A 56725-nucleotide genomic window follows, 5' to 3' on the forward strand; every position below is an offset into this window, starting at 1 on the left:
GCGAGCGGCAGTGAAGTCAGCCTGGCGGTCGCGGCGTATGAGCAATTGAAAAGCGCAGGGATTCCCGCGCAGGTGGTTTCAATGCCCAGCTGGGAACTGTTCGAAGACCAGGACCAGGCCTACCGCGACAGCGTGTTGCCGCCGGCAGTGAAGGCCCGGGTAGTGGTGGAACAGGCCGGCCCCTTGGGCTGGGACCGCTATGTCGGCCAGACCGGCGCCAAGGTGGTGATGAACAGCTTCGGCGCGTCGGCACCGTTGGCGAAGTTGCAGGAGCAGTTCGGGTTTACGGTTGAGAATGTGGTGAAGCAGGCCAGGGCACAGATCCAACTGACCTAACGCTGAGCAAAATGTGGGAGGGGGCTTGCCCCCGATGGCGGTGGCTCAGTCAAATCATTAGCGACTGACACTCCCTCATCGGGAGCAAGCCCCCTCCCACATTTGGACTACATCGCTTGTCAGAGCAGCTCTCGGGCCAGGAATGGAGCGGTGCGGCTGGTTTTGTTTTTGGCCACCTTCTGCGGTGTCCCACTGGCAACCACCTTGCCGCCCAGGTCCCCGGCTCCCGGTCCGATGTCGATCACCCAGTCACTCTGGGCCACCACACGCATTTCATGTTCCACCACGACCACCGTATGCCCCCCATCCACCAGTTGATTGAGCTGGCTGAGCAGGCGGTCGACGTCCCGTGGGTGCAGCCCGGTGGTGGGTTCGTCCAGCACATACAACGTCGCGCCCCGGGCATTACGTTGCAGCTCGGTGGCCAGTTTGATGCGTTGCGCTTCGCCGCCGGACAGTTCCGTCGCCGGCTGCCCAAGGCGCAGGTAACCCAGGCCGATATCCCGCAGCACGTGCAGTGAACGCAGTACCCCAGGTTGTTCGGCGAACACCTCCACCGCTTGTTCCACGGTCAGCCCCAGCACCTGGGCGATGCTCAGGCCTTGCCATTTGACGGCCAGGGTTTCAGGGTTGTAGCGCGCGCCGTGGCAGGTCGGGCACGGTGCGTAGACGCTCGGCATGAACAGCAATTCGACGCTGACAAAGCCCTCGCCTTCGCAGTTCGGGCAACGGCCCTTGGCGACGTTGAAGGAGAACTGCCCGGCGTCGTAATCGCGCTTCTTCGCCGCCGGCGTGGCGGCGAACAACTTGCGCACGTTGTCGAACAAACCGGTGTAGGTCGCCAGGTTGGAACGCGGGGTGCGGCCGATGGGTTTCTGGTCCACCTGCACCAGGCGGCGGATGTGCTCCAGGCCGGCACTGATGCGCCCGCCGCTGATTTGCGGGGCGTCGTCTTCCAGGCTCGGCTCTTCGTCGTTTTCCACCCGGCTGCCGAGGCCGCTGCCCACCAGTTCCAGCAGCGCCTGGCTGACCAGGCTGGACTTGCCCGAGCCGGAAATACCGGTGACCGCCGTGAAGCAGCCCAACGGGACATCCACGCTCAGGTCCTTGAGGTTATTGCGCGTGACGCCTTCCAGGCTCAGCCAACCGCTGGGTTCACGGCGCGCCGGGTTCCCAGGGCACTTGTCGGCGAACAGATAGGCCCGGGTCTGCGAGGCCTCAACGTCCGCCAGACCGGCAGGCGGCCCGCTGTACAGCACTTGCCCACCGTGCTCGCCAGCAGCCGGGCCCACATCGATCAGCCAGTCGGCGCGGCGCATGGTTTCCAGGTCATGCTCCACCACAAACAACGAATTGCCCGCCGCTTTCAAGCGTTCGAGTGCGCTGAACAACGCTTCGCCATCCGCCGGGTGCAGGCCTGCCGAGGGCTCATCCAGCACATAGATCACCCCGAACAATTGCGAACCCAATTGCGTGGCCAAGCGCAGGCGCTGCAACTCCCCGGACGACAGGGTCGGCGTGCTGCGCTCCAGGGACAGATAGCCCAACCCCAATTCGATCAAGGTATTGACCCGCTCCAGCAGATCCGCGGCGATGCGCTGCGCCGCCAGGCGCTTTTCCACCGACAGCTTCATCTTGTCCTGCCCCGCCGCCACCGGCCGCAACAACGCGGCCAGTTGCGTCAATGACAGTTGCGACAACTCACCAATGTCCACCCCGGCAAACTTCACCGACAGCGCGGCCTTGGTCAACCGCTTGCCCTCGCACAACGGGCAGGCGCTGCCCTGCATGAACTGCGACACACGCTTTTTCATCAGCGCGCTTTGGGTGTGGGTGAAGGTGTGCAGGATATAGCGCCGCGCACCGCTGAAGGTGCCCTGATAGCTAGGCTCCAATTTGCGTTTCAGCGCTTCGCGGGTCTGCTCGGGGGTGAAACCGGCATACACCGGCACGGTGGGGGTTTCTTCGGTGAACAGGATCCAGTCGCGCTGTTTTTTCGGCAGTTCGCGCCAGGGGATATCCACGTCATAGCCCAGGGTCACGAGGATGTCGCGCAGGTTCTGGCCCTGCCACGCCAGCGGCCAGGACGCCACCGCGCGCTGGCGAATGGTCAATGACGGATCGGGCACCATCAGCGCCTCGGTCACTTCATACACGCGGCCCAGGCCATGGCACTGCGGACACGCGCCCTGGGGCAGGTTCGGCGAAAAGTCCTCGGCATACAGCATCGGCTGCCCCGCCGGGTAGCTGCCGGCGCGCGAGTACAGCATGCGGATCAGGCTCGACAAGGTGGTCACACTGCCCACCGACGAGCGCGCACTCGGCGTACCGCGCTGCTGTTGCAACGCCACGGCGGGTGGGAGGCCCTCGATGCTGTCCACATCGGGCACGCCGACCTGGTCGATCAGGCGCCGCGCATAGGGCGCCACCGATTCGAAATAGCGACGCTGGGCTTCGGCGTACACCGTGGAAAACGCCAGGGACGATTTGCCCGAGCCGGAGACGCCGGTAAACACCACCAGGGCATCCCGGGGAATGTCCACGTCGACGTTCTTCAGGTTGTGTTCGCGGGCGCCGCGCACCTTTACGAATCCAAGGTGCTGGGCAGTGATCGGAGGCATGTTGCGCTGTGACGTCATGAACAACCTTGTCTGGCGGTGAGCACGCTGCGCAACCGTTGCGTCAGGGCCTCGGGGCTGTAGGGTTTGCTCAGCAAATGAATGTCAGCGCTGAGCAGGTGATTGCTGGAGAGGATGTCGCGGGTGTGCCCCGAGGTGAACAGCACCGCCACCGGCGGCGACTGGACGCGGGCCCACTCGGCCAGGTCGGTGCTTTTGATACGGCCGGGCATCACCACATCGGTGAAGATCAGGTCGGGCCGCACGCCGTCCTGCAAGGCTTGCATCGCGCGGTCGCCGTCTTCGGCGGTCAACACCGTGTAGCCTGCCTGTTCGAGCAGGTCCACCACGGTCACCCGCACATCCTCGTTGTCCTCCACCACCAGGATGGTCTCCTGGCCCATGTCGTGGGGCACGGGTTCTGGGTGAGTCTCCTGGACTTCTTCGCCCAGGCTGCGCGGAAAGTACATTTGCACCACGGTGCCCTTGCCCTCCTCGCTCCACACGTCCACATGCCCACCGCTCTGGCGGACAAAACCAAACACCATGCTCAAGCCAAGGCCGGTGCCGTGGCCATCGCGCTTGGTGGTGAAAAACGGCTCGAACACCCGCGACAGGATCGCCGCCGGCATGCCCACGCCAATGTCGGTGACGGCCAGGCGCACATACTCGCCTGGCTTGATGCTTTTGCCGCGGCAATCCTTGGGGTTGAGGATGATGTTTTCGCCGGTGATGCGAATCACGCCTTCGCCTTTCATGGCGTCGCGGGCGTTGATCGCCAGGTTGAGCAGCGCATTTTCCAACTGGTTGCGATCGACGTTGATGCACCAGGAATCCTGGGGCAGCTGCACGTCGATATGAATGGTTTCACCCAACGCACGTTGCAGCAGTTCGCCCAGCCCGGCATAGATGCGCTGCGGGTTATACACGGCCGGTGACAACGGTTGGCGCCGGGCAAAGGCCAGCAGCTGCGAGGACAGTTTGGCGCCCCGCTCCACCGCAGCGATGGCCGCCGTGACCCGCCGCTGCACCTGGGCATTCTCCGGTTCATGGCGGGCCAGCAGGTGCAGGTTGCCGGCGATCACTTGCAACAGGTTATTGAAGTCATGGGCCACGCCACCGGTCAGGCCACCAATGGCTTCGAGCTTTTGCGACTGGCGCAGTTGGTCTTCGGCGGCGGAGCGCGCCTGGACTTCGGCGGCCACCCGTTGCTCCAGGTTATGGGTCAACTCCTGGCGCACGCGTTCGGAATGCACATGGGCGGTGGTCTCCACCACAATCGCCAGCACACCGGCCGGCTGCTGGTCATCCCCGGCGACGGGGCTGTAGTAGAGATCCAGCCACACCGTTTCCGGCTGGCCGTTGCGCAGCAGCACCAGGTCTTTATTGTTGAACGATAGGGTGCCGCCGGCCAGGCAGGTGTCTACCACATGGCGGTTGAAGTCGGCCACTTCCGGCCAACCCAGCTCCACCGGCGTGCCGAGCAAATAAGGATGGCGGCCACCGGCAAACACCGAATAGCTGTCGTTGTAGATCATGTACCCCGCCGGCCCCCAGAGCATCACCATGGGCACGGGGGATGCCAGCATCATCTGCACGGTACAGGCGAGGCTGGTGGACCAACGGTCAAGGGGTCCCAGGTCGGTGGTTGACCAGTCAAATGCGCGAATGCGCTGGGCCATTTCGCCGGCCCAACCTTCACAGCCGTGGGGGTCGGATAAGAATTGCATCGTTCGGCTCTGCGCAGAGAAAGGACGGTCGCAAAATTTGGAGCGTATCAAGGGGCGATGGTTTCATTTTGTATAAATTAGGGGGTAATCATCGCCGGCGCTACCCGCCTCAGTGAAAATCCCGGCTGCGCACCGTGATGCCGTCCAGCAGCGGCGTCAGGTCGGTCAGGCGCCCGGCGATCAGGTGCCGCACCTCGCCCACCGCCTCCCAACGCCCGTCCACCTTGAGCAACCGCGACCCCACCAGAGCCTGGCGCTGGCGTTCGGCCAGGTCGCGCCAGACCACCACATTGAGGTTGCCGAATTCATCTTCGAGGGTGACAAAGGTCACGCCACTGGCCGTGCCGGGGCGCTGGCGACCGGTGACCAGCCCGGCGACGCTGACAGTGCGCCCATGCTCCACCGCCTGCAGTTCATTCGAGCTGCGGCAACGCCGTTTACGCAGCTCGGCGCGCAGCAGCGCCAATGGGTGCGGGCCAAGGGTGGTGCCAAGCAGGGCGTAGTCGGCGTGCAGATCCTCGCCCACCGTCGGTTTCGGCAGTTCCACCCGCGCCTCATCGGGACTGGGCAGGCCAGCGAACAAGCCAAGCTGCTTATGCACCCCTGCCACGGCCCAGCGCGCCGTATGCCGGTTGCCGGCCAGGGCGCGCAAGGCCCCGGCATCCGCCAGCAACGCCTGGGTGCGCGCATCCAGCCCGGCGCGGGCGTCCAGATCGGCAATATCCCTGAACGCCCGGCGCTGACGTGCGGCCTCGATACGCCGCCCATCCTCTTCGCGAAACCCCGAGATCATGCGCAACCCCATGCGAATCGCCGGTTGCTGGCCATCGATGGGTTCCAGGCTGCAATCCCAGTCGCTGGCCTGCACATCCACCGGGCGGATCTGCAAGCGATGGCGCCGCGCATCCTGCAGGATCTGGTCCGGGCTGTAGAACCCCATGGGCCAGCTGTTGATCAACGCACAGGCGAAGGCCGCCGGCTCATGGCACTTGAGCCAGCAACTGGCGTAGGTCAGCAAGGCAAAACTGGCGGCGTGGGACTCGGGGAAACCATAGCTGCCGAAGCCCTTGATCTGTTCGAAGATCTGCGCGGCAAAAGCCTCGGTGTAGCCGTTTTTCAACATGCCGGTGCGCAGGCGTGCTTGATGCGGCTCCAGGCCACCGTGGCGTTTCCAGGCGGCCATGGAACGGCGCAACTGGTCGGCCTCGCCGGGGCTGTAGTCGGCGGCGACCATGGCGATCTGCATCACCTGTTCCTGGAACAGCGGGATGCCCAGGGTGCGTTCGAGCACCGTCTCCAGTTCCGGCGACGGATAGGTGGTGGGTTCCTCTTTGTTACGCCGGCGCAGATAGGGATGCACCATGCCGCCCTGGATCGGCCCGGGGCGCACGATGGCCACCTCGATCACCAGGTCATAGAATGTTTGCGGCCGCAACCTGGGCAGCATCGACATCTGCGCCCGCGACTCGATCTGGAACACGCCGATGGTGTCGGCCTTGCTGATCATCGCGTAGGTGGCCGGGTCTTCCTTGGGGATCGTCGCTAGCGACAGGTCACGGCCACGATGGCGGCGCAGCAGATCGAAACAGCGGCGGATCGCGCTGAGCATGCCCAGGGCGAGAATATCCACCTTGAGCAGGCCGACCGCATCGAGGTCATCCTTGTCCCACTGGATGATGGTGCGCTCGGCCATGGCGGCGTTTTCCACCGGCACCAGGGTATCCAGCGGGTATTCGGAAATCACGAAGCCCCCGGGGTGCTGGGACAGGTGCCGGGGAAAACCGATCAACTGTTGGGTGAGCGTCAGCACACGGCGCAGGATCGGGCTGTCCGGGTCGAAGCCGCCTTCGCGCAAGCGTTCCAGGGGCGGCGCATCGTCACTCCAGCGCCCGCAGCATTCAGCCAGCGCGTTGATCTGGTCCGGCGGCAAGCCCAGGGCCTTGGCCACATCGCGCACCGCACCGGCCGCGTGGTAACTGCTGACCACCGCCGTCAGCGCCGCGCGGGTACGGCCATAGCGCTGGAACACGTACTGCAGCACTTCTTCGCGACGTTCGTGCTCGAAGTCGACGTCAATGTCCGGCGGCTCGTTGCGCTCCTCTGACAGGAAGCGCTCGAACAGCGTACTCGTCAGGCTCGGGTCTATCTCGGTGATGCCCAGGGCAAAACACACCGCCGAGTTGGCTGCCGAACCCCGGCCCTGGCACAGGATCGACCGGCTGCGGGCGAAGCGCACGATGTCATGCACGGTGAGGAAGTAGCTTTCGTAACCCAGTTTGCTGATCAGTGTCAGCTCGTGATGGATCTGCTGCAACGTCTTGGCATCGACCCCGTGGGGCCAGCGCCGGGCGATGCCTTCGTCGGTGACGGCGCGCAACCAGGATTCGGCATCGTGGCCCTCGGGCACCAGCTCGCGCGGGTAGTGATAGCGCAACTGGCCAAGATCGAAGTGACAGCGCTGGGCGATGGCCAGGGTTTCGTCGAGCAGCGCCTGCGGGTACAGCGTGGCCAGGGCGTCGAGGCTGCGCAGATGCCGCTCGCCATTGGGGTGCAGACGCGTGCCGGCGTCGGCCACCGGCACGTGATGGCGGATCGCGGTCATGGTGTCTTGCAGGGCGCGGCGGCCACGGGCATGCATATGCACATCGCCGCAGGCCACCGCCGGAATCTGCAGGCTGGCGGCCAGGTGCAGGCGTTGCTCCAGATGCCGCGCATCGTCCTGGCCGCAGTGCAGGTGCACCGCCAGCCACAGGCGTTCGGCGAAGGTACGGCGCAGCCAGTGGATGGAGGCCTGGGTGTCGCTGTCTTCGGCGACCCACAGCGCCAGCAGGCCGGGCAACGGCTGCTCGAAGTCTTCCGGCAGCAGGCGGTAGTGGCCTTTTTCAGCCCGGCGTCGGGCCACGGTGATCAAGCGGCACAGGTGCTGGTAGCCGCTGAGGTCCTGCACCAGCAACACCAGTTTCGGGCCGTTTTCGATGCGCACTTCGCTGCCGATAATCAGCGGCAAGCCCACCGCCTTCGCCGCCTGCCAGGCCCGCACGATGCCCGACAAGGTGCATTCATCGGTGATCGCCAAGGCGCTGTAGCCCTGGCGCTTGGCCCGCTCGAACAACTCCAGGGCGCTGGAGGCACCGCGTTGGAAGCTGAAGTTGGACAGGCAGTGCAGCTCGGCATAACTCATGGCCACCGCCGCCTGTAGGAGCGAGCTTGCTCGCGAAGCGCGTTAACGATGACGCGGGAGCCCTGGGTCATCGCGGTGCCCTTGCGTTTTTCGCGAGCAAGCTCGCTCCTACAGAGGCCGGTTGCAGCCTCATGCGAACCAGCCTTGCAGCCATAGCCCGTCGTTTTGCCCCACGCTGCGATAGGCCCAGCCTTGCTGGCCGGCGCGGGTCTGGATCAGGTAGTAGTCGCGGCGAATATCAGCACCGTCCCACCAGCCGGATTCGATGCGCTCCGGGCCCATGAGGATCTGCACGCCCTGCTCGGCCAGCAAGGTCGGTTCGTCAAGCAACCAGCCGGGACGCCGCACCTTGCTCAAGGTGGCGCACGGGCTTTTATCCGCCGCCATTTGCCAGGCGCATTCGGGGCGATGGTCGGCATGGAAGCGCAGGCCTTGCACCGCCTCATCCCCCAGGCGCGCGCGCAGGCGTTCGCGCAGTTGTTCCCACGGCAGGGTCTGTTGCGGGCGATCGTCGAACAGGTCCTGGCGTTGCGGCACGAACACCGGCAGGTCCTGGGCCACCAGGCGAAAACCGCGCACCGGCGAGGTGACTTGCACGTGCTCCAGGCGCCCACGGGCCAGTTCGAACAGCATCGCCGGCTCACGCTCGGCGCTCAGCAGGCCGACCTTGATCACACTGTCCGGTGCATCGGCATGTTCCAGGTGCAGGTCGAAACGCTGCACGCCACTGTCACGGCCGCAGAGGAACGCCGAGAGGTCGCCGGTCAGACGGCGCAGGGGGAATAACAAGGCCTGGTGGGATTGCACATCGAAATTCAGCTCGATGCGCACATCGAACTGGTCCGGCGGCTGATAGAACGCCAGGGCCAACGGCCGTTGTCCGGTCAAGGCATCGAGGTGCTTGAGCAGGCTGGCGTCAAAGCGCCGCGCCAGGGTGTGCCGGGGCAACGCCTGCACCTGGGCCAGGGTACGCAGGCCCATGCGCGACAACGCGGTGGCCGCTTGCGGGTCGAGGCCGGCGCGGTCGATGGGCAGTGGCGCCAGGGCCTGGAGCAACGCATCCTCATCGGCCACGGCCAGGCCATCGTAGAGATTGGCCAGCACCCGCGCCGCCGCCGGGTTGGGGGCGGCGACGATACGGTGACGAAAGCCCAGCTCGCCCAGTTCCTGGCGCAGGCGTGCCTCGAACCGAGGCCAGGGCCCGAACAGGCCCAGGCTCGATTCGATCTCGAACAGCAAGGCACGCGGGTAATACACACTGACCTGGGAGCTGAAGCGGTAGGCCCAGGCGGCGAGGAACTGCTGCCAGCGCTCGATCTCCACGGGGTCGTATTCGGCACAGGCAAAGGTCTTGGAAAGGGCATGGGCGGCCGTCAGCGATTGCCCCGGGCGCAGGCCCAATGCGCGGGCGGCGTCATTGACAGTTTGCAGCACGCGCCGCTGCGGCGTGCCGGCCAGCAGCGCCAGGGGTTGGTCGGGCTCGGGGTGCAGGCGCTGCACCCCGTCCAGCGCCAATTGCGGGAAGACAATACACACCCAGCGCATGGCAACCTCAGTGCCCCGCCAGTGCAATCGGCGCCGGATGAGCCAAGCCACCCCGGCACTTGAGCACCCGCACCCGGGCAGGTTTGGCCTCGACGGCCAGGCGCAGGGCGGCGGGCGAAGGGTTGATCGCTTCACTCAAGGCGCGCCAGGCAAACGCCAGGGTCTGCCCGGTTTCCGCAGCCACCTGCAAGCGACGCAAGGCGCGGTCATCCGCCTTGTGCGGCCAGCACAGCACCGCGCCGCAACTGCCGGAGCGCAGGCATTGTTCCACCGCCCACAGCACATCGCGCGCCTCGGCCTGGACCACCGACAGCTGGCGCAAATCCACCCCGGCGTTCTGCCACGCGTGGGGGTACGGGGTGTAGGGCGGCGCCACCAGCACAATGCGCTCGCCCGCCGCCGATAATCGCGCCAGGGTCGGCAGCACCAGTTGCAGTTCGCCGATACCGTCCCTGGCCATCAGGATTTCGCTCAAGGCCGACTCCGGCCAGCCGCCCGTGGGCAGCACCGCATCCAGCGCCGCCAGCCCCGTAGGCTGCACGCTGGCCGGAGGCGCCACAGGCCGGCCTTTCCAGACGCGGCCGCCATTGAACAGCATATCCAGTGCAACCACGGCGCCCATCAGCCTTGCCTCACCAGGCCGCAGAACACCCCTTCGATGGCCAGGTCCTGGTCGGGCCCGACCACAATGGGTTGATACGCAGGATTGCGCGGCAGCAGGCGAACACGCTCGCCACTGCGTTCGAAACGCTTGATGGTGACTTCACCGTCCAGGCGCGCCACCACAATCTGCCCGTTCACCGCTTCGGCACTGCGGCGCACGCCCACCAGGTCGCCGTCGAGGATGCCGTCCTCGATCATCGAATCGCCTTGCACGCGCAACAGATAATCCGGGGTTTTCGCGAAAGTGGCGGGGTCGAGTTGCAGGCGGCTGTGCACGTCGGCATCCGCGCCGATGGGCCGGCCGGCTGCCACTCGGCCGAGCACCGGGACATCCAGCCACTCCGGGCGCAGGGGCTGGTTGAGCAAACGAATGCCGCGCGCCTGGTTGGGGTTGACCTCGATGAAGCCGGCTTCGGCCAGGGCCACGACGTGCTTGCGCGCGACGCTGCGGGAGGCAAAGCCGAACGCCTCGGCGATCTCGGCGAGGCTGGGGGGTTGGCCTTGCTGCGCGATACGGTCGCGGATGAAGGTCAGGATGGCGGTGCGGCGGGGGGTCAGGGTCGTCATGGAGTACATTTGTACTCCTCTGGGAAATTTCTTACAAGAGCCGGTAGTCGGGGCTGGAGGTTACGCAGATCAAACTATGGGAGGCCCAGAAGCCGCCAAGCTCATCCCCCTCCCGCCATATGCTGCGCAATCCTGCCCCTCAACCACCGCTCCGCCGGGTCATTGTCGTGCACCCCACTCCACACCATCGACAACTCCGCCGCATCGATCGCAAACGGCGGATCCTCTGCCCGCAGCGCCGTGCCCTCGGTCAACGCACACGCCGCATAGTCGGGCACCGTGGCAATAATCTGCGTACCGGCCAGCAGCGCCCGCAAGCCACTGAACTGCGGTACCGCCAGCACCACCCGCCGGGCACGGCCGATACGGGCCAGGTCCAGGTCGATATTGCCGCTCAAGTCCCCCGAGAACGACACCATCGCATGGGGCCGTGCGCAATAGTCGTCGAGGGTCAGCGGTTCGACGCCATCATCCCCGCGCAGCACCTTGCAGGGAATGTCCCGCAGTTTCCTGCGCTTGGCATTCGCCGGCAGTTCAGTGGTGTAGCTCACGCCCACCGAGATCTCGCCACTGGCCAGTAACGCGGACATCAGCAGGTAATTGGCGCGGCGTACCACCACGATAATGCCCGGGGCTTCTTCGCGCAGTTGGCTGAGCAGCGGCGGGAACAGGCCGAACTCGGCGTCGTCGGACAGGCCGATGCGGAACACCGCACAGCTGGTGGAAGGGTCGAAATCCTTGGCGCGGCTGACTGCGCCTGAAATGGTGTCCATGGCCGGTTGCAGCTCCTTGAGTATCGCCACGGCACGTGGCGTGGGCTCCATGCCCCGGCCGTTGCGCAGCAGCAACGGGTCGTCGAACAAATCTCGCAGCCGGCCCAATGCCGCACTCACCGCCGGTTGGCCCATGAAGAGCTTTTCGGCGACCCGGGTCAGGTTCTTCTCGAACATCAGCGCTTCGAAAATCACCAACAGGTTCATGTCGACGCGGCGCAGGTCATTGCGGTTCATGGCGGTATCCAAACGGTTAGCAGGCTCCCAGCTAAGCAGACAGGACACTGCCTGGATTGCATGCCTGTGCTGTCTTTTCCGCGACCGAACCTGGCGAAATTAACAACGATTAACTCGCCAGCCAGACGGTACGGCGCCAAAAATGAGCCGGTCTACACTGCATCCATTCACCGGGAACGCTCCCATCGACTGCGGATATCCGTCATGGCCCGACCTGCGTATTGTGCTCCTCGCTTATCCGCCACCGGCGGCCTGTGCCCCCGGCGCGAACGAATCGCCAAGCAATTGATCCTCGCCAACCTCGGTGAAAGCCTGGCGATTGCCGACCTGGCCCAGGCCTGCGCCCTGTCGCGCAGCCATTTTTCCCGCGCGTTCAAGTGCACCACCGGGCTGTCGCCCCAGGAATGGATACGCCAGCAACGCATCCAGCGGGCCAAGGAGTTGATCACCGGTTCCTCCTTGAGCCTCACGCAAATCAGCCTGGAGTGCGGTTTTTGCGACCAGGCGCATTTCTGCCATATGTTCACGCGCAGCGAGGGCGTCAACCCGATGACCTGGCGAAATCACCAACTGCGTCACAAGCCTCGGGAGATCGCTGCCTAGTGGTCGGCACGCACCTGGAATATGCTGGCCACTTACTTTTCCCAGAGCATGGCCACCCATGAGTGACCCACGCGACCAGGCCGTGCATTTCGGTCCTTACCGCATCCACCCGCGCCAGCGCCTGGTGCTGGAGGCCGGTCGCCCATTGCGCTTGGGACGGCGAGCCGTGGACATCCTGCTGATCCTGCTGGAGCAGGCCGGCACGGTGGTGAGCAAGCAGGAACTGATCGCCCGGGTCTGGCCCAAGAGCGTGGTGGAAGACGGCAACCTGCGGGTGCATATGGCGGCGCTGCGCAAGGCCCTGGGCGATGGCCAGGCCGGGCAGCGCTATATCGTTACGGTGGCCCAGCGTGGCTACAGTTTTGTGGCGCCACTGAGCATCGAGCCGATGAGCCTACCGACCGAAGGCGCCCCCCAACGCCCGAGCCACAACCTGCCGCTGCGACGCACGCGCATGCTTGGCCGCCAGGCCCTGATCGACAGCCTGGTACAGCAGCTGCCCGAGCAACGCTTTATCACCCTGACCGGCGCCGGCGGCATCGGCAAGACCACCGTCGCGTTGCGCGTTGCGGAATTGTTGATCGGACATTACCGCGACGGTATTCGCCTGCTGGACCTGGCACCTCTCAGCGCGCCGTCGATGATCCTGCCCAATCTCGCCGCGCTCCTCGACCTCACCCACACCGAGCATGAACCGTTGCCCGTGTTTGCACGCCGCCTGCAGGAGCACCAGTTGCTGCTGGTGATCGACAACTGCGAACACCTGCTGGACGACATCGCGCTGATCAGCGAGGCCCTGCTGCGCCACGCGCCCCAATTGCACATCCTCGCCACCAGCCGCGAAGCCTTGCGCGCCGAGGGCGAGTCGGTGCAGCGCCTGGAACCCCTGGCCTGCCCGCCCGCCACCGGTAACCGCGCCCAGGCCCTGGGTTATCCGGCCCTGCAACTGCTGATCGAGCGGGCCATGTCCCATCAGGACAGCTTCGAACTGAGCGAAGCCGAACTGCCCCTGGCCATTGATATCTGCCAACGCCTGGACGGCATCCCCCTGGCAATCGAGTTGGTGGCCGCGCAGATCGAGCGCTTCGGCTTGCCCGGCCTGCTGGTGCAGATGGAAGACAACTTCCGCCTGCTCACCCGTGGCCGACGCAGCGCCCTGCCCCGCCATCAAACCCTGCGTGCCACCCTGGACTGGAGCTTCGAATTGCTCACCGGCTGCGAGCAAATCTGCCTGCGTCGCCTGGCGGTGTTCCGCGGTGGTTTCAGCCTGGCCAGTGCAGCGGCGGTGATCGCCGGGCAACAGGTTGCACCGGCCGAGGTGCTGGGTTCTATCACCCAACTGGTGGCGAAATCCCTGCTCACGGTGGAAGCCGGGGATGACGAGGTGGTCTACCGCCTGCTGGACATCACCCGCACCTATGCCCTGGAAAAACTCAGCGTCGCCAATGAACTCGATGCCACCCGTGAACACCACGCCAAGCGCTGCCTGGTGCTGATGAACCAGGCGCAGGACGATTGGGAACAGACCGCCACCCAAACCTGGATCGACCGCTATGCGCCGCTGCGCGAAGACATTCGTGCCGCCCTCGACTGGGGCCTGGGCGACCAGGGCGTGCACCTGCTGGGTATTCGTCTCACCGTCAGCGCCATGCCGTTGTGGCAGGAGCTGTCGCTGCTGCGCGAACACGGCCTGTACGTGGGCAAGGCCCTGGCGCGGCTGGGGCAATCGAGCACGCCGAGCCCGCACTTGAACATGGCCTTGCAGTTGGCCTTCGGCAGTTTCTCCTATCACACCCAGGGCGGTACGCCGCAGACCATCGAAGCCTTTGCCCATGCACGGCGCCTGGCCGAAGCCGACAGCAACCTGGTTGGCCAACTGCGCGCGGTGTCGGGGCAAATGGCGGTCAGCCTGTGTGGCGGCAACTACCGCGAGGCCCTGGAGCAAAGCCTGCATTTCGACCGGTTGGGGCCACAGGCCGAGCCGTTGCTGGCCCTCAGCGCCCAACGCCTGAGGGTGCTGGCGCAGCACTTCGCCGGCAATCAGATACTGGCGCAGCAGAATGCCGAACAGGTGATCCAGCGCATGGCCCAGAGCGGCCATCTCAACCGGTTTACCCACGGCTTTGGCGTGCAGTACGACCAGAGCGTGGCCTCGTTGACCATCCTCGCGCGCATCCTGTGGCTGCGCGGTTTTCCCGAACGTGCGTGGCGCACCGCCAGCCAGGCGCTGGAGCTGGCGTTGCAGATCAACCACGGCACGTCGATTTGCTACACCCTGGCCCTGGCCGGGGTGGTCATCGCCCATTGCAACGGCGACACCCTTGCAGCCCGCGACCGCTTGGACCTCCTCCTGCAACAGGCGCAAAAGCATTCGGTGCAGTTGTTCCACACCTGGGCGCAATGCTACGAAGGCACGGCGCAGATCGCCGATATGCAGGGATTGGGGCTGGTCGAAGACATCCTGGTGACCTTCAACGCCCGTGCAGTGGATGAGGCCTTGTTCGAACGCGCCCGGAGCGGTGCGGGCGGCTGGTGCAGCCCGGAAATCCTGCGCGTGCGCGCCGAGGCCATGCCCGATGCCAACGGGGCTGAGGCGCTGCTGCTCGAAGCCCTGGAGTTGGCACACCAGCAAGGCGCGCTGGCCTGGGAGCTGCGCTGTGCGGACTCGTTGGCGCGGCGGTGGCAACAGCAGGGTCGTCTGCAGGCCGCCCGCGACCTGCTGGGTTCGGTCTACGCGCGATTTACCGAAGGCTTCGCCACCCAGGATCTAGTCCGCGTACGCAGCCTGCTCGACGAGTTGCAGGACAAACGGCCGGCCTGAGAACGTCCCCAGGTAATGCCCATAGCCCTGCTGCAAACGCGCCACCTGCTGCGGGTTGCGCAGGAGTGCCAGGCCATAGCTGCGCATGCTGTTGAGCAGACGATAGCGCGGATAGCCCGGACCGGGTTCGAGGCTCAACAGCGAGGTGCCGACCAGGCGCCCGAGCAGGTACGACAAATCGGCGTGCTCCAGCTCGGTGCCGGCCACCAGCTTACCCAGGGTGGGCAAGGTCACGGCCATCTTGAACAGGCTCAGTTGCAGGAACAGCCAGCGCTCCGGCAGGCTCAGGCGCTCGTAGGTCCAGTCCAGGGCGGCGGTCAGGGATTGGTGGCGCTCCACCGCTGTGCGGCGGCCCCGGGTCAGTACCTGCACTCCACTGTGCAACTGCGCCTGTAGACCGCGCACGCCCAGCGCATCCACTTGGGCTGCCGCCAGTTCAAGGGCCAGGGGAATACCGTCGAGGCGCCGGCAGATGTCCCGCAACGGTGCCAGGTCCTGTCGGCGCAACACAAAGCCCTGTTGGCCGGCACACGCCCGGGCGACGAACAGCTGCACGGCGGGGAACGCCATCGCCTGTTCAACACTGCCCAACGCCGACGGTGCCGGCACGCCCAGCGGTGGGACGCGCAGCACCCATTCGCCTGGGGCCTGCAACGCTTCGCGACTGCTGACCAGCACGCTGACCTGGGGCGCATTTTCGCGCAGCGCCCGTAAAAGATGTCGACAGGCACCGAGCAGCAGGTCGGCGCCGTCGAGTACCAGCAGCAATTGCCGGGAGACCAGCTGGCGGCACAACTGCGTGACACTGCCGCCGGGTTCCAGATGCAGCACCGTGGCCAGGTGGCGCAGCATCATCAACGGCGCCTCCACCGTGGCCAGGTCGATCCACCACACACCGTCGCGATAGCGCGGCAACACCCGCTCGGCCAGCGCCAGGGCGAGGCTGCTCTTGCCCACGCCGGCGCAACCGGTCAGGGTCATCAGGCGCTGCCCGGACACACGCCGCACCAGCACGCCCAGCAGTTCATCGCGACCGATCAGCGGGCTGAGCCGGGGGGCAAGGTTATGTCGGGGCAGCACCGCGGCAGCCGCGACCCGCACGGGGGCGGCGAAGCAGTAACCGCGCTGGGGGTCGTTGATAATCAAGCGTTGCCCGTCAAGGGCACGGCGCAGTGCAGCGATGTGCACCCGCAGGTTGTTCTCTTCCACCACGCTGGACGGCCAGACCCGCTCGATCAGGGTGGCCTTGCTGATAAATTGCCCTGGCGACTCCAGCAGCACCGCCAGAATATCCAATGCCCGCCCGCCCAACGGCACCGGCCAACCCGCCTTGCTCACCAGCCGCTGCTGCCGATGAAAGGCATAGTCACCGAAGCGCACCGTGCTATCCGCGTCAATCGCCTGAGGCATATTCATGTCTGCAATCGCGCTGGAACACCCGGTCTTGGGCGTCCGCGCATCCTTTTCCATGGGCTCGACGTTATCTTGCCAGCTACCCGTGACAGGGCAATGCTGGCACGGGGAGCGATACGGACAATCGGGTGCGCGAGACGGACATCCTGTCGTTAACTGAACTGCTGGCGATATTGGGTCGGGTTGAGGCCGAGTTTTTCACTGAATAGAAAGCGCATGTGCCGTACGCTGCCGAAGCCTGCGTGGAACGCCACGGTCTTGAGCGGCAGGTCGGTGGTTTCCAGCAGTTGCCGGGCGCGGTCGATGCGCGCGCCCTGCAGGAAGGCCATGGGCGTCATCTGTACGTCCTTGGCGAACAACCGGGCAAAGTGGCGCGGGCTCATGCCGGCCAGTTCGGCCATGGACTCGATGGTGAAGGGCTGGTCCAGATGGGCGAGCACATGGTTCTGCACGCGGGTGATCGCGGTTTCCTGGGGCGCCACGGACGCGGTCATCGGGCTGAACTGGGCCTGGCCGCCCTGGCGCTTCATCACCACCAGCAGCACCTTGGCCACATCCACCGCCACTTGCTTGCCATGGTCCTGGGCGACGATCGACAGCGCCAGGTCGATACCGGCGGTGACCCCGCCCGAGGTAATCAACCGCCCGTCCTGCAGGTAGATGCGATCCGTCTCGACGATGGCCTTGGGGAAGGCCTTGATCAGGCGCTCGGTGTAGTGCCAGTGGGTGGTCACGCGGCGTTCGTCGAGCAGCCCGGCGTGGCCCAGCACAAAGGCGCCGGTGCAGATCGAGCCGAAGCGCCGCGCCCGTGGCGCCGCCGCTTTGAGCCAGGGCAGCAGCGCCGGATGGCATTCGTTATAGGCACCCGGGCCGCCGGGCACCAGCAGCAGGTCATATGCCGCCTGGGCCTGGTCCAGCAGCAGGTCAGTCTGGACCAGCACCCCATTGGAAGCGCGCAACGGACCGGGTTCGGTACCCAGGGTGAGAATCTGGTAATGCTCCGCCGCCGGCAGGTAGCGGTTGGCAATGGAAAACACTTCGAGCGGCCCGGCCATGTCCAGCAGGAGGAAGTCCGGGAACAGCGCCATGGCCACGGTTTTCATACAGGAAGCATCCATCAAGGGGAAAGAAAGCGGCAGGCATTATGGCATGCCTTTAACTGTCAATCTGAGAGAGACAGTTATTCAGATTTCAGCTTCTTAATGAATATTTCAGTTACCAGTAACCTTCTTCTCAACGCAAGCGCCCTGCATCTCGCAGCCCGCGCTCACTTGAGGACACCACCATGCTGACCCTTCGCAAAGCTTCCGAACGCGGCGCCGCCAATCACGGTTGGTTGAAGTCGTTCCACACTTTCTCGTTCGCCAACTATTGGAACCCCGATGAACAGGGTTTTTCCGACCTGCTGGTGATCAACGACGACCGCGTCGCGGCCGGCAAAGGCTTCGGCCAGCACCCGCACCGCGACATGGAGATTTTCTCCTATGTGCTTGAAGGCGCCCTGGAACACAAGGACACCCTGGGCACCGGCTCGGTGATCCGCCCCGGCGATGTGCAACTGATGAGCGCCGGCAGCGGCGTGGCCCACAGCGAGTTCAACCACAGCCAGACCCGTGGCGTGCACTTCCTGCAAATCTGGATCGTACCCGCCGTGGCCGGTGCCGAACCGCGCTATCAACAGGAGCACTTCAGCGCGGCGCAGAAACAAGGGCGCCTGCAACTGATCATCTCGCCGGACGGCAGCAACGGCTCCCTGACCGTGCGCCAGGACGCCAGGGTGTACGCCGGGCTGTTCAACGGCGACGAAGCCGCGACCCTCGACCTGCCGCCGGATCGCCACGTGTACATCCATGTGGCTCGGGGCAGCGTGGACATCAACGGCCAGCGCTTGCAGGAAGGCGACGGTGCCCGCGTGCGCGATGAGCGGCAAATCCGCCTGAGCCAGGGCCAGGATGCCGAGGTGCTGGTGTTCGACCTGCGCCCTCAGGAACGGCCACAGATGCCGTGACCGGCGCGGCGATGGCCCTTTGAAACGGGCCATCGCTGGCATCGATAGTCACCATCAGCCCAATGAAGTTCTCTTAAAAAATGCAACGCGTAACATCAACCCCATACCCGGCAACACCCCACTAAAACACTTGGAGCACACCCTCATGAAACGCCAAATCTTGCTTAGCCTCGCTTTCTCGGTACTCGCTGCAAACGCATTTGCCCACCCTGTTGTTGCTGAAGGCGGCGCGGATCGCCTGATCGAAAGTCGTGTTGCCGAAGGCGGGGCTGACCGTCTGCAAGGCAATCGTGTAGCCGAAGATGTTGCCGATCGCCTGCAAGGCAATCGCGTAGCCGAAGATGGTGCCGATCGCCTGCAAGGCAATCGCGTAGCCGAAGGCGGTGCCGACCGTCTGCAGGAACGTGGCCTGGCAGAAGGCGGTGCCGATCGCCTGCTGGACAACCACGCTTGATACCGCAGCGTTTGCGAGATCCCCAAACCGGCCTGATCAGCCGGTTTTTTTTCGTCTGCCTCATCAGAGAAGTCACCGAATTGCGCTTTCCTGCGCAAATAAGTCATTTACGGACCTACCATGGCCGACTCCAGGTCCTTAAAGTGCTGCCACTGAGCAATTGACGGGCGTACTTATGAATCTCTGGTTGCGTTTGCTGTACATGCTCTGCCGCCGCCCATGGCGAACCCCCGCCCACGGCCTGGCCACCACGGTGGTGCGCATGCGGGTGTGGCCCCTGGACCTGGATATCAACCGGCATGTCACCAATGGCCGGTACTTTTCACTGGCGGATGTCGCACGCATGGATTTCGTCTTGCGTACCGGTGCCTTTCGCGTCGCCCTGCGCCACAAGGCCCTGCCCATCGTGGGCGACACCTGGGGCAAGTTTCGACGGGAGTTGAAGCTGTTCGAGGTGTTCGAGGTGCACACCCGCATGCTGGGCTGGGACGCGAAGTGGAGCCTGATGGAACACCGTTTTATCAGTCGCGGTCGCGTAGTCGGCGTGGTGGTGATGCGCGGGCTGTTCCGCTCGGCCAAGGGCACTTTGCCTCCGGGTGAGTTCGTGCGGGAACTGGGTCTGGACGAGGCATCACCGCCGATGCCGCAATGGTTGATCGACTGGGCGCAGAGTTGCGATGACATGAGCGTGCAGTTGCGGGAGGAGGAATTGACCTGAGGATGCCACCTTCCCAGCCCCTGTTAGCGCCGCATAAATGGGCAAGGCTTAAACCCTGCCCCGCTCAAAAAATCGTTAGGGCTAAAATACTTACCGCGCATTACAAATTTGCACTAGCCTATGTGTAAGTTCAGGTAAAGATCCTCGAAACAACCGCCTCCCCCCTCGCTTCGCCATCAAAAATAACGTGATGAATGTTAAAATTTGTCACGTTTGAGCGTATTCAATTCGATTAGTATCTAAATGCTAGCAGCGATTGAACTGATGGCCTTGCATGCCAGAAAAGGGAGTAGGTGATGCATTTTTCCAATGTCCTCGCTATTGCACGGACTCCATCGAAATCGGAGGACTTTCGGGCGCTGATAGTTCGTACTGTACCGAATGATTTAAAAATCGATACACGATGCTACGGGCAACTAACCGAGTCCTTGGAAAGTCATAAGCATTACCGCGCCATTATTATAGAAATTGATACACCCTCTGCCAGCAATCAGACCCTGGACATTATCAGAAAGACCCGCAGCGATAATCCGGGCTGCACGATATTCGTTGTCGTGACCTTTGCCTCCACACTGAGCAAGACAAAATATTATCTGGCCGGTGCTGACTATTGCATCAAAGCGCTGGAAACCTCTGCCGAAAAAGAACTAAGCCTGTTTGATGCGTTTTTGAGTGAAAGCGCTCGACTGAAACGTTGTGGCCTGGTGCTGGATCAGGATCGCATGTGCATCTATGGCGAAGGTAAAAAGCTGGAAATATCCTTCGTCGAGATGAAAGTTCTCGAAGCCCTTATTCAGAACAGGCTGCTGAGTCACAATGAAATTGCGGCGGTCATGGGGCTTAACACCAAGTACTACGACTCCAGGGCACTGGAAAAGTCTATCAGTCGACTGCGCAGTAAGATCAAGGCGCACTACGGCGACAATATCATCCAGAACATCCGCGGCTACGGCTACAAACTCAGCAGCGGTCTTATTTGCGCCAGCCATTTCCAACGTTCCAGGGAGCGGTCGGACCGTGAATAACGAGCAACTATCACCTGCATACGCGGTGGACTTCACGCTGGTCCGGCAGGCCATCGTCGAGCGTACGCATGCTCTATGGGGCAGCGAAATCAGCGTAGTGGGCAGCGGCCACCGCGAGCAACTCGAGGATGCTTACCGTGAGGCGCTGCAACGCAGCCACCCACGCCACAAAGCCCTCCAGCAGGTGGGCCACCGGCTTGTGAATATAGACCAGGCTGCCTTGATGAACGAGCCTCTGGTCAAGGACATCATTGCAGCCGCCCACCGCCTGAAAACCCACGGCCAGACCTTGACACTCAGCCTCCACAACCCGCTGGGCGCACTCCCGGATCCTGCAGAACGCCGGGGCATGGTGCGCCAACTGTATAAGCTCAAAGACCAGGGTTGTATCAAGCTGGCCTACAGTGGCTACACACTCGATACAACACGCGGCGACCTGTTGATCGAGCTGGACCTCTACGACTACATAAAAATGCCTTTCCCCGACTCCGCCCTCCGGCTGAGCCTGAACACGCGGTCGGGCCTGTTCGATCGGCTCTACGACCACATGCTTGAGCTGATCAATGCCACGGGGGTGCGTTTCATTGCCGACCATGTCGAGTTTTGCGACAGCGCAATGTTGGCTAAAAACCTGCCATTCAAATACTTTCAGGGCGGGTATTACGCCCCAGCTGATCGCTTATAAAAACCTGCCTCTCACTGATCTCGGTGGACACTATGAGCTCCCTCAAGAAATACGCCTTCACTCCGACACTCCCGGCTATCGCACTGCAGGACTTCACCCCCAGTGCAGAAACGTTCCACTACGATTTGAACGCGCTGGCGACGCACTCCATCACCTTGCTCTCACACCCTTTTAACGCCGCGCGGCAAGAAGCAAGAATGCCTACGCCCAAGACTCCCGACGACCTGGGGGATCCCCACTCTCGTTCCATGGACATCGGCCTGGAAAGAACTCAACTGTATCCCCAGGATTTCTGGTTACTTACCCAGCATGACCGAACGCTGGTCAAAGGCGGCCTGCGCATTTCGCTGACCGCCATTGAGTCGGCCTTGATTAAAAAGATGCTGAACCACGAAGACCGTGTGGTCAGCAAAGAAGAACTGATCCGTAATATCGGGCGCGAGCCGGAATACTATCGCGGCTTGGAGATGTGCTTGAGTCGCCTGCAGGAAAAGTTCAAGCGAGCCAACGAAGGCGAACGTTTATTTCGCGCCGTCAGAAATCGCGGTTATTGCCTGACACAGAAAATCAAGAAGCCATTAGAGCCGACCCAAGCGCGCCGCTAAAATAATAAATACATCAGACCTTATCACGCACCCTGCCTACTACCACCCTCTTCTACCTGCCTTTTTATAACATCAGCGCCATAACAACATCCTTGCGACCTTGTTATAAGTCGTCAGCCACTGCCCCCCGCCGTTCATTACTATCCAAGGGTACGCGCGTGCGCGTGCCCGCCTGTTGATTAAACCCTGCCACCACGTGCGTGGTCACCACCGGGAGCAGAACTATGTTGAACAATACTAGAATGCATCGCAACCTGACCCCCAAGGGTTTAACGTTTTGGGGCCAGTGGACATTGGCATCGGGATTGGTGGTTACAGCGTTATTCATGTTGGTCTTTTTAAAGACCGGCCAACTTGAATACAACTACCGAGCGCTGGCCGCATTTACCATATTGGCATCTCTTCCGGCGTATAGCCTGTGTGACGTCTACAGTAAAAAAGATGACTACGGCGTGGGCCTGGGACGACTGTTCATGGGCTGGCTGCTGACCGTCGCAATAGTGTTTATCGTGGGCATGGCGTGCAATGCAAGTTCATTATTTCCTTGGGAAACCTTATTACTCTGGGCGGCAATCAGTTATCCGTTACTGGCCCTGTGCTATATCCCTTTACATAGCCTGTCCCGGTATTACCACCGCCAACTTCACGAGCGCCAAAAGTCATTGATCGTGGGTACCGGCAAGCTTGCCGTGGACCTGGCCAGAACCCTCTCCCGTCAAAAGCGTTCGCCCCTGGTGGGGCTCGTCGGCAACCCTGCCGGCGCCGCGGAGGGTGCGCAATCGCAGATTCTGGGCGAGCTGCCGCAACTGCCCCAATTGATCCGGCAACACGGCATCCGCCGGCTCTACATCACCCATTCATTGCAGGACGCCACCCACATTGAGGCGTTGTACCTCAACCTGCTGGAGATCAGCGTGGATGTGATCTGGGTGCCCGACCTCAATAACATGCTGCTGCTCAACCATTGCGTGGCCGAAGTGGATGGGCTGCCGGCGATCTACCTCAACGAAAGCCCGCTGACCAGCCGCCCCACTGCTGCACTGAGCAAGTCGCTGCTGGACAAGAGCCTGGCGGCTCTGGCGATCATCGTGCTGAGCCCGTTACTGCTGCTGGTCGCCCTGCTGATCAAGCTCACCTCCCCCGGCCCGGTGATCTTCAAGCAGGACCGCCACGGCTGGAATGGCGAGGTGATCAAGGTGTGGAAATTCCGCTCCATGCGTGTGCATGACGACCATGAGGTACGCCAGGCCAGTCGCAACGATTCACGCATTACGCCGGTGGGCCGGTTTATCCGGCGCACCTCCATCGACGAATTGCCGCAGCTGTTCAACGTGCTGCAAGGCCACATGGCACTGGTCGGCCCACGCCCCCATGCGATTGCACACAACGACTACTACTCGGGGAAAATCCGCGCCTACATGGCCCGCCATCGGATCAAACCCGGCATCACCGGCCTGGCCCAGGTCAATGGCTGCCGGGGCGAGACCGAGACCCTGGAAAAGATGCAGCAGCGCGTCGACATCGACCTGCGCTACATCAATACCTGGTCGTTGTGGCTGGACATCAAGATCCTGCTGAAGACGCCGTTTACGCTGCTGTCCAAGGACATCTACTGATAGCCGACAATCAATACAGTTCAAATGTGGGAGGGGCTGCGCGGCAGCCCCAAAACCAGGTCCAGAGGAGTGCCTGATACACCGCATTCGTCTTCATCAGGGGCGCTTCGCCCCCCTACGCGGGCGGTGCGACGCTTCGCCAAGCCCGCTCACCACAAAGGTCCCAGTTTGCTGCGCGACAGCGCTACGTCGAAGAGGTAGTCGGGTCTATTCAGTGATCTTGTCGATGTTCTTGTAGAACAGCTCACTGTCGCGCCCATCGGTCATCGAATGCAGTGAGTAGGCGCGGTTCAAGCGAGCGCCGCCATCGCGGGTCAGCGGCGCCCATACCAGGTTGGCGCGCCGCATGGTCGACAGGCTCATCAACTCATCGAACGGAATGGACAGGTACAGGCCTTTGTCGAAGCTGCCTTCGCCGTACTCTGCGCTGGATGCAGTGGTGCGGGTGATCCACGCGCCAATCCGTACACCATTGTTGAATTCCCGCGACAGGTCCAGGGTCGCGCCCCAGTCCCTGGCCAGGTAGCGCCCCACACTCAAGGCGCCCTGAATGTTGAACGGCAGATCGGTATAGCCGGTGATATGCCCGGTGACGGTGCGGTAATCGCGCAAGCTGAAATCCTGCTCGAAACCACGCTGACGCACGTAGTTCAGGTCGGCTCCCAACGCCCAGCGCTGGCCCATGGGGCGGTACAGCACTTCACTGCCGACGCCGGCGTACATCGACTCCAGCAAACCACCGTAGACCATACCGTAGAGGTCCTGGTCCAACTGCTGCGCATGGTTGAGCTGGAAGGTCGGCAGGGTCACATCGGAGGAGGTCATGTACCGGCGCAGGTCGGTCCGCACCCGGGGCAAGCCACTGGGCGCATCGTAGGTAAACCCGTCGTAGTTGTTCAGCAGGTTGACGCTGAGCAGACCGCTCCACCAGGTAGTGCGGGTGAAACGATACTCGCCGTCGAGGTCGGCGGACACCTGGTAGAGCAAGCCATCCGGCCCGCCGACGTTCTGCTTGTAGCCCAGCCCCACACCATAGGTGAAGGGCTTGGGTGGCTGGGTGTACAGCACTGTCTGGCTGCGGTTGCTGGCGCGATTGACCTCGACCTGGCGATGCAGGTTCTGCAGGTCCTCGCGGTGGTTGACCACCTCGCGAAAGGTCTCGCGCGGCACGCTGGTTTCTTCGATCGGCATGGCGTAGCGCTCGCTCACCAGGGTGAACCAATCGATCTGGTCATTCACGCTGTTATCGAGAATCCGACTGGCGCGCCCCACCGCCTTGGCGCTGTAGAAGTAGCGCTGCTGTTCGCCGTACACCAACAACTCCGGCCCGCGCTGGGTAATGCGCTGCACGTTGTAGCCGGCATTGTCATGCAGGCGCTGGGAGACGGCGGCCCAGTCCACCTGGTCCATCGGCGTGGTCGGGGCCTTGGCAGGCAACTTGGGGGCCGGCGGGTCGTAGGTTTTTACCGGGGCCTTGCGGCTGACGAAATTGGTGTGCAGGGTGATGCCGAACATAGCGGTGTTGCCACGTTCCCAGGCGGCACTCACATCGATGGCGTCGGCCAGCTTGTAGACCAGGCCGAGGTTGATGGGCGAGTCCTGGCGCTGGTTGTTGTCGCGGGGTTCGTTCTGATAGTCGTTGCCCTCGTATTCCAGCTTGAGGCTCAGCGGTGCCCAGGGCGTCTGATAGGCAATCCCACCGAACAACGCGGGCCGGCCGCGAAAGTAGCCGTTGGAAAAACTGCCGGAGCCTTCGGCGGTGGGCCGCTGGTTGAAACGATCATCCAAGGCACCCAACGGGTTGCCGAAATCACCACGACTGCCCAGGTACCCCCAGGCGATGCCGGCACTGAAATCCACGTCACCGTAGCGCTTGTTGGCCACTAGGTACTCGCTGGAAAACAACCCGGTGCCACCCAGGTCCATGAACCCCAGCGCCACCTCGGGCAGCCAGTGGCTTTCCTGATACAGGCGCACTTTGGCGTCGACCGCCTTGTCCTTATAGCTCTGGCCGCCACTGAAGGACTCGGCGCCATAGGGGCGGTTGGTGATCGCGGTGTAGCGAAAGGTGCCCTCCAGCCAGTCCAGGGGTTGCGCCGAAAAACTGTAGCGGCTGTAGGGTTCGGTGCGGTTGGCATTCACGCTCAGTTCGCCGGCGGGCGCCATGCGGGCGGTGGGGGTTTGCAGCAGCCCGACGCCGCCGAAATCGCTTTGGGTGTAACGGGGATCGCCATGGGCGACGCCACAGGGCACCAGCAGCACGGCTGCAATACATAATTTCAAGGCGTGACCTCGGCCAGGGGTTGGGTGGCAAGAAACTCGGCCAGTTGCTGATTGAGTTCGGGGGTGAGCGGGTCCAGGTCGTCGCTGCGGATCGGCACCAGCAACGTACTGCCCGGTGCGGGAGGCGTGCCCTCCTCGCGATTCCATGCCGCGATACCCAGGCGCGTGACATGGCCGTCGGGCTGGATCAGCCACAGGTAATCGCGGTCCGCTTCCGCCAGGGCCGGACAGGCGTGGAGGTAATCGAGGGGCCGCTGCAGCGACTGGAATGCCAACGTGCAGGCTGCGGCGACGGCACCCACGACACGCACGCTGTCCGGCCTCGGCGGATAAACCAGGCGGTCGCCGTCACTGACCAGCGGGTTCGGCGCAAAGCCGACTTCCACCGCCACCGGATCCAGCATCGCCCGTTGGCGGCCGGTCACCGGCAAGGCCTGCACCTGTTGATAGAGCCGAGCCGCCGCATGCGCGCGACCTTCGCGACCGGCCGCCAACGCCGCACGCTGCAGGGTTTGCAGGTCAAACAGCACACCGGCCTTGAGCCGTGCCTGCTGTGCCAGCAAGGGTTGGCGCAGCCAGGCCGCACCGAGCCAATAGCCCTGGGCATCCGGTTGCGACGCGGTGATCACATCCAGCAAGCGCGCCTCGGGCGCCAAGGGGATCGGCCCCGGATTGCGCACCTTGCCACTGACGGTCATCGCCGCCAGGGACACACTGGCGCCACTGCACAACAGCACCAGCGCGGCCAATTTTCGCAGCATCATGGGGCATCCTTGCGAGTCGGTTGCAGTTGGGTAATGGTGAGCGTCAGGTCGGGCGTCAGGTGCTGCTCGCTCTGCACGATAAAACCGTCGCCGGGGTCGACCCAGTAACGGTTACGCGCGTGAAAGCCGGCGGCCTCGATGTCTTCATCCACCCGCAGCAAGGCATAGGATTTGTCGAGAATCTCGACGCTCTCCAGTCCCTGGCGCGTCATGCGGCTGTTGACCGTAACGCCCAGGCGATAGCCGTCCACCACGTCGATCTGGCGCGTGCTGCGATAGCCGTCCGGGACACGATGCAACCCCTGCTGGAACGGTGACCGGCCCTGCCAGCGCGTGCCATCCAGGTCAGTGCCCAGGCCCACCGTGCGCACCACCAGACCGTCGCGCAGCAGCAGCACCTGTTTGCCGGACGCCACCCAGAACTGCAGGTCGTCGCGCTGGCGGATCAACGCCATTACCCCTGCGCCGGACACCGTGGTGACCTTGATCTGGGGGAACGGCACCGCATCCACCTGGGCCTGGCTCAACACCAACGGCGGCGGGCCGCCGACGGCAGCCCTGAAGGTATCCAGCGAGGCCTGCATCAGCGGATTGCAGCCAGCCAACAGCCACGCCAACCCTGCGTACGTACCGATTTTCAGACTGTTCACGCAGGTACCACCCTATCGGCTGCTGGCTTCGCTCAGGTTGTTCTGGGTGGATGCACCAATGCCGATGATCGACGCGGACGGCACCAGTTGGCTGATAAAGCGGTTCCAGCGCGTGATATTCGCCGGGCCGACAAACACCACGTCCTGGGGCTGCACATCAAAACGCGTGGCCAGGGCCATGGCCGAGGGGGAGCCGGCTTCCAGCTGGAACACCTTGGCCGGTTCCACATCAATGTTCTGCGCGCCGCGAATCACGTAGATGGCATCGGCGTTGGAGGTGTTCTGGTTGACCCCGCCCACTGAACCCAGCACGTCGGAGAGGTTCATGCTGCGGGTCTTGAAACTCAGCGCACGGGGTTGCATCACCTCGCCCATCACGTAGATGCGCTTGCGGTCGTTGTAGGCCAGGTACAGCTGGTCGCCGTCCTTGAGGTAGATGTCATTCAGGCGCGACTGCTCAAGGTTGAGCGTGTCGAGGTCCAGGGTGTAGCGCTTGCCGCCACGGGTGAGGGTGAGGTTCGACAGGTCGGCGTTGATCGGGTCGATCCCGGCGGCGCCAAGGGCCTCGCTGACGTTCATGGCAATGGTGGTGAGGGGCACCGGCCCGGCCTTGATCACCGCGCCGCTGATCACCACTTTCTGGCTGGCAAAACGTAACACGCTGACATCCACCTGGGGGCTGTCGATGTACTGGCGCAGCTTGTCGGTGATCTCGCTGCGCAGCGCTTCAATGCTGCGACCCTTGGCAACCACCTCGCCGACGTAGGGGTAAAACAGGTTGCCCTCGGGGCTGACCAAGCGACCGTTGGCATCGATCTGCTGCTGCGGGCCGGATGGCGCGGTAAGTTCAGGGTGATCCCACACCGTGATATACAGCGCGTCATTGGCGCCGATCAAATACGGCCCGGGTTTATAACTCAAGAGTTCTGCAGGAATGGAATAAGGCACATGACTTGCCGCGTCCATGGCCAATAACTTTGGGGTAATCGGAATTAAATCCACGCGACTGTTTTCAGGCCCGCCCTCTTCGGTCAGGGCGGCCGTGTCCATAGATTGACCCGGGGCAAACATGCAGCCTTGCAATAATGCAGCGGCCACGGCTGCAATAGAAAAAATACGCATCATAGTGCTAGGACACTCGCGATAGACGACAAGAAAAAAAGACCACTTGGGCGGGGATTCCAAGCGGTCTTAAAAGCGGAGGGTGTACGACTAGTTGCTGGTACCCGTAGTGCCGGTGGTGCCGGTAGTACCCGTGGTGGTGCCGCCATTGGAGCTGCCGCCGCTGTTGGAAACAGCGGCAACACCGGCAACCAGGGCAGCGCCGACCAACAACGATTGCCCCACCGTAACGGTTCCGGCCACTGTGGTATCAAGCCCCAACGGTAACTCGTCGGCCATCGCCGAAGTACTCAAGACACCGAGTACCAGAATAGCCAGTGATTTTCTCATTTCAGACTCCTTATCATCAGTGAGCAGGCAAACCGATAGTGCCATTCAACTAAACAGCACACCAGACGGATAATATTCAGCCGACTTAGTTGAAAATAACGTTTTCCCGGCAAGCCCCGGCCTTCAATGCGTTGCGCCCGGCAAAGTTATTAAAAACGTTATTAATTGTCGGAAAACCTCAGGCCCTGCCGTACTTGTCTTCGAAGCGCACAATATCGTCTTCGCCCAGATAAGAGCCCGACTGCACTTCGATCAACTCCAGCGGGATCACCCCCGGGTTTTCCAGGGCGTGCACCTGGCCGATGGGGATATAGGTCGACTGGTTTTCCGACACCAGGTAAGTCTGTTCGCCATTGGTCACCCGCGCCGTACCGCTGACCACGATCCAGTGCTCGGCGCGATGGTGGTGCATCTGCACCGACAACTTGGCCCCCGGCTTCACCGTGATGCGTTTGACCTGATAGCGCTGGCCGTTGTCCACCGAGTCGTACATGCCCCATGGCCGGTACACCTCGCGGTGGTTGAGATGCTCATGGCGCCCGGCCTGCTTGAGCAGGTCGACGATGGCCTTGACCTGCTGCACCTGGTCCTTGTGGGCCACCAGCACTGCGTCCTTGGTCTCGACAATGATCAGGTCCTGCACCCCCACCGTGGCCACCAGCCGACTGTCGGCGTGGACGTAGGTGTCACGGGTGTCCAGGCTCAGCCCGTCGCCGCGTATCACATTGCCGCTGGCATCCTTTTCGCTGGCCTCCCACAACGCCGACCACGAGCCGATATCACTCCAGCCGGCCTGCAACGGCACCATCACCGCGTCATGGGTGTTTTCCATTACCGCGTAATCGATGGAATCGTCCGGGCACGCGGCAAAAGTCGCGGCATGCACGCGGGTGAAGGGTTGATCCTGGCTGCCGCCTTCCAGCGCCACGCGACAGGCCTCGAGGATCGCCGGTTGGAAGCGCTCCAGTTCCTCCAGGTAACGACTGGCGCGGAACATGAACATGCCGCTGTTCCAGTAATACCCGCCGCTGGCCAGGTACGCCGCAGCGGTGGCGGCGTCCGGCTTCTCCACAAAGCGCTTGACCCGATAACCGCCCTCGCCCGCCGCCGCGCCTTGTTCGATATAGCCGTAGCCGGTATGGGCGCAAGTGGGCGTGATCCCGAAGGTCACCAACTTGCCGTCACGGGCCAGCGGCAGCGCCACTTCCAGGCTGGCATGAAACGCCGGGACGTCTTCGATCAAATGGTCTGCCGCCAGCACCAGCAGGATCGGGTCCTGTGCCTCGGCCAGCGCCTTGCACGCCGCCAGCGCGATGGCCGGCGCCGTGTTGCGCCCCACCGGTTCCAACAGGATGCTGGCCTGTTCCATGCCCAACTGGCGCAATTGCTCGGCCACCAGGAAGCGATGCTGCTCATTGCAGATCAACTGCGGCAGCGCGACGTTGGCGCCTTCCAGCCGCGTGATGGTCTGCTGCAGCATCGACAGATGTGCGTCGGTCAATCGCAGGAACTGCTTGGGGTTCAGTTGCCGCGAAAGCGGCCACAGGCGCGACCCCGAACCGCCTGCCATGATCACCGGTAACAACATGAGAGCGTCCTCGGGAGAGAGAGTCAGAAATAGGCGCGAGTGTGTTCGTGCACCCGCGGGCTGATGCGCAGTTCATCTGCGGACCACCAGCGGTAATGCTGGTGTTGCTCCGTGGGCGGTTGCAGGGTCTGGCCTTCGCCCAGGTCCAGGCAATAGCCGAGCACCACGTAATGGGTGTTCGGCCCAGCCCCGGCGTTGGCGAACACGCTGTCGTCGTAGAAGTGCTCGTACACCCCCAGCAGCCGCGCCTCGGCGCGCTCGAACGGGTGTCCCAGTTCGTCGCGGGTGATGCGCCGGAAAGCGTTGTCGAGGTGTTCGTTTTTCTGGATACGCCCGCCGGGCACGAACCAGAAACCATAGGCCGGCCGATTGACGCGCAGGCCCAACAGGACCTCGCCACGGGCGTTTCTCACCACCAGGTCGATCGCCACCAGCGGCGTCGATGCCACGACCGTATTGAAGGTCGGTAAATCAAGCCACATACCCATCAGACCTGTGCCATAAAGCGTTGCAGAATACGTTCCTTGTCGAGGAACTCCTTGGCGTAGTTCAGCGCCACCTCATTGCGCGCGGGCAATCCCAGTGCCCGCTCGATCCCGATGTTCAGCGCCGCGACGGACTCCGGTTCAGCCAGCACCGCAATGCCCGGGTGTTCCTCGCACAGGCGGCCGAGGGTGGTGCCGGGGTCGGCGGTGATGATGGCGTGGCCGCCCACCGCGAGGATATTGGTCAACTTGGAAGGCAGCACCGCGTCCGCTACCCCGCGCTTCTGGATCACCAGGTGCACGTCGGCCGAGGCCAGCAGCACCGGCAAATCCTCGTAGGGCTGCAACGGCGCAAACAGCACGTTGCGCAGGCCATCGCGCTGTACACGCTCGAGCAAGCGGGCCTTGCCGGTGCCCTGGCCGACGATCAGGAACACCAGCTCCGGGCGATCGGCATAGGCCTGGGCGGCGTCAAGGATCAGCTCCAGGCCCTGCTTCTCGCCGATATTGCCGGCGTACAACAACACCCTTTGGCCCGGCGCCACACCCAGGCGCTGCAGCAGCCCGGGGCTGCGAGGCACCTGGCGAAAGCGGGCGGTTTCCGACCAATTGGGAAAGAACAGCAGGCGCTTGCCGTTCACGCCTTTGCACCGGGCCTTGTCGAGCATGCCGCTGGAAATCGTCGAGACCCGGTCAAAGCGCCGCAACAGCCAGCGTTCAAGCCCAAACGCCAGGCGCCGCACAAGGGAGCCGCCACCGATGCCGAGGCCGAACATCGCGTCCACTTCGTAATCCTGGATATGCAGCACCGAGCGCGCGCCACTGAGCCTGGCCAACAACAGTGCCTGGGGCGCACAAAACAGCGTGGGCACCACCAGGATCACCAGGTCCGGTTTCCAGCCCCACTGCCCCATGACCGCCAAAAACGAACTGGCAGAAAAGCTCATCAGGTGCAGCAGGCGCGTCAACGCCGTGGGCTGGCGTGGCACATACAGCGGGCAGCGAATCACCGTCACGCCGTCGTCCTGCTCGGTGCGAAAGCGCCACGGCGAATAGCCCTCGCCCACCTGCCACTGCGGGTAATACGGCGGCGCCGTCACCACTCGCACCTCATGGCCCTGGCCCGCCAGCCAGCGCGCCTGTTCACCGCTGTACTTGCCGATGCCGGTGAGCTCCGGGCTGTAGTTGATGCCGTACAGGAGGATCTTCATCAGTGGCCCCGAGGCTGTTCGAGGGCCGCGAGGTAGGCGTTGTAGGCGTCGCGCAGGCCCTCTTCCAGCGGCACATAGGCTTCCCAGCCGAGGGCATTGATCCGGCTCACATCCAGCAGCTTGCGCGGTGCTCCGTCGGGCTTGCTCGCGTCAAAGCGCAACTGCCCCTTGAAGCCGGTGACCCGCACCAGCGCCTGGGCCAGTTCGGCGATGGTGCAATCCACCCCGGTACCGACGTTCAAATGCGAACGCATCGGCTGGGTCTGCTCGCGGTAGCGTTCCTGGCTGAGCTCCATCACATGCACGCTGGCCGCCGCCATGTCATCCACATGCAGGAACTCGCGCCGTGGCTTGCCACTGCCCCAGATAACCACTTCCTCATCGCCGCGCTGGGTCGCCTCATGGAAGCGCCGCAGCAAGGCGGCGATCACATGGCTGTTCTGCGGGTGGTAGTTGTCGCCCGGCCCGTACAGGTTGGTGGGCATCACGCTGCGGTAATCGCGGCCATGCTGGCGGTTGTAGCTTTCGCACAGCTTGATCCCGGCAATCTTGGCCACCGCGTAGGGTTCATTGGTGGGCTCCAGCGCGCCGTCGAGCAACACCGCTTCGATCATCGGTTGCGGGGCATGCACCGGGTAGATGCAGGACGAGCCGAGGAACAACAGCTTCTCCACGCCATGGCTGTGGGCGGCGTGGATCACGTTGGCCTGGATCATCAGGTTCTGGTAGATGAAATCGGCCGGGTACGTTGCGTTGGCGTGAATCCCGCCGACCTTGGCGGCCGCCAGGTACACCTGGTCCACACGGTGCCGGGCGAAGTACGCCTGCACCGCGGCCGGGTCGAGCAGGTCCAGTTCGTCACGGCCGGCCGTGAGCAACTGTGTGTAGCCCAAGGCCCACAGGCGCCGCACGATGGCCGAGCCGACCATGCCGCGATGGCCGGCCACGAAGATCCGCGCATCAAAGTCACGTGCCATGCTCAGTTCTCCACGGCAATCGGTGCGTCATGCCCGTGCAGGCGCAACAAGGCGTGGCGCTGGGCGACCTTGAGGTCTTCGCGGACCATCTCCGCGCACATTTCCTGGGCGCTGATTTCCGGCACCCAGCCGAGCAGGCGCTTGGCCTTGGACGGGTCGCCCAACAGCGTCTCGACTTCCGCCGGGCGGAAGTAACGCGGGTCGACGCGTACAATCACATCGCCCACCAGGATGCCCGGCGCCAGGTCGCCGTCGATCCGCTCGACCACCGCCACCTCTTCCACGCCCTCGCCGACAAAGCGCAGATGCAGCCCCAGTTCCGCCGCCGACCAGCGAATAAAGTCGCGCACCGAATACTGCACACCAGTGGCGATGACAAAGTCCTCGGGGTGTTCCTGTTGCAGCATCATCCACTGCATGCGCACGTAGTCCTTGGCGTGGCCCCAGTCGCGCAGTGCATCCATGTTGCCCATGTACAGGCACTGTTCCAGGCCCAGGGCGATGTTGCTCAGGGCGCGGGTGATCTTGCGGGTCACGAAGGTTTCACCGCGACGCGGCGACTCGTGGTTGAACAGGATGCCGTTGCACGCATACAACCCATAGGCTTCGCGGAAGTTCACGGTGATCCAGTAGGCGTACAGCTTGGCCACCGCGTAGGGCGAACGCGGGTAGAACGGCGTGGTTTCCTTCTGCGGGGTTTCCTGCACCAGCCCGTACAGCTCGGAGGTCGAGGCCTGGTAGAAACGGGTCTTCTTTTCCAGGCCCAGCAGGCGGATCGCCTCGAGGATGCGCAAGGTGCCGAGGGCATCCACATCGGCGGTGTATTCCGGCGAATCGAAGCTCACCGCCACATGGGATTGGGCGCCGAGGTTGTAGATTTCATCGGGCTGGATCTGCTGGATGATACGCGTCAGGTTCGACGAATCCGCCAGGTCGCCATAGTGCAGGATCAGGTTTTTACGCAGGGCCTGGGGGTCCTGGTAAATATGATCGATGCGCTGGGTATTGAACGACGAAGAACGGCGCTTGAGGCCGTGCACGGTATAGCCTTTTTCCAGCAGCAGCTCGGCCAGGTACGAGCCATCCTGACCGGTGATCCCGGTAATAAGCGCGACTTTATTCATGTCTGTCTCCCAATTGATAGGCGAGCGAAGGCCGACACCCAGACTTGGGTGTTTGTTAAAAACGCTCAGTTACTTCGGTGTGGGCAGGTTCAAGTTATGGCCGGTCAACTTTGAGAGTTCCCGGACAATGGCTTCCTTATCGTTTAAGTGCGCAATCGCGGTTTCCAGTTCGAGCACTTTGGCGCCCACCAGAAAGCGGTACCAATAGCCCTGGAGCAGGTGATAGACCAGGCCGCTGCGGCCATCGAGAAACCCCAGCTGGATGATGTAGCGCCACAGGAAATACGCGGTGGAACTGAGGGTGAACGGCACGCGGTTGTACACGCGGTTCTTGACCAGGCGCTTGGCCTTGGCCTGGAACGAACTCTGCCCGGCATGCAATTCATCGCGTATCGCAAACAGCCCCAGCCGCGCGTTAAGCACTTCAATCGCTTCGCGGGTGGCGTACTGGTTGTGCTTGTGGGTGAAGAAGGTCAAGTCATGCAGGTTATGGTCGGCAAACCCGCCGTCGAGGGTGATGGTGCGGCCCTCGGCGACCGAGATGTGCTCGTCCATCCAACGGTCCTCCATGCGCCCCTGGCCGGTGCGCCACAGCCGCAGCATCTTCAACGGGTAGCGGCCGCCATGGCGCACCCAGCGCCCCATGAAGATATGCTTGCGCTTGAAGTTGATGCCGGTGATGTCGCGGGCCAGGGTCGGCAGCCGGGTATTGATCGCGGCGGCAAGGTCGGCCTCGATGATTTCGTCGGCGTCCAGGCGCATCGTCCAGTTGCCGGTAATCGGCAGGTGATCCAGCGCCCACTGGAACTGCTTGGCCTGGTTGACGAAGGCGTGCTGCACCACCAGCGCGCCATGGCGCCGGGCGATGTCGCAGGTGTCGTCGGTGGAAAACGAATCGACCACCAGCACTTCGTCGCTGAAGGCCCGTACCGACTCGATGGCCCGGGCGATATGCAGGCTTTCGTTGTAGGTGAGGATGATCACACTGACGGTTTCGCGCTTCATATCAGCCACCGTGCATCTGCAGGACTTCGGTGGTGAGCCGGCGCGGTGAACGCGCGGCCCGGAAGTGGCTTTCCAGGGGCAGCCCCACGGCGATCATCATGATCAACCGCTCGCTGGTCGGGATGGCGCCGATGCCACGGATCTTCTTTTCCACCGAATTGAGGATCGCCAGGTTCAGCGGGCACGCGCCCAGGCCATTGGCGTGGCAGGCCAGCAGCAGGCCCATGGAAAACAACGCACCGTCGACGTAAAGCTGGTTGCGCTGCCCGGCGCCGCCCCAGGCGGTGACTTCGGACGTGACCACAAACAGGTTGTCCACCGACTGCGCAAACCCGCGCGAGCCGCCTTGCAGCTCCAGCAGCTGCGCGATCACCGCGCGGTCCTGATACACATGCACCCGCGACGACTGCCGGTTGCATTGGGAGGGTGACGACTGCGCCAGCTCCACCAGGGACGTCAGCAGGCCACTGTCGATCTTGCCGGCCTGGAACATGCGGCAACTGGAGCGCGATTGCAGGAACGCCTTGGCATCCAGCCCGCCATTGCCCAGCCACGGCGCCGCACGCTTGATACCGCCGCTGCCGGCGGTGCCGTCGCGCTTGAGGTGCTCCACATAGGCATCCAGGTAAAACACGAAGTCGTCGCTGATGCCGAGGGTGCGGTGCAGCTCGAGGTAACCCTGGAACGCGCCGAGGGCCATCTCCACCGGCAGCGCCGAATACGTGCGGTCGTATTCGTTGAGCATATGGATGATGCCGTTGATCTTGTCCTTGCCGAACAGCGGCTTGGGTTCCTTGAGGGACAGGCCCTTTTCCACGGTGTGGGTTTCGATGAGGATTTTGTAGAACAGCTTCTTGTTACGGCTTTCCAGCGGCGAGTAGCCGTTGTGGCGAATAAACGTGAGCATGTCGCGAAAGAACTCGCTGACGAAATACATCAACTTCCATGCCTTATCCATCATGGGTTTCACCTGTTTCATAGTGCGATGTCTCTCGTTTTGAGGGGGCGGCACGGCGCACCGACGCAAATCATCCAGGCCGGCTGGCTGGCCGTGACCACCGAGCGCGCGCCGACCACGCAGCCCTCCTCCAACACACAACCGGGGTGGATAAAGGCCTCGGCGGCGACCCACACATGGTCCTTGATCACGATCTCGCGGGTCACCAGGGGCCGCAGCAGGCTACGGGTGTCGTGGCTGCCGGTGCACAGGAAGCTGCGCTGACTGATGGTGACTTTGGAGCCCAGGGTGATTTTGGCCATGGCGTACACATCGACCCCATCGCCGATGGCGGTGTAGTCGCCGATCTCCAGGTTCCACGGCGCCCAGATGCTGCACGTGGGCGCGATGCGGCAGCCCACGCCGACCTTGGCGCCAAAGCAGCGCAGCAACCAACGCCGCCAGTTGTGCAGCATCCAGCGCGGCGTGGGACGAAACAGCAGCTGGTAGACGATGCCCCACAACAGCCGGCGCGCCTTGTTGCTGCGCGGCAGGGTGTCGACGTACTTGAGTTGCGCGAAGTCGCTCATGACCGGATCGCCGCCAGTTGTTCCAACAGGTAGCGCTCGCCCACCTGTTGCAGGGCCTGGCGCCGGGCCCGCACCGCCACCCAGTCGATGGGCGCCGCGATCAAGGCGTGCACCTGGTCGGCATCGTCTGCCGGCAGGAAGCGTTGCGACAGCTCCAGCTTCTCCAGCAGGTTGCGCACACGGGCGTTCAGCGAAGCCTTGTTGCCCGGCAACCCCACGGCGATAAACGGCTTCTCGAAAATGATCGCGAACACCGTGGCGTGGAAGGAGTTGGTCACCACGTAGGCGCTCTCCTTGAGCAACTTGAGCCAATCCTGCGGGCCCACCTGCACGGTCTCGCCGATCTGCCGCCAGCGCCGGTGCGCGTTGTACGGCGAGACAATCGGCCCGGCCACCTGCCGCGACAGCGCCTGGGCCACTTCGCGCACGCCCACGCCGGTGCGCAGCGCATAGCAGAACACGTGGCCGGTGCGGGTCTGGGTGGACGTGGCGAGCAGCGCCGAATAGTCGCGGTGCAGCAGCGTCGGGTCCGGCACGCACTGGGCAGCCAGCCCCGAGACCTGGTGCACGATGCCCACCCCGCTCTCCTCGCGCACACTGATCGCCGACAGTTGCTTGAGCAGGCCCTCGGCTTCGGCGTGGTACTGCGGCTCCAGGTATTCCTTGCCGAAACTTGCGGCGTAGGAGATGCGCCGGATCGCCTTGTCGCAGTCGAAGGCCAGGAAGTACGCCGGGTCGAGGCCGGTCTGGCCCGAAGGGTTCCAGATCTGGTCGCTGCCGGCCACCAGCAACTGCTGGCCGGCCACCGCCTGGTGGAGCTGGTGGGCGTGGGCGTAGCGCGGCGCCTGGATATTCAGGAAGCGCGTCTTGAACGCCTCGAACTGGCGCGACTGGGCATTCGGCCCCAGCACCCGGGTTTTCAACGCCAGGGCCTTGAGGTACAGGGCCTTGAGGTTGGCCTTGAGCTGGCGCGGGTTGCACAGCTGGCGGATCTCGCTGCCATCCTCCACGTAGGCCGGGTGGTAGTTGATCAGGCTCACCTGCAAGCCCTGTTGCTGCAACCAGCGCTGCAAGGCATAGGCTTGCAGCACCGCGCCGAAGTTTTCGCTGAAGTGGTACGTCAGTATCCCGGCCCTGATGGGGCTAGCAGGTGCGTTCATGATCCAGCCTGTTTCAGTAAGTAATTGGGGTAAACCGCCTGGCGTGCAGGCGCAGCCTTGTTGAGCAGGCCGATGAACATCGACCACACCAGCAGGTAGCTGCCATCGAAAGTGGTAAAGAACTGGTAGCTGGTCTTGAACGAGAAAATCAGCAGGATCGCCACCACGGCCAGGGATACCGGGCTGCGCGGCAAACCGCTGAACAGCAGGCAAAACAGCGCCACGCCGAGCACTCCCAGCTTGGCGGTCACGCCCCAGTAGCCGTTCTCGATATCGAACTTGGAGTTCTCGAACCAGCGCTCGTCATTGGTGGGCACGCCGGGGGTCAATTGCTTGGCCAGGCCATTGCCCAGGAACACCGTGGCCGGGTTGTCGAGAAACGATTCCTTGGCATGGGCGATCTCGAACGCACGGGTCACGTCCTCGCCCTTCTCCTCGAACAGGTAAGTGGCAAAGCGCGACACCGCCAAGGGGCTGGCATAGAACGTCAGCGTGCCCAGCGCGCCGATGGCCACCACCAGCACCGCCAACGACTTGAGCTTGCGCTGGGTAATCGCCGACAACAGGATCATCACCGCCATCGCCGCGAGGATGGTCTTGGACCCGGCCGCCAGCAGCGTGACCGCGAGAATCAGCATCAGGCCGATCCTGCGCTGGCAACAGGCATAGAAAAACAGCAGCACCGCCGAGCTGGTGGGGAACAACATGATCCGCCCGACTTCGTCGCTGGACTTGGACGCCGCGTTGGTGAGGTCGATGCCCACGCCATACAGGCTGACCTGGAGCAACTGGCCAAGGGCGAAGATGTAGATGATGCGTTCGAGGATGCGCCGGTAGTTGACACTATGGGCCCGCGCGATTTTTTCCACATTGGCCAACACATAGCTGTACCCGGCCAACAGCAGCACAAAATAGAAAAACGGAATGCCGGAACGCAGGAACTGGTACAGCGAGATGTTCGCCCCACTGCTCACCAATACCTGCAACACACTGGACGCAACCACCAGCGCCAGCAATGGCAGCGCGCGGGTAAAGCCACGCGCCGCGTACACCACGAACGGCAGCAACAGCAGCAACGCCACCGGTTGCGAGAGGTTGTTGCTCAGCGCCAGGGGCAAGGCGAAGAACGTCAGCGGCAGGTAGAGGGTCAGGCGCGCCTGGGACAGCATCATGGGCCGACCTCCCCCACGCGAATCACCCGCAGGTACACCAACACCACCAGTTCCGGCAGCGACAGCAACAGCGACGCGCCCAGCAGCGGATCGATGCGCTCCTTGCATGCCAGCCACAGCAGCAAGGCTGCCACGCTGCTCAGCGCATAGATCACTGAGGTGAGGGTGTGGCGATTGGTGGAAATCAGCATCGCCGCGAGGATGAACCAGGCCACATTCAAAATCGTATGGGAGCCGATCAGCGCCAAGGACAGGCGATCGACCTGCACCAGGCCATGGCTCCACAGCAGGATGACCTGCGGCCCGGCCCAGATCCCCGCGGCATACACCAGCAGGCACAGGCCCAGTACCAGGGAGCTGGCGCGCTGGGTAAAGCGTCGTGCCTGTTCGAACTCGCCGCGCCCGGCCAGCCGCGAGATCTCCGGGGTCAGGGCGTTGCTGCAGGTGATGCCCAACTGGATGATCAGGCGCATCAGGGTGCGCGCCATGGTGTAACCCACCACCACCGCCGGGCCGGCGATCTGGTTGAGCACTTGCAGGCCGCCTTGCAGGGTGATCGCCTGCGCCAGCGGGATCGCCGCGCTGCCCAGCGCCGGTTTCCAGATACCACGGAACTCGGCCCAGGACGCCGACCCCAGCCCCAGCAGCGGCCAGGGTGAAATCCGCCGCACAAACAGGGTCACCAGCACCAGGAACAGCACCTGGCTGAAAAACATGCCCTGGGCCAATTGCAGTTCGGAGCCACCCAGCAGCAGCACGACGATGGACAGCACAATGTCCAGGGTCCTGCGGTTGGCCATGATGAAGACGCCGCCGACGGTTCTGTCGATGGTGCGAAACCAGGCGTCGATCGGCCCACCCAGCAAGCGCGTGCACAGGTAGCCGGACATGAACAGCACCACCAGGCCGGCCTGCTCGGCGGTCAAGGTCTTGAGCCCAAGCAGTGACACCCAGTCGAGCCACTGGCCCAAGGTCAGGGCGAATACCAGCACCAGCGCGACCACCGCCAGGGTAAAGGCCAGCGCGGTCTGCACACTGCGTCGCGCCCCCGGCAAATCGCCCTGGCTCGCACGCAGCGTGGCGCTGGTGGCCGACGCCTGGGCCACCCCCAGGTCCAGCAGGCTGAGCATCGACGGAATGCCGGTGAGCACCAGCCAATCGGCATAGCGCCCGGTGCCCCAGGCGTGCAGAAAGAACGGCACCAGCACCAGTTGCGCCGCCAGCGTCACCAGTTGGGTGTAGCCGTAGCTCAGCACGTTGAGGCGAAACCGTCGCGACAACGAGCGTGGCATTTCAAGCACTTTGCTCATGGTCATCAGGCCTTGTCGGACTGATAGGCGTAGCTGTAGTAGCCGTAGTCGCCATAGCCGTAGCTGGCGGACCGGCGTTTTTCCACACCATTGAAGATCGCGCCCTTGAGCTCGATGCCGTTCTGATGGAAGCGGCGCAGGGTCAATTCGATCTCCTTCGCCGAGTTCACGCCAAAACGGGTGACCATCAGGCTGGTGCCGGCCTGGCGCCCGACAATCGCGGCATCGGTCACCGCCAGCAAGGGCGGCGTGTCGATGATCACCAGGTCATAGCGCTCGCTGACGTCGGCCAGCAGCGCAGCAAAGTTGGGGTGCATCAGCAGTTCCGACGGGTTGGGCGGGATCTGCCCACGACCGATGAAATCGAAGCGCTCCACGGCGGTCGGGTGAATCGCTTCCTGCAGATCACAGCGCTTGGCGAGCAGGTCGGACAACCCCGCCTCCACCGCCTTGCCGAGCATCTTGTGCACGTAGCCCTTGCGCATGTCGGCATCGATCAGCAGCACGCGCTGGCCCGACTGCGCGACAATCGCCGCCAGGTTGGCCGAGACAAACGTCTTGCCCACCTCGGGGCTCGGGCCGGTGATCATCAGGCGGTTGTTCCTGGCCTCGAGCATGGCGAAGTGCAGGCTGGTGCGCAGGCTGCGCATGGCTTCCATCACCAGGTCATGGGGGTGATTGACCGCCAGCAGCGACGGCGCGCCGGAACGCCCCTTGGCCGCGTTGGTTTCCTCGGCCTTTTGCAACAGGCTGAAGGGGATCGAGGCGTACACCGGCAGGCCGAGTTTCTCGATCTCATCCGGGCTTTCCAGGCCACGGTTGAGCAGGCTGCGCACCAGCACGATGCCCACCGAGAGCATGCCGCCGAGCAGCATCGCCAGCAGCACCACGATGACCTTGCGCGGCGCCACAGGCTTGGCCAGGTTGACATCGGCACTGTCGATCAAACGCACGTTGCCCACGGTGCCGGCGCGCATTACGTCGAGCTCCTGGGAGCGGTTGAGCAACTGGGTGTAGATCTCGGTGCCCACTTGCACGTCGCGGGTCAGGCTGAGCAATTCCTGCTGGGTCGTGGGCAAGCCTTCGACGCGCTTGGTCATCTGCGCCTGCTTGGCATTGAGTTCCGCCAGCTTGGCGATCAAGGCGCGATAAGCCGGGTGCTGGGGCGTGAACTTGCGGTCCATCTCGGCCTGTTGCAGCTTGAGTTCGGAGATGCCGGTGTCCAGGGCCACCACCTGGTCGAGCACGGCCTTGGCTTCGAGGCTGATGTCGATGGATTTGCTGCGGGTCTGGAAGCGGTTCAAGGCGTTCTCGGCCTTCTCCAGGTCGCGACGCACCTGGGGCAACTGGTCATTGAGGAACGACAGGCTCTGCGCCGCCTCGGCCGAAGTGCGGTCGACGTTCTGCTTCACATACAGGTTGGAGATTTCATTCAGCGTCCGCACCGCCAGGGTCGGGCGCGTGCTCTCCAGGGACAGACTGATGATGCCCGACTCCTTGCCGCGTTCGATCACGGTGAGCAGGTCCTGGTAGTCGGCCACCGCGTCCAGGCGCGGCTTGCGTACGATCTTGAAATGCGCGCCCGGATTGGCCCGCAGCTCCTTGACCAGCACCTCGACGCCGTCGGCGGCAAACGGCACGCCGACGCTTCCTGCGGCGATCTCGACGCCGTCCTCATCAAATAACGTGTAGGCCTGGGCCTCGCCGGCCACCAGTACCAGGGTGGTCCCGAGCAACGCCGTCGGCAGGTTCAAACTGCTCAGCGCCAGGGCCTCGCCCCCTGCCGACCAGCGGCTGAAACCGAACAGCGGCGGCGCAATATCGCCCTTGTGTTCAGGCGCATAACGCCGCGCGAGGAAGCCACCGATCAACGGAAAATGCTGCGGCGTGATGGTGATGTCCAACGCCAGGGTATCGACGGTCTTGCCAATGATGGTGCGCGACTTGATCAGCTCGATCTCGGTCACCGCCGGCGATTCCTTGCCCAGCAGGCTACTGACGTCGGAGAAACCGAGCATGTCGTTCTTCTTCGGCTCCACCTGGATCAACGCATTCGCCTGGAACACCGGCGCCGCCAGAATCGCGTAGGCGGCACCGATCAGCATGCAGGTGCCGGTGATCCCAGCGATCAGCCATTTGTGATCGATCAGGGTGCCAAGCATGCCGAGCACATCGATCTCGTCACGGTGAGGGCTTTCAGGGGAAGCGTTCTGGGGTGAATACATAAATCGCGTCTTCGTCCTTGCAATCGTTTAAAGAGGGAGCGTCAGCGCGCCAGGCGCTGGGCCCAGGCCTGTGCGGCCTGTTCGATCAAGGCATAGGCCTGCACAAAGGCGGGCTTGCCCTGGCGATAGGGGTCGGTGATCTCGCGATCGTGCTGCCACTTGCCCAACAGGAAGACCTTGCCCCGCGCCTCGGGAGCGAGGCCGAGCACGCCGTCGATGTGCCGTTGCTCCATCACCAGGATCAGGTCGGCCTCACTCACGGCTTCAACGCTGAGTTGCCGCGCCTTGTGTGCCCGGGGAACATGTCCATGCTCCTGCAGCACTTGCCCGGCCGTCGGTTCCAGCGGATGGTCACGCAACGCCGCCAAGCCCGCCGAACTCACCGTGATTCCGGAGGACGTCAGTGCGGCCCCCAGCAAGTGTTCCGCCGTGGGGCTGCGGCAGATGTTGCCGATGCACACAATCAATATCTTTTTGAACAAGGCAACCTCCCACGCACCGCACACTTATTCTTCGGCAAAAGGGACGACCTTATTTAATCAGTTGCAACTAACGACCGAGTAATTATGACCACAGCCTACAAACCGAGACCATCTATCGCGCAAGACAAAAAATAACAATCCCGGCATTAACCGACTAAAACTAACATTCCGGTATTTTTGTACCGTCCCATAATAAAGTGCGATTTGAATGCACCAGACAGGGGACGGCCATGAACACGTCAAAGTTATTGGTAGAGCGTATTGGCCTATTTCCTTCTTCGGGAAATATTCAAGTGGAAGTGCATGATTCATCCCATGTCGTCGAACGCCTGCAGGTGTTGTATGCCGATAACTCACTGGACAGCGACGCGTCCGGTGCCGGGTTTTCCATGGTGTTCGCCGATTGGCGCTTCAAGTTGCAGGTCAGTGACCCATTGTCGGTGTGCCTGTGCGTGGAAAGTCGCGGCGACAGCCAGTTCATGCAGGTCAAGACGGCCGAACTGCTGGCCAATATCTGCGGCACCGAGGAGCGGCCATGAGCCTGTGGGCGGGCTTGAGACGCGGCTATGCGTTGCGCAGGCTGACGGGGATGTTCGAGGGGTTTGCCGAACCGGTGCAGGGCGCGCAGTACCAGCGCAACACCCGGGTCATCGGCCATTGGCTGGACCTGTTGCGCGGCAGCTCCCCGCAGCAGATCACCCATGCACTGTTCCAGCAGATGAAACGCGCGCAGCGCCGTGGCAATGCGCGGCGCTTCAACGCGCAGACGACCTTGCTGGCGCTGATGGTGGAAAGCAACCTGGCGCTGGACCTGGCGACCTACTCGGCCTTCCGGTGCGCGGTTTCCAGGCGCCAGGCAGGCTCCTGATGGGCCTGGTCGGCACCTGAGAGGGTCACTGCGACGCGGTTGAGCAGCCACTCCGCGTTGTACTTGGGCACCAGCCCACAGACCAGCAAAAACACCAGCCCGCCGCCGATGAACACGGGGGATACCTTGATGGGCGCGGCATCAATACGCCACAGGAACACACTGGCCGCTGTCGCACCCAGTGCGGCACCGGCCAGGGCTTCATTCAGCGGATGTATATAAGGCGCGACACAATAAGCACTGAACCCGATACTTATCACTAACCCCGCCAGCGCCGCCGGCCAACGCCAGGCCTGGTTGAACTGGCGGGCCAACAAACTCGTTGCCACCGTGACCATCAAACAGGTGTTCATGGCATGGCCACTTATTACAGCAATATCCAAGTGCTGGGACGATAAGCCCCAGCCTTTAAACAGCAACTTGCTGGCCGCCACAATCGAATAAGTCGTACCTACGGTTATTATCCAGGCCCGCAATGCCCACGGCGTGGAATACCTTAACCAGACAGCAATCACCAGTGCGGCCGGAATCATGACGGTAATGCCGCCATATTGCGCAAGTTCTGCCCGCATCACTGCTTAACCTTCGACGTGCCGTTTTCGGCGCTCATCAGACCTCAGGCCCGGCAAAAACACAACGTTATCTAGGGTCAGCAACGCGCTCAAAATGCAATTTACTGATCACCACACACAAATATGATTCTATATTTTAATAATTAGGTTAGAACCAAACGGCATTTTACAGCGGCTGTCGCGGCCCCTACCGTGGACGAGCATGACCGACCCCCTGCCCGGCGGAGGTATTCACCCCTACTCGACAAGGACAGACCATGAGCATTGAATTCATCGGCTATATCGGCGGTCACCACGCTTCCGAGATCCACCCACGCAGCGGCCCTACCCTGCAACCGGACTACGTGGAAACCGTGGCCCGCGCCCACGAAGACGCCGGCTTCGACCGCGCGCTGGTGGCGTTCCATTCCAACAGCCCGGACAGCACGCTGATCGCCGCCCATGCCGCCAGCGTGACGAAAAAACTGCAGTTCCTGATCGCCCACCGTCCGGGCTTCGCCCAACCGACCCTGGCCGCCCGCCAGTTCGCCACCCTCGATGTGTTCAATGGCGGGCGCACCGCCGTGCATATCATCACCGGCGGCGACGACCGCGAACTGCGCGCCGATGGCAGCCATATCGGCAAGGACGAACGCTATGCGCGCACCGATGAATACCTGAGCGTGGTCCGCCAGGAATGGACCAGCGATCAGCCCTTCGACTTTGCCGGCACCTACTACCAGGTCGAAGGCGCCCACTCCGCGGTGAAGTCGCCGCAGCAGCCGCATATCCCGCTGTACTTTGGCGGATCGTCCAAGGCCGCGATTGAAGTGGCGGGCAAGCATGCCGATGTGTACGCGCTGTGGGGCGAAACCTATGAGCAGGTCCGCGAGATCGTGACCCAGGTGCGCGCCGAAGCGGCCAGGCATGGGCGTACGATTCGCTTCAGCCTGTCGCTGCGACCGATCCTGGCCGCGACCGAAGAGCTGGCGTGGGCGCGCGCCGACAGCATCCTGCAACAGGCCACCGAGTTGGCCGAGAAGAATGGCTTTGTGCGGCGTGAACCGCCGAATGAAGGCTCGCGCCGGCTGCTGGCGGCGGCGGCACAGGGCTCGCGGCTGGACAAGCGTTTGTGGACGGGGATTGCCGGGTTGCTGGGGGCGCAGGGCAACTCCACCTCGTTGGTGGGGACCGCCGAACAGGTGGCAGAGGCATTGGTCGATTATTACGACCTCGGCATCACCACCTTCCTGATCCGTGGGTTTGATCCGCTCAATGATGCGATCGACTATGGCAAGCGGTTGATCCCCCTCACCCGGCAGCTGATTGCTGAACGCGAGCAGGCCAAACAGGTCGCATAAGCAAGAACACCACAAAACCCATGTGGGAGGGGGTGTAAGCCCCCTCCCACATTTTGATCTTCACATCAGTTCTTGTAATCGGTATCAGTCCGCTCCAACTGCCGAATCAGCGCATTCCAATGCCGCGCCACCCCCGGTCCTTCGCCACTGGCAAACACCTTGGCCTGTTGTTCGACTTTCTCCACCACTTCGGCAGGCGGGAAGATCAACTCCGCATTCCCCGCCGCCTGCGCCGCCACCTGGATATTGCACGCGCGCTCCAACTGTTGCAGCTGCGCAAACGCATGTTCAACGCTGACGCCGGCGGTCAACAAGCCATGGTTGCGCAGGATCATCACGCTCTTGTCGCCCAGGTCCGCCACCAGCCGCTCGCGTTCGTCCAGGTCGAGGGCCACGCCTTCATACCCGTGGTACGCCACGCGCCCGGAAAAACCAATGGAATGCTGGGAGATCGGCAGCAGGCCGTCCTTCTGCGCCGACACCGCAATGCCGTCGCGGGTGTGGGTGTGCAGCACCGCCTGCAGGTCATGGCGTGCGCCGTGGATCGCGCTGTGGATCACATAACCGGCGTAGTTGATGCCCAGGCCGGTAGGGTCATCGACGATAGTGCCGTCGAGGTCGACCTTGACCAGGTTGGACGCGCTGATTTCATCGAACAACAACCCGAAGGCGTTGATCAGGAAATGCTCCTCCGGCCCCGGCACGCGGGCGGAGAAGTGGGTGTAGATGTGGTCGGTCCACTTGTACAAAGCGGCCAGGCGATAAGCGGCGGCCAGTTTGACGCGCACCTCCCACTCTTGCGGGGTAACGCGCTGGCGAACATTGCTGGTGAGGTTGGTGATCGAGGTGACGCTGCTCATGGCAAAACTTCCTGGATGGCCTTAAGGACTTCCAGGCAAGCCTAGGGGATGGTCAAAAATAATAAAAAGCACATTTTAATCTAAGCTAATTATTATTTTTTTTCATATAACCCTTACCAATAATTCAGGGCAAATGTGGTAGATCCCACGACCTCTTCGACACAGCGCTGTCGCGCAGCAAACTGTGGCGAGCGGGCTTGCCACAAGAATGCGGTCGCCTGAAATTGTTCAGGCAAGACTCAAGACTTCAGGGTGAAATTTTAACCCCCTAAAATCATTCAGTTATTTTAAGTTTGATAAGAGGGGCTTGCCCCCGATGGCCATGAGTATCTCCCGCAACGCTAACACCGATGCGAAGCGAGCCGCCCTTGATCTTGCTTTTGATCTTGATCTTGATCTTGATCTCAGGCGCCCCGTTAACCACGCTGGCCGGAATCCGACAGTGATTTGGGGGGTAAACCGGCAGGGATGCCGGTTTAGCCGCCCCGCGCCATGGATGGCGCGTGGCGGCGGCCCCCCAAATCACTGTCGGATTCCGGGCACACCGAGCCTAGGCGAGGTGCCGAGTGGTGGGGCAAGAGCCCTTTGCTTACTTTGGGGCTTTTCCAAAGTGAGCCGCCGTCAGGGCGGAACCCTAAGCCGCCGTTACCGCAGCAACGGATATGTACCCGGTCCAATCCAAAAAAATGGTCGGCCCAGAGGCCGTCATCGGGGGCAAGCCCCCTCCCACAGGGTTACGCGGCGTCGCGGACTTTATGCAACGACGCCGCCACCCGCTTGCCAAATGCATCCACCGGCGCCTGCAGGTTGCCCAGGAAGTGCGGATAGATCAGCCACAGATCCATCACCGGCTTGAAATCCTTGAGCGGCATCACCGCCAGCTGCTCACGGTGCGCACTGCGTTCCAGCAACGGCCGTGGCACCAGGCCCAAGCCCAGGCCGTCGGCCACCAGGCCCAGTTGCAGTTCGGTGCCGAAGGTCTCCAGGTTGACCCGCAGGGCCAGGCCCTGATCGGACAAGGTGCGCTGCAAGCCGGCGCGGAAGCCGCAGCCGTCCGGGTTGAGGACCCAGCCATTCTGGTACACATCGGCCAGCTTGCAGGGTTTCTTCGGCAGTTGGGCCTTGGCGCAGACCACCACCAGTTCCATCTTGCCGATGGACTCGCCGACGATGTTGTCCGGGAAGATCTTGCCTGCCGGGAACAGCGCCGCCGCCGCATCCAGTTCGCCGCGTTCGATCTTGCCCACCAACTGGCTGCCCCAGCCGGTGGCGACCTGGGCACGCAAGTCGGGGTATTCGCTGCGCAGGTGCTTGAGCGCGTCCAGCAGCACCACATCGCCGATGGTCTGCGGCACCCCCAGGCGCAACAGGCCGGTGGGCGGTGCGTCGGTAGCCACCAGTTCGCGCAGGGCATCCATCTCGCGCAGGATCAGCCGGCACTGCTCATAGACACGGGTGCCGATCAACGTCGGTTTGAGGGGTTTGGTGTTGCGGTCGAACAGCTCCACGCCCAGCGCCTGCTCGAAGTTCTGCACGCGGCGGGTAATGGCCGGCTGGGTCAATTGCAACGACTCGGCGGCATGGCTGATGGACTGGCAACGAATCACTTCGACAAAGGCATCGATATCGTCAATTTTCATTTGGGCCGCACATAGAGAACAGTCATTAAGATGTGTGTGAAGCATAGTTGCAGGAACGTGGCGTGAATAGCCCGCGCTGCAATCGATAACGTCTAACGCTATTCAGACCGGTTCTAAATTACCTTCAGCTATAAGCTAATCATTAAAAAATAGCATATTAACTATAAACATTATGCTTAGATAAACCTATCCCTGCGACCACACGATGGAAGTGCCATGACCCAGGCCCGACACCCCGAGAGACTCAGAGCCTTCATAGGCGCCCTGGCGGAATTGATCGACGGCAACCCACGGGAAGGCGACCTGTTGCACCGTGGCGGCAAGCTGCTGGCGCAACTGGTCAGCCATGACGATTGGCTCCCCGATGAATTTGCCCACCCCGACCCCGAGCGCTACCAGCAGTTCCTGCTGCATGCCGATTCGCGCCAGCGTTTCAGCATCGTCAGCTTTGTCTGGGGGCCGGGGCAACGCACGCCGATCCACGACCATCGGGTCTGGGGGCTGATCGGCATGCTGCGCGGCGCAGAGTTCTCCCAAGGCTTCCAACGCGCACCCGACGGCAGCCTGGTCGCCGAAGGCCAGCCGATTCAACTGGTGCCGGGCCAGGTCGAGGCGGTGTCGCCCAAGGTCGGCGACATCCATCAGGTGAGCAACGCCCACAGCGACCAGGTGTCGATCAGCATTCATGTGTACGGCGCCAATATCGGCGCGGTGCGCCGTGCGGTGTACCAGCCCGACGGCAGCGAGAAACTGTTTATCTCCGGTTATTCCAACGCCTTCCTCCCGAATATCTGGGATTTGTCCAAAGAAAAGAGCCCTGCCCTATGACCACCGTATCGACCCGTAGCTTTGCCCGGATTCGCCAGGCCCTGTTGGACCGTGAAGAAGTCGCCCTGGTGGACGTGCGCGAAGAAGCGCCGTTTGCCGAATCCCACCCGCTGTTTGCGGCGAATATCCCACTGTCCAAGCTGGAACTGGAGGTGTACTCGCGCATTCCACGCCGCGATACCCAGGTCACCGTCTACGACAACGGTGAAGGCCTGGCCGCCCGTGCCGCCGAACGCCTGGTTGCGCTGGGCTATACCCAGGTCAGCCTGCTGGAAGGTGGCCTGGACGGTTGGCGCCAGGCCGGTGGCGAGCTGTTTATCGATGTGAACGTGCCGAGCAAGGCCTTTGGCGAGCTGGTGGAAAGCGAGCGCCACACGCCGTCCCTCGCCGCTGAAGAAGTGCAGGCGCTGCTCGACAGCCAGGCCGATGTGGTGGTGCTCGACGCCCGCCGTTTCGACGAATACCAGACCATGAGCATCCCCACCGGCATCAGCGTACCCGGTGCCGAGTTGGTGTTGCGCGCGCGCGAACTGGTGCCCGACCCGGCCACCCGCATCATCGTCAACTGCGCCGGGCGCACCCGCAGCATTATCGGCACCCAGTCGCTGATCAATGCCGGCGTGGCCAACCCGGTGTCTGCGCTGCGCAATGGCACCATCGGCTGGACCCTGGCCGGCCAGAAGCTCGCCCACGGCCAGTCGCGGCGCTTTGCCCCGACCTCGGAAGAACATCGTCAGATCGCTGCCGTCGATGCCCGCCGCGTCGCCGACAAGGCCCGCGTCGGCCGCGCCACCCTGGCCGACCTGCAAGCCTGGCAGCAGGACACCACCCGCACCACCTACCTGTTCGATGTGCGCACCCCGGAAGAATTCGAAGCTGGCCACCTGCCCGGCGCACGCTCCACACCGGGCGGCCAGCTGGTACAGGAAACCGACCATGTCGCCAGCGTGCGCGGGGCACGCCTGGTACTGGCGGACGACGATGGCGTGCGGGCGAATATGTCCGCGTCCTGGCTGGCCCAACTGGGCTGGGAGGTGCATGTGCTGGATGACCTGCAGGCAGCGCATTTCAGCGCGAAAGGCGCCTGGGTCGCCCCGGTGCCCGCGCCGCCCCAGGCCGAACTGATCAGCCCGCATACCCTCGCCGAATGGCTCGCCCATGGCGACACGGTGGTGCTGGATTTCACCGCCAGCGCCAACTACGTCAAGCGCCATATCCCCGGCGCCTGGTGGGCGTTGCGTGCGCAACTGCCCGAGGCCCTGGCCAAGGTACCCGCCGCCCAGCGTTATGTGCTGACCTGCGGCAGCAGCCAACTGGCGCGCCTGGCCGTGGCCGAAGTCGAAGCGATCACCGGCAAACAGGTGTTCCTGCTGCAAGACGGCACCGCCGCCTGGATCAACGCGCAACTGCCACTGGAAGAAGGCGAAACCCACTTGGCCTCGCCGCGTATCGACCGCTACCGCCGGCCGTACGAAGGCACCGACAACCCCAGGGAAGCCATGCAGGCTTATCTGGATTGGGAGTTCGGTCTGGTGGAGCAACTGGCCCGCGATGGGACCCATGGGTTTTACGTCATTTGACCCCAGGCACGCCTGCCCCCATTGCGGGAGCAGGCGCTGCCCCAGGGCTGATGGGGCGGGGGTACTGCGTTACTTTCTTTCTTCTGTGTCGGTGCAAGAAACCGTCCCCGAGCTACCGCTCAACTGAGACTGCATGGCGTGGACACCCGCCTCCATTTGCGAGGCCACGCTGAACTGGGCACCGAACAGCAGACTGAACATGACGCATGTGGTTGCCAATAATTTGCACATGACGAATCCTCACTGGTTCGCTGAGAGGGTAAAAATACCCCCATCGTTTACTCGCAGCTGACTTGGCTGCGTACTGTCATTTTCTGCCCGGCGCAACGCCTGGACACCTGTGAAGAATGACAGTGGCCTAGACAACTTCGCACTATGCAAACCTGCGCTGAGAGCGATTGGCACCGTCCCTTTGGAAACCCAGGCACCCCAGCCGCAATTACGCACTTTAAAAATACATAAAACGCATATTAGATAACAAATTATCTTAATATTTTTCATAATTAACATATAACCAAAAAGACTTTCACAGCAGGTTTTTATGGGCATAACGTGAACTCCTCACCGACCCCTTCTCCAGGCGGAGGTAGCCGAACCCTTTATCGATCTGCCTGGAGCCTGCATCCCATGGTCTTTTCCACTCCGTTCAAACGCCTGCTCCTGGGCACCGCCCTGGTCCTTGGCCTGGCCACCGGCGCCCACGCCGCCGACCTGCAACCGCTGCGGGTGGCCAATCAGAAATCGACGATCAAGACGCTGCTGGAAGTCGCCGGCGAAACGAAAAACGTGCCCTATGAAATCCAGTGGTCGGAATTCCCGTCCGCCTCGCCCCTGGGCGAAGCCTTGAATGCCGGTGCCGTGGATATCGGTGCCCTGGGCGATGCGCCCTACGTGTTTGCCCTTGGCGCTGGCGCTTCGCTCAAGGTGGTCAGCATCATTCACGCCGAAGGGCGTAACACCACCGCCCTGCTGGTGCCCAAGGATTCGCCGATCAAGACGGTGGCAGACCTCAAGGGCAAGAAAATCGTCACCGGCCGCGGCTCCATCGGCCACTACCTGGCGATCAAGGCCCTGGCCACGGCCGGCCTGACCACTAAGGATGTGCAGTTCATTTTCCTGCTGCCCAGCGAGTCGCGCCTGGTGCTGGATAACGGCACCGTCGACGCCTGGTCGACCTGGGACCCCTACACCACCGTCGTCACGTCCCAAAGCCAGGCGCGGATCCTGGCCAGCGGCAACACGCTGTTGAGCAACCACCTGTACCTCGCCGCCACCCGCCAGGCCATCGCCGACAAGCGCACGCAGCTGGACGATTTTGTCGCCCGCGTCGACCGCGCCTACGCCTGGGCCAATACCCACCCCGACGAGTACGCCGCCGCCCAGGCCAAAATCACCGGGCTGCCGCTGGCCGTGCATGTGGCCGTGGCCAAGGAAACCCGCCTGAGCCCGGTGCTGATTGACGACAGCGTGATCAGTGGCCTGCAGGCCACCGCCGACACCTACCAGCAAGAAGGCCTGCTGCCCCGGCACATCGACGTGTCCCAGGGCTTCGACACGAGCTTTAACGCCAAGCGCGCCCCCAACAACCAAGCATCACGCTGAAGGAGCAGAACATGAGCACGCCACATCCATTGAAACCCCGCCATTTGAAATTGGGCGCCATGGTCCACGGTGTCGGACACGGCTGGGGCGAATGGCGCCATCCGCAGGCGCAACCGAATGCCAGTACGAATTTCGGCTTCTACAAACAGCAGACCGAACTCGCCGAAGCGGCCAAGTTCGACTTCGTGTTCATCGCCGACAGCCTGCACATCCACGCCAAGTCCAGCCCGCATTACCTCAACCGCTTCGAGCCGCTGACCATCCTCTCGGCCCTGGCCGCACTGACCACGCATATCGGCCTGGTGGCCACCGTGACCGTCAGCTACACCGAGCCCTACCAGGTGGCGCGCCAGTTCGCGTCCCTGGACCATATCAGCGGCGGGCGCGCCGGCTGGAACGTGGTGACCTCATGGCTCAGCGGCACCGCCGACAACTTCGGCAAGGCCGAACACCCACCCCACGCCGTGCGCTACCGCATCGCCAAGGAACACCTGAACACGGTCAAGGGCCTGTGGGACTCCTGGGAAGACGACGCCTTTGCCTACAACAAGCAAAGCGGTGAATTCTTTACCCCGGGCAAGCTGCATGCGCTGAACCACAAAGGCGAGTTTTTCTCGGTCAAAGGCCCGCTGAACATTGCGCGCTCGCGCCAGGGCCAGCCGGTGATTTTTCAGGCGGGCACCTCCGAAGATGGGCGTAACTTTGCGGCGCAGAACGCTGACGCCATCTTCGTGCATGTGGAAAGCATTGAAGAAGGCCTGGCTTATACCCAGGACCTCAAGCGCCGCGCCAAGGGCTTTGGCCGCGACGCCGACAGCCTGTCGATCCTGCCGGGCATCCGCCCGATTGTCGGCCGCGACGAGGCCGAAGTGGAAAGCCGCTATCAGCAGGCGGTGGAGCTGGTCACCGTGGAAGACGCCATCGTCGCCCTCGGCCGCCCGTTCAACGACCATGACTTCAGCCAGTACCCGCTGGACGCGCCCTTCCCGGAACTCGGCGACCTGGGCGCCAACAGCCAGAAAGGCGGCTCCGACCGCATCAAGCAACTGGCCAGGGACGAAGGCCTGACCCTGCGCGAAGTGGCGCTGCGCTTCTCGCGGCCCAAGCGTGATTTTGTCGGCACCCCGGAGCAAGTCGCCGACGCGATCCAGACCTGGTTCGAACGCGGTGCCAGCGATGGTTTCATCATCAACTCGGTGCTGCCGGACGGCTTGCAGTACTTCACCGAACTGGTGGTGCCGGTGCTGCAACAGCGTGGCCTGTTCCGTAGCGAATACGCCGGCCACACCCTGCGCGACAACCTTGGCCTGGACGTGCCGGCCAACCGTTACAGCGTCACCGCCGAGGTCGAAACGCAACAGGAGGCGCTGGCATGAGCGAGTCCCTCAACCGTCAGTTGGCGGCGCTGCACGCCGAGCGTGTAGCGACCTGGGCACCGGCGGCGTTGCAGGTCAATATCGACCAGCGCCAGCGCCTGGTGGATGAAGCACGGGTAGACGACTACGTGCAGCTCGGCGATGAACTGGACCCCTTCACCCTGCTCACTGTGGAAGGCGGCGAACTGACCCGCGAACGGCTGCTGGCCGACGGCCCGGCGGTGCTGATCTTCTTCCGCTTTGCCGGCTGCCCGGCGTGCAATATCGCCCTGCCCTATTACGAACGCCAACTCTACCCACGCCTGCGCGAACTGGGCGTGCCCCTGGTCGCGGTGAGCCCGCAAGTGCCTGAACGCCTGGTTGAGATCAAGAGCCGCCACGCCCTGCAATTGCGGGTGGCCAGCGACCCGGACAACCAACTCGGTCGCCGCCTGGGCATCCTCTACAGCTTCGACGAAGCCTCGCGCAATGCAGCCCTGGCCAAGGGCAATCACATCGGTGAAACCACCGGTACGGGAACCTGGGAGTTGCCGCAACCGACCGTGGTGGTGATTGCCCAGGACGGCACGGTGGCGTTCGTGGACGTCAGCCCGGACTGGCTGGTGCGTACCGAAGCCGAGCCGGTGGTGCAGGTGGTGGAGCGCTTGCTGGGCCAACAGCCTGTACGCATCGCCATCTAGGCCCAGCGCCCCTCCCACATTTTGACCGAGTACATTCTCATGACCCAACCGTCTCTACGCTCCGTGGAGGTCGCCAACTTCGAGGCCCTGCTCGAACGCCTCAGCGCCGAGCTGGCCGGCACCGCGCACCTGTATGACGAGAGCGGCGCCTTCCCCCATGCCAACTTCCAGCGGCTGCACGACCATGGCCTGGTCGCCCTCACCGTGCCCAAGGCCCTCGGCGGCGGTGGTGCCAGCCTGCCCCAGGCGCGCAAGGCGATCAGTGCGATTGCCAAGGGCGAACCGTCCACCGCACTGATCCTGGTGATGCAATACCTGCAACACACGCGCCTGCAAGACAGCAAGACCTGGCCGCCCCACCTGCGTACCCGAGTGGCCGAGGACGCGGTGCGCGACGGTGCATTGATCAATGCCCTGCGCGTCGAACCCGACCTCGGCACCCCGGCCCGTGGCGGGCTGCCGGCGACGACTGCCGTGCGCACTGCCGAGGGCTGGCGCATCAGCGGGCGCAAGATCTACTCCACCGGCAGCCATGGCCTGAGCTGGTTCAGCGTATGGGCGCGCAGCGATGACGCCGACCCGCTGGTGGGCGCCTGGCTGGTGCCCAAGGACAGCCCCGGCGTAAGCATCATCGACACCTGGGACCACCTCGGCATGCGCGCCACCTGCAGCCATGAAGTGGTGCTCGACAATGTGCTGGTGCCACTGGACCACGCCGTCAGCGTCAGCCCCTGGAGCGCGCCGCAACCGGAACTGGATGCCGAGGGTTTCCTGTGGATGTCGGTGCTGCTGTCCTCGGTGTATGACGCCGTGGCCCAGGCTGCGCGGGACTGGCTGGTGAACTGGCTGGAAGAGCGCCAGCCATCCAATCTCGGTGCGGCGTTGTCGACACTGCCGCGTTTCCAGGAAACCGTCGGCCATATCGACACCCTGCTGTTCGCCAACCGCAGCCTGCTCGACGCCGCCGCCGACGGCCACACCCCGGCCGCCAATGCCGCGCAGTTGAAGTACCTGGTCACCCACAACGCCATCCGCGCCGTGGAGCTGGCCATCGAGGCCTCCGGCAACCCCGGCCTGTCACGCCATAGCCCGCTGCAACGCCACTACCGCGATGTGCTGTGCAGTCGTGTGCATACCCCGCAGAACGATGCGGTGCTGCAAGGCGTCGGTAAAGCCGTGTTCGCCCAACGCCAGAAGGAACGCACATGACCCAGGTGATTATTGCCAGCCAGTTGGACGAAGACTACAACGACGTGATCCGCACGCGCCTCACTGCGATCCACCCCGGAGCCCAGGTGATCGGCGTGCCGGCAGGCGTGCCAAGCGACCTGCCGCCCCAGGCGAATATCCTGCTGCTGCGCCCGATCAACGTGCGCGGCTACACCGCCCCGGACACCCCGCCACCGGGCTGGCCCTACGGCGCGCAATGGGTGCACCTGGTCTCATCGGGCATCGACTTCTACCCGCAATGGCTGTTCAACGGCCCGCCGGTGACCACCTCCCGAGGCAGCGCCGCCGACAACCTGGCCGAATTCGCCCTGGCAGCGATCTTTGCCGCCTCCAAGCATTTGCCGGACATCTGGGTGAAGGACTCGCAATGGAATTTCACCGCCCTGCGCCCCCTCAAGGGCACCACCCTGGGCATCCTTGGTTTTGGCGCGATTGGTGAAAGCCTGGCGCAAAAAGCCCTGGGCCTGGGCATCAAGGTGGTCGCGCTGCGTCAGAGCCAGGCACCGTTCGGCGCCGGCGTGGACGCCGCCCAGGACATCCACGACCTGTTCGCCCGCGCCGACCACCTGGTGGTGGCCGCGCCACTGACCGACGCCACGCGACATATCATCAACCGCGATGTGCTGGGCAGCGCCAGGCCGGGCCTGCACCTGATCAACATCGCACGTGGGGGCCTGCTCGATCAGGAGGCGTTGCTGGAGGCCCTGGATAACGGCCAGATCGGCCTGGCATCGCTCGACGTGACCGAGCCGGAGCCCTTGCCGGACGGGCACCCGCTGTACAGCCACCCACGGGTACGGTTGTCGCCGCACACGTCAGCGATTTCGACCAATAGCCGCAACGAGATTGCCGATACGTTCTTGGCGAATCTGGAGCGCTACGTTTCAGGGGCTGAACTGGCGAATCTGGCTAACGCCTGACGCTGTTCAAAAATGTCGGAGGGGCGGTGCGACGATTCGACTTGCTCCCGTGGCGGCCTTCGGGCCGACCATGTCGTTGGAGTTGAGCGAGTACATATCCGTTGCTGCGGTAACGGCGGCTTAGGGTTCCGCCCTTACGGCGGGTCACTTTGGAAAAGCCCCAAAGTAACCAAAGGGCTCTTGCCCCAACACTCGGCACCTCGCCTAGGCTCGGTG

General features: G+C 63.1%; 50 protein-coding genes (1 of these 50 cut by a window edge). 20 read left to right on the forward strand and 30 right to left on the reverse strand.

The features are described from left to right. A protein-coding gene (gene tkt, locus AC07OP_RS21010) for a transketolase (protein WP_495102375.1) crosses the window boundary here: on the forward strand, nt 1–336 show its final stretch. The gene continues 1722 nt to the left of window position 1, outside the view; the window shows 336 of its 2058 coding nt (coding positions 1723–2058); its start codon lies off the left edge, out of view; the stop codon is at nt 334–336. A 119-nt stretch (nt 337–455) separates the two neighbouring features. Here tkt and uvrA read toward each other — a convergent pair whose 3' ends face one another. The 7 genes from uvrA to AC07OP_RS21045 form a co-directional block, all read right to left on the reverse strand. After that, a complete protein-coding gene (gene uvrA, locus AC07OP_RS21015) occupies nt 456–2975 on the reverse strand; it encodes an excinuclease ABC subunit UvrA (RefSeq protein ID WP_495102376.1) in 2520 nt (839 codons plus the stop codon). Continuing rightward, nucleotides 2972–4684 carry an ATP-binding protein gene (locus AC07OP_RS21020; RefSeq protein WP_495102377.1) on the reverse strand — a complete coding sequence of 571 codons (1713 nt, stop codon included), beginning with the start codon at nt 4682–4684 and terminating at the stop codon, nt 2972–2974. The genes uvrA and AC07OP_RS21020 overlap by 4 nt, the downstream gene beginning before the upstream one ends. Nucleotides 4685–4793: 109 nt before the next feature. After that, on the reverse strand, nt 4794–7865 hold the full coding sequence (locus tag AC07OP_RS21025; RefSeq protein WP_495102378.1) for an error-prone DNA polymerase: 3072 nt from the start codon (nt 7863–7865) through the stop codon (nt 4794–4796). A gap of 129 nt (nt 7866–7994) precedes the next feature. Then, complete coding sequence (locus AC07OP_RS21030; RefSeq protein ID WP_495102379.1) at nt 7995–9410, reverse strand: Y-family DNA polymerase; 1416 nt, start codon at nt 9408–9410, stop codon at nt 7995–7997. A 7-nt stretch (nt 9411–9417) separates the two neighbouring features. Further along, nucleotides 9418–10032 carry a translesion DNA synthesis-associated protein ImuA gene (gene imuA, locus AC07OP_RS21035; RefSeq protein ID WP_495102380.1) on the reverse strand — a complete coding sequence of 205 codons (615 nt, stop codon included), beginning with the start codon at nt 10030–10032 and terminating at the stop codon, nt 9418–9420. Continuing rightward, nucleotides 10032–10649 carry a transcriptional repressor LexA gene (gene lexA / locus AC07OP_RS21040; protein WP_495102381.1) on the reverse strand — a complete coding sequence of 206 codons (618 nt, stop codon included), beginning with the start codon at nt 10647–10649 and terminating at the stop codon, nt 10032–10034. Before lexA ends, imuA begins: the two co-directional genes overlap by 1 nt. A gap of 92 nt (nt 10650–10741) precedes the next feature. After that, nucleotides 10742–11650, reverse strand: coding sequence for a LysR family transcriptional regulator (locus AC07OP_RS21045; RefSeq protein ID WP_027608660.1), 909 nt, complete (start codon nt 11648–11650; stop codon nt 10742–10744). A 204-nt stretch (nt 11651–11854) separates the two neighbouring features. Here AC07OP_RS21045 and AC07OP_RS21050 point away from each other — a divergent pair, with 204 nt between their 5' ends. Together AC07OP_RS21050 and AC07OP_RS21055 are read left to right on the forward strand one after the other, a co-directional pair. Continuing rightward, nucleotides 11855–12253, forward strand: a complete 399-nt coding sequence (locus AC07OP_RS21050) for a helix-turn-helix domain-containing protein (RefSeq protein WP_027608661.1) — start codon at nt 11855–11857, stop codon at nt 12251–12253. 58 nt (nt 12254–12311) lie between these two features. Beyond that, nucleotides 12312–15074, forward strand: a complete 2763-nt coding sequence (locus AC07OP_RS21055) for an ATP-binding protein (RefSeq protein WP_495102382.1) — start codon at nt 12312–12314, stop codon at nt 15072–15074. On the opposite strand, the gene AC07OP_RS21060 is transcribed toward AC07OP_RS21055, so the two are convergent. Together AC07OP_RS21060 and AC07OP_RS21065 are read right to left on the reverse strand one after the other, a co-directional pair. After that, nucleotides 15021–16544 carry an ATP-binding protein gene (locus tag AC07OP_RS21060; RefSeq protein ID WP_495102383.1) on the reverse strand — a complete coding sequence of 508 codons (1524 nt, stop codon included), beginning with the start codon at nt 16542–16544 and terminating at the stop codon, nt 15021–15023. The two genes, AC07OP_RS21055 and AC07OP_RS21060, sit on opposite strands and share 54 nt — an antisense overlap. A gap of 95 nt (nt 16545–16639) precedes the next feature. Beyond that, the gene (locus AC07OP_RS21065; protein ID WP_407694837.1) at nt 16640–17590 is read right to left on the reverse strand and encodes a GlxA family transcriptional regulator; all 951 of its coding nucleotides are present in this window, start codon (nt 17588–17590) and stop codon (nt 16640–16642) included. 182 nt (nt 17591–17772) lie between these two features. On the opposite strand from AC07OP_RS21065, the gene AC07OP_RS21070 reads away from it, so the two are divergent. The 7 genes from AC07OP_RS21070 to AC07OP_RS21100 all read left to right on the forward strand — a co-directional run bounded on the left by AC07OP_RS21070 (nt 17773) and on the right by AC07OP_RS21100 (nt 23598). Further along, the gene (locus tag AC07OP_RS21070) at nt 17773–18495 is read left to right on the forward strand and encodes a pirin family protein (RefSeq protein ID WP_495102384.1); all 723 of its coding nucleotides are present in this window, start codon (nt 17773–17775) and stop codon (nt 18493–18495) included. Nucleotides 18496–18640: 145 nt separating this feature from the next. Then, the gene (locus AC07OP_RS21075; protein WP_495102385.1) at nt 18641–18949 is read left to right on the forward strand and encodes a hypothetical protein; all 309 of its coding nucleotides are present in this window, start codon (nt 18641–18643) and stop codon (nt 18947–18949) included. Between the two features lie 175 nt (nt 18950–19124). After that, entirely contained in the window at nt 19125–19667 is a 543-nt protein-coding gene (locus AC07OP_RS21080) for a thioesterase family protein (RefSeq protein ID WP_065941947.1), read from the forward strand. Nucleotides 19668–19963: 296 nt separating this feature from the next. Beyond that, complete coding sequence (locus AC07OP_RS21085; RefSeq protein ID WP_281111900.1) at nt 19964–20692, forward strand: winged helix-turn-helix domain-containing protein; 729 nt, start codon at nt 19964–19966, stop codon at nt 20690–20692. Further along, nucleotides 20685–21377, forward strand: coding sequence for an EAL domain-containing protein (locus tag AC07OP_RS21090; RefSeq protein WP_495102386.1), 693 nt, complete (start codon nt 20685–20687; stop codon nt 21375–21377). The genes AC07OP_RS21085 and AC07OP_RS21090 overlap by 8 nt, the downstream gene beginning before the upstream one ends. Nucleotides 21378–21409: 32 nt before the next feature. Further along, nucleotides 21410–21982, forward strand: a complete 573-nt coding sequence (locus tag AC07OP_RS21095) for a winged helix-turn-helix domain-containing protein (protein ID WP_115488236.1) — start codon at nt 21410–21412, stop codon at nt 21980–21982. Between the two features lie 224 nt (nt 21983–22206). Further along, complete coding sequence (locus tag AC07OP_RS21100; RefSeq protein WP_065941943.1) at nt 22207–23598, forward strand: undecaprenyl-phosphate glucose phosphotransferase; 1392 nt, start codon at nt 22207–22209, stop codon at nt 23596–23598. 207 nt (nt 23599–23805) lie between these two features. On the opposite strand, the gene AC07OP_RS21105 is transcribed toward AC07OP_RS21100, so the two are convergent. From AC07OP_RS21105 to AC07OP_RS21190, 18 genes are all read right to left on the reverse strand, one after another. Beyond that, entirely contained in the window at nt 23806–25881 is a 2076-nt protein-coding gene (locus AC07OP_RS21105) for a YjbH domain-containing protein (protein ID WP_495102387.1), read from the reverse strand. Beyond that, nucleotides 25878–26645: a capsule biosynthesis GfcC family protein gene (locus AC07OP_RS21110; protein WP_495102388.1), complete on the reverse strand. Its 768-nt coding sequence runs from the start codon at nt 26643–26645 to the stop codon at nt 25878–25880. Before AC07OP_RS21110 ends, AC07OP_RS21105 begins: the two co-directional genes overlap by 4 nt. Further along, nucleotides 26642–27295: a YjbF family lipoprotein gene (locus tag AC07OP_RS21115; RefSeq protein WP_223841601.1), complete on the reverse strand. Its 654-nt coding sequence runs from the start codon at nt 27293–27295 to the stop codon at nt 26642–26644. The genes AC07OP_RS21110 and AC07OP_RS21115 overlap by 4 nt, the downstream gene beginning before the upstream one ends. A 12-nt stretch (nt 27296–27307) precedes the next feature. Beyond that, the gene (locus AC07OP_RS21120) at nt 27308–28420 is read right to left on the reverse strand and encodes a polysaccharide biosynthesis/export family protein (RefSeq protein WP_495102389.1); all 1113 of its coding nucleotides are present in this window, start codon (nt 28418–28420) and stop codon (nt 27308–27310) included. Between the two features lie 87 nt (nt 28421–28507). Beyond that, nucleotides 28508–28747 carry a hypothetical protein gene (locus AC07OP_RS21125; RefSeq protein WP_141155232.1) on the reverse strand — a complete coding sequence of 80 codons (240 nt, stop codon included), beginning with the start codon at nt 28745–28747 and terminating at the stop codon, nt 28508–28510. Nucleotides 28748–28925: 178 nt separating this feature from the next. After that, entirely contained in the window at nt 28926–30335 is a 1410-nt protein-coding gene (locus tag AC07OP_RS21130; RefSeq protein WP_141155233.1) for a mannose-1-phosphate guanylyltransferase/mannose-6-phosphate isomerase, read from the reverse strand. Between the two features lie 23 nt (nt 30336–30358). Continuing rightward, nucleotides 30359–30817 (reverse strand): GDP-mannose mannosyl hydrolase, encoded by a 459-nt coding sequence (locus tag AC07OP_RS21135; RefSeq protein WP_141155234.1) that lies wholly within the window; start codon nt 30815–30817, stop codon nt 30359–30361. Nucleotides 30818–30822: 5 nt separating this feature from the next. Continuing rightward, nucleotides 30823–32031 (reverse strand): glycosyltransferase WbuB, encoded by a 1209-nt coding sequence (locus AC07OP_RS21140; protein WP_495102390.1) that lies wholly within the window; start codon nt 32029–32031, stop codon nt 30823–30825. Beyond that, nucleotides 32031–33008, reverse strand: a complete 978-nt coding sequence (gene fcl, locus AC07OP_RS21145; protein WP_065925164.1) for a GDP-L-fucose synthase — start codon at nt 33006–33008, stop codon at nt 32031–32033. The genes AC07OP_RS21140 and fcl overlap by 1 nt, the downstream gene beginning before the upstream one ends. A 2-nt stretch (nt 33009–33010) precedes the next feature. Beyond that, entirely contained in the window at nt 33011–34132 is a 1122-nt protein-coding gene (gene gmd, locus AC07OP_RS21150; RefSeq protein WP_027608681.1) for a GDP-mannose 4,6-dehydratase, read from the reverse strand. Between the two features lie 69 nt (nt 34133–34201). Further along, a complete protein-coding gene (locus tag AC07OP_RS21155; protein ID WP_027608682.1) occupies nt 34202–35137 on the reverse strand; it encodes a glycosyltransferase family 2 protein in 936 nt (311 codons plus the stop codon). A 1-nt stretch (nt 35138) separates the two neighbouring features. After that, on the reverse strand, nt 35139–36098 hold the full coding sequence (locus tag AC07OP_RS21160) for a nitroreductase family protein (protein ID WP_495102391.1): 960 nt from the start codon (nt 36096–36098) through the stop codon (nt 35139–35141). Nucleotides 36099–36112: 14 nt separating this feature from the next. Continuing rightward, nucleotides 36113–36664, reverse strand: coding sequence for an LbetaH domain-containing protein (locus AC07OP_RS21165; protein WP_027608684.1), 552 nt, complete (start codon nt 36662–36664; stop codon nt 36113–36115). Next, nucleotides 36661–37824 carry a polysaccharide pyruvyl transferase family protein gene (locus AC07OP_RS21170; protein ID WP_495102392.1) on the reverse strand — a complete coding sequence of 388 codons (1164 nt, stop codon included), beginning with the start codon at nt 37822–37824 and terminating at the stop codon, nt 36661–36663. Before AC07OP_RS21170 ends, AC07OP_RS21165 begins: the two co-directional genes overlap by 4 nt. Further along, nucleotides 37821–38996, reverse strand: coding sequence for an O-antigen ligase family protein (locus AC07OP_RS21175; RefSeq protein ID WP_495102393.1), 1176 nt, complete (start codon nt 38994–38996; stop codon nt 37821–37823). Before AC07OP_RS21175 ends, AC07OP_RS21170 begins: the two co-directional genes overlap by 4 nt. Next, nucleotides 38993–40306 carry a lipopolysaccharide biosynthesis protein gene (locus tag AC07OP_RS21180; RefSeq protein WP_495102394.1) on the reverse strand — a complete coding sequence of 438 codons (1314 nt, stop codon included), beginning with the start codon at nt 40304–40306 and terminating at the stop codon, nt 38993–38995. Before AC07OP_RS21180 ends, AC07OP_RS21175 begins: the two co-directional genes overlap by 4 nt. A 5-nt stretch (nt 40307–40311) precedes the next feature. Next, nucleotides 40312–42531: a polysaccharide biosynthesis tyrosine autokinase gene (locus tag AC07OP_RS21185; protein WP_495102395.1), complete on the reverse strand. Its 2220-nt coding sequence runs from the start codon at nt 42529–42531 to the stop codon at nt 40312–40314. Between the two features lie 41 nt (nt 42532–42572). Further along, nucleotides 42573–43013 carry a low molecular weight protein-tyrosine-phosphatase gene (locus tag AC07OP_RS21190; protein WP_065941932.1) on the reverse strand — a complete coding sequence of 147 codons (441 nt, stop codon included), beginning with the start codon at nt 43011–43013 and terminating at the stop codon, nt 42573–42575. Nucleotides 43014–43243: 230 nt separating this feature from the next. Here AC07OP_RS21190 and AC07OP_RS21195 point away from each other — a divergent pair, with 230 nt between their 5' ends. After that, the gene (locus tag AC07OP_RS21195; RefSeq protein WP_223841602.1) at nt 43244–43552 is read left to right on the forward strand and encodes a phosphomannomutase; all 309 of its coding nucleotides are present in this window, start codon (nt 43244–43246) and stop codon (nt 43550–43552) included. Beyond that, entirely contained in the window at nt 43549–43881 is a 333-nt protein-coding gene (locus AC07OP_RS21200; protein ID WP_027608690.1) for a hypothetical protein, read from the forward strand. Before AC07OP_RS21195 ends, AC07OP_RS21200 begins: the two co-directional genes overlap by 4 nt. On the opposite strand, the gene AC07OP_RS21205 is transcribed toward AC07OP_RS21200, so the two are convergent. Further along, the gene (locus AC07OP_RS21205; RefSeq protein WP_495102396.1) at nt 43833–44453 is read right to left on the reverse strand and encodes a phosphatase PAP2 family protein; all 621 of its coding nucleotides are present in this window, start codon (nt 44451–44453) and stop codon (nt 43833–43835) included. The genes AC07OP_RS21200 and AC07OP_RS21205 overlap by 49 nt on opposite strands. 257 nt (nt 44454–44710) lie before the next feature. Between AC07OP_RS21205 and AC07OP_RS21210 the strand changes: the two genes are divergently transcribed. Beyond that, the gene (locus AC07OP_RS21210) at nt 44711–45793 is read left to right on the forward strand and encodes an LLM class flavin-dependent oxidoreductase (protein ID WP_115488249.1); all 1083 of its coding nucleotides are present in this window, start codon (nt 44711–44713) and stop codon (nt 45791–45793) included. Nucleotides 45794–45858: 65 nt separating this feature from the next. Here the strand turns inward: AC07OP_RS21210 and AC07OP_RS21215 are convergent, their stop codons facing one another. Both AC07OP_RS21215 and AC07OP_RS21220 read right to left on the reverse strand, forming a co-directional pair. Further along, a complete protein-coding gene (locus AC07OP_RS21215) occupies nt 45859–46653 on the reverse strand; it encodes a class II aldolase/adducin family protein (RefSeq protein ID WP_495102397.1) in 795 nt (264 codons plus the stop codon). 734 nt (nt 46654–47387) lie between these two features. After that, complete coding sequence (locus AC07OP_RS21220; protein WP_495102398.1) at nt 47388–48293, reverse strand: LysR family transcriptional regulator; 906 nt, start codon at nt 48291–48293, stop codon at nt 47388–47390. Nucleotides 48294–48509: 216 nt separating this feature from the next. Between AC07OP_RS21220 and AC07OP_RS21225 the strand changes: the two genes are divergently transcribed. The 7 genes from AC07OP_RS21225 (at nt 48510) to AC07OP_RS21255 (ending at nt 56509) form a co-directional block, all read left to right on the forward strand. Beyond that, the gene (locus AC07OP_RS21225) at nt 48510–49121 is read left to right on the forward strand and encodes a cysteine dioxygenase family protein (RefSeq protein WP_495102399.1); all 612 of its coding nucleotides are present in this window, start codon (nt 48510–48512) and stop codon (nt 49119–49121) included. Beyond that, nucleotides 49118–50701, forward strand: coding sequence for a rhodanese-related sulfurtransferase (locus tag AC07OP_RS21230; RefSeq protein WP_495102400.1), 1584 nt, complete (start codon nt 49118–49120; stop codon nt 50699–50701). The genes AC07OP_RS21225 and AC07OP_RS21230 overlap by 4 nt, the downstream gene beginning before the upstream one ends. A gap of 627 nt (nt 50702–51328) precedes the next feature. Then, on the forward strand, nt 51329–52303 hold the full coding sequence (locus AC07OP_RS21235; protein ID WP_495102401.1) for an ABC transporter substrate-binding protein: 975 nt from the start codon (nt 51329–51331) through the stop codon (nt 52301–52303). An 11-nt stretch (nt 52304–52314) separates the two neighbouring features. After that, nucleotides 52315–53679, forward strand: coding sequence for an LLM class flavin-dependent oxidoreductase (locus AC07OP_RS21240; RefSeq protein ID WP_495102402.1), 1365 nt, complete (start codon nt 52315–52317; stop codon nt 53677–53679). After that, the gene (locus tag AC07OP_RS21245) at nt 53676–54359 is read left to right on the forward strand and encodes a peroxiredoxin-like family protein (RefSeq protein ID WP_495102403.1); all 684 of its coding nucleotides are present in this window, start codon (nt 53676–53678) and stop codon (nt 54357–54359) included. The genes AC07OP_RS21240 and AC07OP_RS21245 overlap by 4 nt, the downstream gene beginning before the upstream one ends. A gap of 39 nt (nt 54360–54398) precedes the next feature. Beyond that, nucleotides 54399–55568, forward strand: a complete 1170-nt coding sequence (locus AC07OP_RS21250; protein ID WP_115488255.1) for an acyl-CoA dehydrogenase family protein — start codon at nt 54399–54401, stop codon at nt 55566–55568. Further along, nucleotides 55565–56509 carry a D-isomer specific 2-hydroxyacid dehydrogenase family protein gene (locus tag AC07OP_RS21255; RefSeq protein WP_495102404.1) on the forward strand — a complete coding sequence of 315 codons (945 nt, stop codon included), beginning with the start codon at nt 55565–55567 and terminating at the stop codon, nt 56507–56509. Before AC07OP_RS21250 ends, AC07OP_RS21255 begins: the two co-directional genes overlap by 4 nt. Nucleotides 56510–56725 lie beyond the last annotated feature (216 nt).

The organism is Pseudomonas sp. GW821-FHT09D08 (assembly GCF_059416305.1).

What these genes read in the sequence shown, in the direction of transcription:
- uvrA (WP_495102376.1), bottom strand. Translation starts at nt 2,975, where the DNA reads ATGACGTCACAGCGCAACATGCCTCCGATCACTGCCCAGCACCTTGGA.
- AC07OP_RS21020 (WP_495102377.1), bottom strand. Translation starts at nt 4,684, where the DNA reads ATGCAATTCTTATCCGACCCCCACGGCTGTGAAGGTTGGGCCGGCGAA.
- AC07OP_RS21025 (WP_495102378.1), bottom strand. Translation starts at nt 7,865, where the DNA reads ATGAGTTATGCCGAGCTGCACTGCCTGTCCAACTTCAGCTTCCAACGC.
- AC07OP_RS21030 (WP_495102379.1), bottom strand. Translation starts at nt 9,410, where the DNA reads ATGCGCTGGGTGTGTATTGTCTTCCCGCAATTGGCGCTGGACGGGGTG.
- imuA (WP_495102380.1), bottom strand. Translation starts at nt 10,032, where the DNA reads ATGGGCGCCGTGGTTGCACTGGATATGCTGTTCAATGGCGGCCGCGTC.
- lexA (WP_495102381.1), bottom strand. Translation starts at nt 10,649, where the DNA reads ATGTACTCCATGACGACCCTGACCCCCCGCCGCACCGCCATCCTGACC.
- AC07OP_RS21045 (WP_027608660.1), bottom strand. Translation starts at nt 11,650, where the DNA reads ATGAACCGCAATGACCTGCGCCGCGTCGACATGAACCTGTTGGTGATT.
- AC07OP_RS21050 (WP_027608661.1), top strand. Translation starts at nt 11,855, where the DNA reads ATGGCCCGACCTGCGTATTGTGCTCCTCGCTTATCCGCCACCGGCGGC.
- AC07OP_RS21055 (WP_495102382.1), top strand. Translation starts at nt 12,312, where the DNA reads ATGAGTGACCCACGCGACCAGGCCGTGCATTTCGGTCCTTACCGCATC.
- AC07OP_RS21060 (WP_495102383.1), bottom strand. Translation starts at nt 16,544, where the DNA reads ATGGAAAAGGATGCGCGGACGCCCAAGACCGGGTGTTCCAGCGCGATT.
- AC07OP_RS21065 (WP_407694837.1), bottom strand. Translation starts at nt 17,590, where the DNA reads ATGAAAACCGTGGCCATGGCGCTGTTCCCGGACTTCCTCCTGCTGGAC.
- AC07OP_RS21070 (WP_495102384.1), top strand. Translation starts at nt 17,773, where the DNA reads ATGCTGACCCTTCGCAAAGCTTCCGAACGCGGCGCCGCCAATCACGGT.
- AC07OP_RS21075 (WP_495102385.1), top strand. Translation starts at nt 18,641, where the DNA reads ATGAAACGCCAAATCTTGCTTAGCCTCGCTTTCTCGGTACTCGCTGCA.
- AC07OP_RS21080 (WP_065941947.1), top strand. Translation starts at nt 19,125, where the DNA reads ATGAATCTCTGGTTGCGTTTGCTGTACATGCTCTGCCGCCGCCCATGG.
- AC07OP_RS21085 (WP_281111900.1), top strand. Translation starts at nt 19,964, where the DNA reads ATGCATTTTTCCAATGTCCTCGCTATTGCACGGACTCCATCGAAATCG.
- AC07OP_RS21095 (WP_115488236.1), top strand. Translation starts at nt 21,410, where the DNA reads ATGAGCTCCCTCAAGAAATACGCCTTCACTCCGACACTCCCGGCTATC.
- AC07OP_RS21100 (WP_065941943.1), top strand. Translation starts at nt 22,207, where the DNA reads ATGTTGAACAATACTAGAATGCATCGCAACCTGACCCCCAAGGGTTTA.
- AC07OP_RS21110 (WP_495102388.1), bottom strand. Translation starts at nt 26,645, where the DNA reads ATGATGCTGCGAAAATTGGCCGCGCTGGTGCTGTTGTGCAGTGGCGCC.
- AC07OP_RS21120 (WP_495102389.1), bottom strand. Translation starts at nt 28,420, where the DNA reads ATGATGCGTATTTTTTCTATTGCAGCCGTGGCCGCTGCATTATTGCAA.
- AC07OP_RS21125 (WP_141155232.1), bottom strand. Translation starts at nt 28,747, where the DNA reads ATGAGAAAATCACTGGCTATTCTGGTACTCGGTGTCTTGAGTACTTCG.
- AC07OP_RS21130 (WP_141155233.1), bottom strand. Translation starts at nt 30,335, where the DNA reads ATGTTGTTACCGGTGATCATGGCAGGCGGTTCGGGGTCGCGCCTGTGG.
- AC07OP_RS21135 (WP_141155234.1), bottom strand. Translation starts at nt 30,817, where the DNA reads ATGTGGCTTGATTTACCGACCTTCAATACGGTCGTGGCATCGACGCCG.
- AC07OP_RS21140 (WP_495102390.1), bottom strand. Translation starts at nt 32,031, where the DNA reads ATGAAGATCCTCCTGTACGGCATCAACTACAGCCCGGAGCTCACCGGC.
- fcl (WP_065925164.1), bottom strand. Translation starts at nt 33,008, where the DNA reads ATGGCACGTGACTTTGATGCGCGGATCTTCGTGGCCGGCCATCGCGGC.
- gmd (WP_027608681.1), bottom strand. Translation starts at nt 34,132, where the DNA reads ATGAATAAAGTCGCGCTTATTACCGGGATCACCGGTCAGGATGGCTCG.
- AC07OP_RS21155 (WP_027608682.1), bottom strand. Translation starts at nt 35,137, where the DNA reads ATGAAGCGCGAAACCGTCAGTGTGATCATCCTCACCTACAACGAAAGC.
- AC07OP_RS21160 (WP_495102391.1), bottom strand. Translation starts at nt 36,098, where the DNA reads ATGATGGATAAGGCATGGAAGTTGATGTATTTCGTCAGCGAGTTCTTT.
- AC07OP_RS21165 (WP_027608684.1), bottom strand. Translation starts at nt 36,664, where the DNA reads ATGAGCGACTTCGCGCAACTCAAGTACGTCGACACCCTGCCGCGCAGC.
- AC07OP_RS21170 (WP_495102392.1), bottom strand. Translation starts at nt 37,824, where the DNA reads ATGAACGCACCTGCTAGCCCCATCAGGGCCGGGATACTGACGTACCAC.
- AC07OP_RS21175 (WP_495102393.1), bottom strand. Translation starts at nt 38,996, where the DNA reads ATGATGCTGTCCCAGGCGCGCCTGACCCTCTACCTGCCGCTGACGTTC.
- AC07OP_RS21180 (WP_495102394.1), bottom strand. Translation starts at nt 40,306, where the DNA reads ATGAGCAAAGTGCTTGAAATGCCACGCTCGTTGTCGCGACGGTTTCGC.
- AC07OP_RS21185 (WP_495102395.1), bottom strand. Translation starts at nt 42,531, where the DNA reads ATGTATTCACCCCAGAACGCTTCCCCTGAAAGCCCTCACCGTGACGAG.
- AC07OP_RS21195 (WP_223841602.1), top strand. Translation starts at nt 43,244, where the DNA reads ATGAACACGTCAAAGTTATTGGTAGAGCGTATTGGCCTATTTCCTTCT.
- AC07OP_RS21200 (WP_027608690.1), top strand. Translation starts at nt 43,549, where the DNA reads ATGAGCCTGTGGGCGGGCTTGAGACGCGGCTATGCGTTGCGCAGGCTG.
- AC07OP_RS21205 (WP_495102396.1), bottom strand. Translation starts at nt 44,453, where the DNA reads ATGCGGGCAGAACTTGCGCAATATGGCGGCATTACCGTCATGATTCCG.
- AC07OP_RS21210 (WP_115488249.1), top strand. Translation starts at nt 44,711, where the DNA reads ATGAGCATTGAATTCATCGGCTATATCGGCGGTCACCACGCTTCCGAG.
- AC07OP_RS21215 (WP_495102397.1), bottom strand. Translation starts at nt 46,653, where the DNA reads ATGAGCAGCGTCACCTCGATCACCAACCTCACCAGCAATGTTCGCCAG.
- AC07OP_RS21220 (WP_495102398.1), bottom strand. Translation starts at nt 48,293, where the DNA reads ATGAAAATTGACGATATCGATGCCTTTGTCGAAGTGATTCGTTGCCAG.
- AC07OP_RS21225 (WP_495102399.1), top strand. Translation starts at nt 48,510, where the DNA reads ATGACCCAGGCCCGACACCCCGAGAGACTCAGAGCCTTCATAGGCGCC.
- AC07OP_RS21230 (WP_495102400.1), top strand. Translation starts at nt 49,118, where the DNA reads ATGACCACCGTATCGACCCGTAGCTTTGCCCGGATTCGCCAGGCCCTG.
- AC07OP_RS21235 (WP_495102401.1), top strand. Translation starts at nt 51,329, where the DNA reads ATGGTCTTTTCCACTCCGTTCAAACGCCTGCTCCTGGGCACCGCCCTG.
- AC07OP_RS21240 (WP_495102402.1), top strand. Translation starts at nt 52,315, where the DNA reads ATGAGCACGCCACATCCATTGAAACCCCGCCATTTGAAATTGGGCGCC.
- AC07OP_RS21245 (WP_495102403.1), top strand. Translation starts at nt 53,676, where the DNA reads ATGAGCGAGTCCCTCAACCGTCAGTTGGCGGCGCTGCACGCCGAGCGT.
- AC07OP_RS21250 (WP_115488255.1), top strand. Translation starts at nt 54,399, where the DNA reads ATGACCCAACCGTCTCTACGCTCCGTGGAGGTCGCCAACTTCGAGGCC.
- AC07OP_RS21255 (WP_495102404.1), top strand. Translation starts at nt 55,565, where the DNA reads ATGACCCAGGTGATTATTGCCAGCCAGTTGGACGAAGACTACAACGAC.